The organism is Veillonella sp., from assembly GCF_018381775.1.
Taxonomy (GTDB): Bacteria; Bacillota; Negativicutes; order Veillonellales; family Veillonellaceae; genus Veillonella.
In genome coordinates this window covers 56,058-102,419 of record NZ_JAGZRH010000009.1, presented here as the reverse complement: position 1 = coordinate 102,419, position 46,362 = coordinate 56,058, and the positions used below count along the sequence as shown (strand labels likewise).

Sequence of the window (46,362 nt, the reverse complement as noted above, 5' to 3'; positions counted from 1 at the left end):
AGCAAGGTGATTTTTTTGTATAACTTTCGTTGCCGCACCCGCATAGCGGGTGGTTTAATGATTCGCGACTACGTCGCGAACCAGTCTAAAGACAATAATAAAAGAGGTACCCTCTAGGGTACCTCTTTTACGTATGAGACGACGTTATCATTTGATATTTTAGAATTATTATATGTGACATCATTTCACACTATCATCAACAATTCTTATAATCCTCCTAAAGAAATCATATCCACCATTTATATAATCGCCCATTCCTACTTCCCTATCTTGAAAATATGGTGAAATAGGAAGATAGCCCCACACAATACCTAATCCTCCACATAAATTGCGGCCACCATCTCCACCTTTATAGGAAAACACATCATTATCATATACAATTTCTCTACAATACGGATCGTCACCTATAACAAGGCCAAAAAAGTTTTCTTTTTCTAACGTATACTCTCCATCAGTATCCATCCATTCCATATGCTTTAAATTCATAGAGAAATCTATATTGTTTCCCCATGGAAAGATAGTTCTACACCCCTTGCCAGCTAAATACTCCCACTCTCTTTGTGTAGGCAAAGAATATCTATTATCTTTTATATCCTGTAAAAGTTTCTTAAATGTTGTTTCTTCATAAAGTTTGCCACACCAATTGCTATCGTCTGTTTTATATAAACAAACAGTATTGTGCACCATCACTTCAGAAACACCTTTTTCCTCGGCTTTTTTTATCATGTTTTGCCATTCTTTATTTTGTGTAAGCATATCAGCTGGAATAAGACTCCAGCAGGTCTCACTATACTCTTTTTGTACCAATAATGGATGGATTACAAACTCATCTTCTCGAGTAAAATTATGTTTAAAATACGTTTCTATGTTGGATAGTACCTCTTCATCTTCCAGTGTTTCGCGAATCTTAGTTTGAACATCGTCTTCACTAAAGATTTCCTCTTCATATCCCTCGACAAATGGATAGGCAAGGTCCGCTAAATTTTCATCATTAAAAATATCCTGAAATGGTTTATTTTTAAAATCAAACCCTAACGTAACAGTATCTCCAGGAACAAATACAAATTCTATACCATCATGTGAACGATATACCGACGTATATGTGGATTTTCCAAAGGCAGTAAATTCTTTAAAGCATATCAATTCTAAATTATATATTTTTCCAATCTTATTTAATAATTCCATTCTATCGCTAGTAGATAACAAATCATATTGGGGATTATACAATTTTTTGATGGGAATAGGATTCATTAATTGGATACTCCTTATTTTTATCTAGTACAAATATTCTTTACTATGCATTTACTCTATTTACTTAAGTATTGCCTTAGAGTTTGATTTTCTAATGGTCCTAATTGTAGCGCCTTCCTATTTATAATCGCATTAATAGCTAATGCTTCAAAGGTATCTTTATCAAAATCAGAAAAGTCATTAAAGGAATTAAACACTATAAATTGTTGATTCAATAAGTTAGGTAATACCTTTAAGTCTTTCGTTCTTACTGTATCTAGCTCATTTCGTGCATAAGATTCATATCTCTCATCACCTGAATTATTCTTGCTAAACCGCCCTATATCAAGATTATTAGAATAATAGCTATATATAGCTTTCTGAGAGAAATCAATTTTAGTCAATTTCCCAAATTCAAAATTATAATAAGCATTATTTCTTAAAATATGCTCACTCCCATACCTACCAATAATAGTCCCTGTAGAAAGATCAACTATATCATTATGCTTAACCATATCTTCCTTTCTATATGATACATAGAAAGGTAGCTTTATAGTATATCCAGCGTATGGACCTGTATATCGTTTCTCACTATCATAAAAGATCTCATGCCATATATCTCTATCACTTTCATCAAGACTAGAAATATTAGGATATAACTCATCAAGACTCATATTAAAGTCTGTTTTTTTAGCATCTATTCGAGGAATGAAAGTATTATATTTATTAAGATCTTTATTCCAAGCATCTAATAAACTTACATTTTCATCAAAAATACCAATACCGTCTAACGTTATGTAATAAAGTTTATTATCTACCTCATGAACAGCAACTACATTATCAGCAATCTTATGTTCTTCATCGTCATAAAATAATGCACTATTATAAAATTCAGTTAAATGAATGGAGCTATTTTTAAAATCACTACTACCAGCTAACAATAAAATTACTATTACCATTAAAGTAATATAAATTAATAATATGGCAGCAACAACACACCCAATCCATTTCAATACTCTCTTTGAATTCATAGGCACCCTCTCAAAACAATATCTATATTGATATTACCTAATAGTTTTCTATTTTTGATTTACTACTAAAAAAATACATCACGAAATGCATACATATATACAGCAATAAATATCAATATCGACAATATAGCAATAAGCCCCCGTTTAAAATATACACTATTTTTCTTTTGGAAAAATCCTGTACAGATTGTGAGAAGGCCCATAACAACCCATCCACCCCCATAAGTCATAATGAATTCATAATCTTTATAAATTATAAACCTAAGATCTATTAAAACTATACTTATAATACTGATTATAGTTAGATACTTTGTTAAGTTACCAAAAATTCTATGTTTTTTTATATATTCATAGTCTTCGTCAATGATATGCTTACTTATTTCAAGTTTATAAAGTATTACACCCAACACTATAGATACAATAATGAACTCTATACCTAATATATCTAATTTACGCATTGTCTCTCCAGTCTCTTTTACAATACACTCTTAGTTGGTCTTAATTATAGCATACAGTATACATCCATATTTAAGAAACTACCCTAAAATTAAACGTAAAAAAGGCACCTCTTACGAGGTGCCTCTTTGTTATAGTTTATAGGAGATTTATATTTTATTAATCTAAGTCGTAGAAACCAGATGGTTTATCGCTCAAGTTAATAATGATGTTTTTCATTTGAGTGTAGTGTTCAAGGATAACTTTGTGAGTTTCACGGCCGATACCAGATTGTTTGTAACCACCAAATGGTGCACCTGCTGGGATGGAGTTATATGTATTTACCCACATACGACCTGTTTCGATTGCACGAGCTACGCGGATAGCTCGGTTAAGGTTTTGAGTGAATACACCACCGCCAAGACCGTATAGGCTATCGTTGGCTTGTTCGATCACTTCTTCTTCGCTGTGGAACTTAATTACAACAGCTACAGGGCCGAAGATTTCTTCGCGAGCTACGCGCATATCGTTTGTAGCATCTACGATAAGTGTAGGTCTAATGAAGCAACCTTTACCAAGTTCGCCGTCAGTAACGCGTACACCACCAGCTGCAACGCGAGCACCTTCTTCTTTAGCAAGTTCTACATAGCTAAGTACTTTCTCAACTTGTGCTTCGTAAATCAAGGAGCCTAGTTGTGTAGATTCTTCCCAAGGCAAGCCAACTTTCACTTTATCAAATAAAGCGGAAAGTTCAGCTACGAATTTATCATAAATTGTATCTTGTACGAAGATACGGGAACCTGCGCAACATACTTGACCTTGGTTGAAGAGGATGCCGAGCATTGCCCCATCAAGAGCTTGTTTCCAGTTTGCATCTTCAAAGAAGATATTCGCAGATTTACCACCTAATTCCAATGTAGCAGGAATCAAGCGTTCAGATGCTGCTTTATATACATCAAGACCTACTTCTGTAGAGCCTGTGAAAGCAAGTTTGCTGAAGCCAGGATGATCAAGGATATATTGACCAGATTTAGAGCCTTTACCAGTTACGATATTTACAACGCCTGGAGGCAAGATTTCTTTCAAAATATCGCCTAATACTAAAAGGCTAAGGGATGTATGGCTAGAAGGTTTAATTACAACTGTACAACCTGCTGCAAGAGCTGGTGCCAATTTCCAAGCAGCCATTAGGAATGGGAAGTTCCAAGGCACAACTTGACCTACAACGCCAATCGGTTCACGAACGATGAGGCTCAATGTATTCTCATCAAATACTTGTGCGGAGCCTTCTTCGGAACGAAGCACGCCAGCGAAGTAACGGAAATGGTCAGCGCCAAGTGGAATATCTACATTCAAAGTTTCACGGATTGGTTTACCATTGTCATATGTTTCAACTTGTGCCAAATACTCTTTATGAGCATCGATAGCGTCAGCAATTTTTAACAAGTAATCAGCGCGATCTACTTGAGATACTGTTTTCCAAGTTTTAAAAGCTTCTGTTGCAGCGTCTACCGCTTTATCAACATCGTCTTTCGTAGCCTCTGCACAGATAGCAAGTTGTTCGCCATTAGCAGGGTTATATACATTAAATTCAGCGCCGTCAGATGCAGCTACCCATTCATTATTAATTAAAAGTCCATATCTTTCTTTAAGGTTCAAGCTCATAGCATTACCTCCTATGTAGGAATATAGATTGAGGAAGATTTCCTCTGTGATTTCATCATACTCCTTATATCTAAATATTTCAATCAGATATATCATTTTCGATATATCTGTTCTGCATTATTATACATAGTTTTAAGTTATATAGAAAAACCGCACCCTCTAACACCATAGAGGATGCGGTTTTCTATATGATGACTTTTAGTCAATAATAGTTTTTACTTACGATTGTCATTATTTCTATTATTATTTTGACGACCACCATTGTTACGATTATTATTACGGTTATTGTTACGATCGTTATTTCGACGTTGTCCGTTGTTATTTCTGTTTCGGTTATTATCGTCATTCTTTGGCTTTTCTGGTTGTAATGCTTTTACAGATAAACCGATACGATTACGTTTTACATCAACAGAAATAATTTGAGCTTCAATGATATCGCCTACAGCCAGCACATCAGATGGATGTTGACGGCTATTACATAATTCACTGCGATGCAATAGACCATTAGTTTTAAGACCAAAGTCTACGAATGCACCAAAATCAACTACGTTGTGAACTGTACCTTTTACCACAGTACCAACCTTGATATCTTCAAGGCTTACTACATGTTTTCTAGTAAGCGGTGCTGGCAAATCTTCACGAGGGTCACGACCTGGTTTTGCCAAAGCCCCTAAGATATCTCGTACAGTCGGTACACCTGCATCAAGTTTTGCGGCCATTTTCTCCGCATCAACGAGCGGTAATTTCACTTGTAACGCTTCTAGTTGCGCCTTATCTTGCAAATCTTTTAAGGTAAAACCTAATTCGCCAATAATGCGTTCTGCCAATTCATAGGACTCAGGATGGACAGATGTATTATCTAATGGATTTTTACCGTGTTGCAAGCGAAGGAAACCGGCACATTGCGTAAACGCCGCAGGACCTAAGCGAGGTACTTTCAACAATTCTTTACGGCTTTTAAATACACCATTCTCTTGACGGTATGCAACGATGTTCTTAGCCACCGTACTAGAAATACCTGCAATATGTTGCAAAATAGCTGGAGATGCCGTATTGAGCTCTACCCCAACGTGGTTTACTACAGTTTCAACCACTTGATCTAACGTATGGGTCAATTGTTTTTGATTTACATCATGTTGGTATTGACCTACACCGATAGATTTAGGATCAATCTTAACGGATTCAGCCAATGGATCTTGTACACGCCGTGCAATGGATACGGCACCGCGTATGGTTACGTCTAAATCTGGTAATTCGTCGATAGCCAATTTAGAAGCAGAATATACAGATGCACCAGCTTCATTGGTGATGATGTAGTGACAATCTAATTTCTCCTCTTCAATCATAGTAGATGCAAACTGCTCTGTTTCATAGGATGCAGTACCATTACCAATAGATAAGAGAGTAACCTTGAATTTACGAATTTTATCAGCCAATACCTTTTGCGCTTCTTTGCGAAGCTTTTCACTATTCGTTAAATAGTAGGCACCATAATCTAGCACATTACCTTGTTGATCGATAATAGCCATCTTACAACCTGTACGATACCCAGGGTCAAGACCCATAATAACGTGCCCTGCCAAAGGTGGCTGCAATAATAGGTTCTTAAGGTTTACACCGAATACCTTGATAGCTTGCTCGTCCGCATTTTCCGTCAACTCATTGCGTATATCACGCTCTAGAGCAGGGAAGATTAGACGTTTATACGCATCGGCTACTGCAGCCGCCTTATAGTCTGCGAAGATGGATTTTGGATTTTTCTCTAACTTTTGCACCATGTACGCAACATACGTATCACCTGGTACTGTAAGGGCTAATTTCAAAGCACCTAATTTTTCACTGCGATTAACCGCCAAGATACGGTGAGACGGCATTTGACGAACAGGCTCAGCATATTCTGCGTATTGCAAGAACTGTTGTTGTACCTCTTCATCACCAGTCAACTCAGCTTGAATAAAGCCTTCGTTCCACATCTTTTTACGCAAGTACGCACGGAAGTCTGCACTATCACTGACAATTTCCGCTACGATATCTGACGCACCTTGAATAGCGTCCTCTGGTGTTGGCACCTCTTCCGTTACAAATTCTTTAGCAATCTCAAGGGGATCACCAGAGGTAACTGTATCGTTAAGGATCATTTCCGCCAACGGTTCTAAGCCACGTTCACGGGCAATCATCGCACGGGTACGTTTCTTAGGACGGTACGGTAAATAGAGATCCTCTAACTCTTGAAGCTTTGTTGCGGCCTCTAAGGACTTCATCAACTCGTCGGTCATCTTTTCTTGCTCTGTAATAGATGTAATGATTTCTTGGCGACGTGTTTCCAAATTGCGCAGATATTTAATGCGTTCTTCAATGGTGCGCAATTGCTCATCTTGCAATTCGCCGGTTACTTCTTTACGATAACGCGCAATAAATGGCACCGTATTGCCTTCGTCCAATAATTCTACGGCAGCTTGCACCTGCTTTGGCTTAACATTTAATTCACTGCCAATAATGGCAAACATTCTTTCACTCATTTAGATGCCTTTCTGCGATAGGTTACAAAACGATAAGGATATTTGTTCTTTTCATCCACCACGCCGTCTACTACGGATTCAATGGTGAAAGCCTCTTCTGGAAACTCTGGGAAAAATGCATCCCCTTCAAATTCGTGGTCTACTTCTGTAATGTACATCGTATCCACGTAAGGCAAGAAAGCCTCGTATACTTGAGCACCACCGATAACATAGGCCGCATCAAGAACACGTGCAGCTTCTGCAGCCGCCTCAGGACTATGGAAAATCTTAACCCCTTCTGGCGCATCAAAGCCCTTATCACGAGTAATCACCCAGTGCTCACGATTTGGCAACAGGAACGGCAAACTTTCAAAGGTCTTACGGCCCATAATGATGACATGACCTGTAGTTTTTTCTTTAAAGAATTTCAAATCATTCGGCAAGTGCCAAATCAAGGTATTATCTTTACCGATTACACGATTATGTGCTACGGCTACGATTAATGCTAACATACCGGCCTCTTTCAGTTAATACTATATGGCAACAGTCATACATAGGATTTCATTCAGCTATGGACATGAACTCAGTTCTATACAGCAACAGTCATGGACAACTTACCTAGATGTTCATACCCGTCTAATGTAACGTCCTCTGGTGTGAAGTCATAGAAGTCTTTTACTTCAGGATTCACAATAATTTTTGGAGCTGGCAACGCTTGATCGCGACGCGCTAATTGCTCGCGCAATGCTTCTATATGGTTTTCATAGACATGAGCATTGTTGATAACATGAGTAAATTTGCCAGGTTTAAGACCTGTTACTTGGGCAATCATGCATTGTAATGCTGCATATTGAGCGGTATTAAATGGAACACCAAGGCCCATATCGCCACTGCGTTGGATGAGCATGCAGTTCAAGTAACCATCAGCTACATCCCATAATGTTTCATACGCACATGGTTGCAATGCCATATCATCTAAATCTTCAATATTCCATAAAGTGACAATCATACGACGGCTATCAGGATCTTCCTTGATAGTCTTGATGAGATTATCAAGTTGTTTGTACTTTGCAATTTGGTAACCATAGGCCTTACCAATGGTACCATCTTCACGCATCCACTCATCCCATACGCGCACGTTCATTTCTTGTAATTTGCGTACATCGTTAGATTGCATTTGCCAAATCCATAACAATTCTTTTACTGCCGTTTTGAAAGCTACAAATTTTGTAGTCAAAATTGGGAATTCCTTTTGCAAGTCAAATTGCATAATTTGATGTGGCAATTTATAAGTGGCAACACCGGTACGGTTTTGACCGTATGTGCCATGTTCTAAAATATTTTCAATAATACCGAGGTATTGTGTATCTGCTAGACTCATATGTCCCCCTAAATCTATGTATAATACGTCGAATAATACTAACCTATATCTTACAATATATAGTACTATCATACTAAAAATTACATAGTACTACCATATATACAGTAAAATTTATTATCCCTTATATTCTGCAATGGCCTGTAAAAAACTGAGGCCATATTTTTTCAATTTTGCTTCCCCTACACCCTTAACATTGCCAAACTCACCTAATGTAGTGGGTCGTAAATTGGCTAGGTCAATAAGTACTGTATCGGGAAAGATAAGATATGGTCGAAGCCCTGCCGCTTCGGCTAAGCGCTTACGATGTTGTCGTAAATGTTCAAATAAACCACCCGACCCAGAACTAGATTTTCCTCGTGCTATGGTAGACGTAGACCGACTAGTTCGAGATGGTACAGACACATGTTGTCTGATTTCCTCCACCTCTTTATGCCCAGCGAGGACCTCCTCAGCGCCTGCCGTCAAGGATAGCACAGGATACTTACCTGAAGAACTACGCAAATAACCAGAAGCTACAAATTGTTGGATGAGCCCTTTAATAGATTTCTCGTCTACATTACTTAGTAAACCAAATACAGGGAGTGAATCGTGGCCAGCTCGCATAATACGGTCAGTTCGCTCACCACGCACGATAGAGGTAATCATAGAGGCACCATAGCGCTCATCAGTGCCCATAATGGCACGGAAGATGGCCTTCGCCTCTTTCGTTACATTTACCTTATGGGCGGAACCTTTACAGGAGCTACAATTATCACATGTGGTCCAGACAGTGCTTTCACCAAAATAGTTAAGCATATATTTACGCAAACAATTACTACAGAAACAGTAATCAATCATAGACTGCAATTTACGGAGCTCCACCTCTTGTCGCTCAGGCGTCTCGATAGACTGTTCAATTAAATACTTGTGAACCTGTACATCCTGCCCGCTGTAGAGCAAAATACATTCTGCAGGTGCTCCATCACGCCCTGCACGGCCCGCCTCTTGATAATAGGACTCCATGTTGCGTGGCATTTGGTAATGCAACACATAGCGCACATTACTTTTATCAATGCCCATGCCAAAGGCATTGGTAGCCACCATAACCTGCAATTTATCGTCTGCATAAGCATTTTGCATCTCACGGCGTACTTCATCGCTGAGCCCCCCATGATAATGGCCCACCTTAATGCCTGCACGGGTTAGATTTTCATACACTCGATCTACATCCTTGCGCGTCGCACAATAGATAATACCATTTTCGTTATCATGTTGACGCACGTAATGGACTACATAATCCATGCGCTTTGGTGTACGGATGACAGAGAAGGATAAATTAGGCCGATCAAAGCCCGTTACATACACATTTGCCTTGTCTAATCCTAATAGTTTTTTAATATCATTTTCTACATATTTCGTAGCCGTCGCCGTGAAAGCCCCTACGATAGGACGCTTCGGTAGTGAGTTGAGCCACTCACCGATGAGACGATAGGACGGTCTAAAGTCATGACCCCACTCAGAGATACAATGGGCCTCATCCACAATGACTTGAGCTATAGGCAACGCTCGTAGCACATTACAGAAGAAATTAGAACCTAGTCGCTCCGGCGCAATATATAAGAGTTTAATCTTACCACTACGCACTTCGTACATCGTTTTATTAAACTCCGCTTGCGTAAGGGTACTATTGATGAGCGCCGCTGGTATATTCTGCACTAACAAGCCATCCACCTGATCTTTCATAAGAGAAATCAGTGGTGAAAATACGATAGTAAGCCCCGCCTTACAGAGCGCCGGAATTTGAAAGCAAATAGATTTCCCTGCCCCCGTCGGCATAATGCCAATTACATCTTCATTGCGTAATAAGGAGGCAATGGGAGCCTCTTGAGCCGGTCTAAAGGAGGTATACCCAAAGTAAGTTTCTAACATGCGTAGTGCTTGTTGTTTTGTCACAACTGGTTGTTTTAGATTTTCTTGTTTTCTTGTCCCCTGTTGATCCATGAGTACCTCCTTTCACGTGTCATTTTTCCATTCTATTATTTTATCATATTTCGAGTATTTTCGGTTTATTAGTATATACGATTTATAGGTTAACCGTCAAATACCCAAGATGAAAGTATATGCTTAAACTTCGTATAGAAATCAATAGAATCTCACAAAATTTTTACACTCTAAAGTGCTAATATATGATACAATAAGAATTATTTATAATACTATAGAATGAAAATTTAACCTAAAATTTAACCTAAGGAGGTCTTATATAGGCATGACACAAGACAACTTAATGATTATCATCGCCTTTGCCTTATACCTAGGACTCATGATGTATATCGGGGTCTACTATTACAGGAAATCTAACAGCATTGGTGATTACATTCTCGGTGGCCGACAACTAGGACCATGGATTACAGCACTTAGTGCAGAAGCATCAGATATGAGTGGTTGGATGCTCATGGGTGTGCCTGGCCTAGCGTATACTACGGGGATTTCTGGTGTATGGATTGCCGTAGGTCTCACATTAGGTACATGGGCAAACTGGAAGTTTGTTTCTAGACGCTTGCGTAACCATACTGAGGTTGCTAGTGACAGTTTAACTTTACCGGACTATTTGAAAAATCGTTTCCACGATCAATCTCATTCGGTAGCCGTTATCTCCGCCCTATTTATCTTGATTTTCTTCTTGATTTATACATCATCAGGATTCGTAGCAGGTGGCAAACTGTTCAACACCATCTTTGGTCTTGATTACACCGTATCTCTATTTATTACAGCGGGTATCGTCGTATTCTACACATTCCTCGGTGGCTTCCTCGCCGTATCTTGGACAGATTGTATTCAAGGGGCATTGATGTTCTTCGCTATCTTAGCGGTACCAATTACAGCTGCCATGTTTATGGGTGGTCCTATTGAAACATTCCAACTCATTCAACACGAGTTTCCTCAAGGACTTAGCCTATTCGGTGATCCATCTGATTGGTTCACTTGGATTATTGGCTTGATTTCTTCTCTTGGTTGGGGGCTTGGCTACTTCGGTCAACCTCATATCCTCGTAAGATTCATGGCTATCTCTGATGCTAAAGAGCTTAAGAAATCTACAAACATCGCCATGGTTTGGGTTATCTTATCCCTTATGGCAGCTATTGCAGTTGGCCTCATTGGTCACGTATATATGTTACCAGATAAATTGGTAGGCACTGATGCAGAAACTGTATTCCTTATCATGACAGAGCGTCTCTTTACACCATTTGTAGCAGGTCTCATCTGGTCTGCAGTACTCGCAGCTATCATGAGTACCGCATCTGCACAGTTATTAGTAACAGCCTCTGCCATTTCTAATGACTTCTATGCGAATATCATTCATCCTAAAGCAGGCGATAAGGAGCTTGTACTAGTAAGCCGTATCGTAGTACTTATCGTAGCATTGATTGCCATCTATATGGCAATGGATCCAGATAGCTACATCTTAACAATGGTTGCCTATGCATGGGCAGGCTTTGGTGCTGCCTTTGGTCCAGCTATCTTGTTCTCCTTGTTCTGGAAACGCATGACACGTCATGGCTGTATCGCTGGTATCGTAGTTGGTGGTTTGACAGTACTAATTTGGAAACAATTTGAATTCCTTGGTCTATACGAAATCGTACCAGGCTTCATCTTCTCTTCCATCGCTATCTATGTAGTGAGTATCATGGGTAAATTACCTCCTCGTCCAGTTCTTAAGGACTATCGCGAAGCAGAAAAAATGCATGTTCTATAAATCAGAAATCGGACGTTTAAAATAGCATACATAAAAATAGAGCTAGTTGATTCAACGATCAACTAGCTCTTTTATTATGAGTATTGTGCTAAGCCTTCCTTAATAGCTTCTTTCACTTCTGCTACCAAGGATGCTGGTGAAAGTACTTTCACACTTTGCATATATTGAAGTGCCCAATACTTAAAGGCATCATGATTTACACGTACACGGCATACAACATCATCAGATGTGACGTTGGTGAATTCCACATTGCCATCGAACCAATCTAAAATTTGGTTTACAATAGAACGCTTCGCCTTAAAACTTACGGTAACGGATTCACCACCGAACATGTAAATATGTTCTTTTACATATTGCGATACATTAAAGGTGCGTTGCTGGTTATAGCCCTTTATCTCCCGCAAAGGTTTTCTACGCTCGCTCAGCACCGTAATGTGTGCAATTCGATCGACACGCAATGTAGACATGTCATCATAGTTTTCGTGGTTTCCAACTAGATAATAGTGTCCTCGATTCATAACTAGTTGGAATGGATTGAATACATACTTTCGCTCCTTATTATCTGGACCGAGATTGATATGTAATCGTTTATCCACGTCAGGTTGGCAATAAGCCAAGGAAATTTTTTTCCCCTTTTGTATCGCTTCTTCTATGAGATCAATGTTAAGGAATAAGTCCTGACTTCTATGAAGGTAACCCGTAGCACTTTCAATATCAATACCATGGGGCTTGAAATGAGAGCTACCCAATTTAGCAACACGACTAATTAAATCCTTACGTTGAGATGCGGTAATATGACGAGACGCCAAAATACCGTCAATTAATAATCTCAATTCCGAATCTTCAAAGGTATGAATCATATAAAAATCAGTACGGCGAATAGTACCATCTGCTCCTACGGCAGACTCTTCACATTGAATACCAAAATCACCAGATTCATATAAATCATTTAAATGACGGCCTAAGGTCTTCCGATCGACGGATACCTCGTACCGCTCGGCTAATATACTGCGAATCTCCTCTTGAGATAAAGTATGATTAGCATCCGTTTCACTTTTCAGGATTTCTAGTATATATACTAGAACGGCCTTCTTAGATGCCATAAAAGACTCCTTTTACAAATAATACAATTAAAACAACATTGTAACTAATACAATTTATAATATCATCCACAACACATCGGATGATGTTCACTAAAATACCCATACATAGTATACCACACTTTTCATATATGGTTCATTTATTTCTCATTAATTTTATCGATTTACTATACTTTTTTGGCAATATTAAATAACTAAATGTAATAATTATTAAAAAAGATTAAATTAAATTATATAAAACAAAAACCCATTACTACTTAATACACATAAATGTTATAAGTGTAATGGGTTTTATGTTTATTCTGAAGATTATATGAATCACCAAAATATTATCTTAGAAATTTTAAAAGAATTACGAAAGACCATTGTTTTTCTTACTTCTAATAAAGCCTAATTGCTCCATACGCTTCGTCAATTCATTATAGAATGCTTCCGCCATGGCATTTTGGTGTTTACCAGTTTGGGCCTTATCAGCGCTAAAGAGAGAATCTTTAATCTTCTTAATCATCGTAGACTTGGCTTTAGGCTTATTCAATAATTCCATGAACAATAAATCTTCTTCAGAAATATCACCAATAGCGTCATTGAACATATTTGCACCATAAATATATTCACTACCACCATCAGCAATAGCTTTTACAAAGTTTGTAAAACGAGCTGGTACAAAGGATAAGCCCTCCATATATTCCTGTTTATCAGGGAATGTTTTATAGAATCGAATACCACCGCGTACCATATGTTCAACGATAGCTTTATATAAACTACATACAGCTGGTTCTAAGTCATCTTCAGATGCCTTAGCAGCATCGTGAGCAGCTTTTAAAATGGCAAGGGCTTCGATCATATTGAAAGTGCCACCATCTTTAATGAGCGCTTTGAATGTATCTCGTACAAGCTCATTTTCAAACATTTCTAATGCTTCTTCATCAAAGAGGATTTGGAATACAAAACTATTTACGATAGACCGTACAGGTACTGTATTCACCTTATCAGGATTAGCTACATCATAGCTAATATCCTTTGCAGCACTTTCTTTGCAAATAATAGACTTGCGGAATGTTGTATCAAGCATAAAGTCTAAATATTGTTCTTGATCCGCTTGGCTATTAGGAGCCAATTTTTCAAGTTTATCGGCGATGCTTTCATCATAGGTACGAACCATGGATAATGTTAAATCTGCATCACATACATAGCTAAGATTATGAGCTTTCAAATGATCATTGAATTGATAGAAGTAACATGGATCATTATGAGGTTCTAAATGGTCATGACCTACATAATAATCATCCTTTTGCATAACGGAACGCAAGGCACCTAAGAATTTACTATTACGCTCTTTAAGGTTATCATAATTAAGAATTTGAGCACCTACTAGACTACCTACAGTTTTACCGCGTAATACCTTTTCCTTATGAGTCAACTCATCATAACCACGATTAGCAAATAGCATAAGTTGACGAACTTCTTCCATCGTATGCCAACCTGGGTATGTATTATAGGATACATATGCAATGCCATTATCAGCCAAATGATGGGATATAATATCAAGTAACTTATCCTTCATTTCATCGCTAATCCAAGAGTAAAAACCATGGGCAATAATGTAATCAAAGTTTCCTAAGGATTCATCAAAGTTCAAAATATCCCCTTGCAATAGAGATACATTATCTAACTTGGCATCACTAATAATTTTGTTGCCCTTCTCTACTTGATCTTGGGAAAGCTCAATACCTACAAATGTTGCTTCTGGATTATGCATAGCTTGAGAAATAATATTTCCCCCATACGTAGCACCTAATTCAAGTACACGTGCTGTTTTAGCCGTTGGTGGCTTAAGACCTACAAGTGTACCATATGCTTCCAAATAAGCAGGCGTAGTAAAAGGAAATGGATAGGATTTATAGCCTAATTCTTTATATATTGTTTGTTGCATATCGTCTGTTGCGATCTGTTGATTATCCTTAGCCATAAGCACCTCTATATTTACTATTAAAGTTATCAAATCATATATCAGTACAATATACATAGTAGTATATGCACAACTATTTAATATTATACCAAATTCCTAGTATATTACCTATTGTGAAAGCATTGGTAATTCAGGAACTAGCTATTCAAGAAATGACTTCATTAGTTTAAGGTACAATAAAATAAATTCCACATATAGTTAACTACATTATATACAAAAGAGGCACCCTCGAAAGGGTGCCTCTTATTAGTTCTTAGTCGTTAAATAAGGAATTATTTTACGTCTTCGAAACCTTTTTGTAAGCGAACGTAGCTTAAGCGACGATCTTTAGCGTCTTGTTCAGTTTTAGCGAACAATTCTTCTGCAACGTCTGGAGCTGCTTTAGCCAAGGATGCGTAACGAACTTCACCTTTAAGGAAGTCTTGGAAGTTTTCAGTTGGTTCTTTGGAATCCAAGGAGAATGGATTTTTACCTTCTTCTTTAAGTTGAGGGTTGTATCTGTAAAGATCCCAGTAACCAGCTGCAACTGCTTTACGTTGTTCTTCTTGAGCTTTACCCATACCAGCTTTGATACCATGGTTGATACATGGGCTGTAAGCGATGATCAAGGAAGGACCTGGATATGCTTCAGCTTCTGCAACAGCTTTCATCAATTGGTTTTTATCTGCACCCATAGCTACTTGTGCTACGTATACATAACCATAAGACATAGCCATCATGCCAAGGTCTTTTTTCTTAGTACGTTTACCAGAAGCTGCAAATTGAGCAACTGCTGCGATATTAGTGGATTTGGAAGCTTGACCACCAGTGTTGGAGTATACTTCAGTATCGAATACGAAGATGTTGATGTCTTCGCCAGAAGCTAATACATGGTCAACACCGCCGAAGCCGATATCGTATGCCCAGCCGTCACCACCGAAGATCCAGTGGGAACGTTTGATCAAGAATTGTTTTTTCTCAAGAATTTCTTTCAATTCTGGAGTTGTAGCACCTTCAGCTTCGATAGCTGCTACTAAACGTTCGGAACGTTGACGAGTTGCTGCACCAAGGTTAGCGAATTCGATCCATTGTTCCAAAGCTTCTTTCAATTCGCCTGTAGCAGTTTCTACAGCTTTAGCAGCTAATTCTACTAATTGTTGACGAATTTTCTTAACGCCGATGTACATACCATAACCATACTCAGCATTGTCTTCGAACAAGGAGTTTGCCCAAGAAGGACCTTGACCTTGTTGGTTAGTTGTGTATGGAGATGCAGGCATGGAAGCACCCCAGATGGAGGAACAACCAGTTGCATTGGCAATCATCATGCGGTCGCCGAATAATTGAGTTAACAATTTAGCGTAAGGAGTTTCACCACAACCTGCGCAAGCACCGGAGAACTCGAACAATGGTTGTTCGAATTGGGAACCTTTAACAGTTTCCTTCTTCATAGGGTTTTCTTTTACAGGAAGGTTAACACCGTAGTTCCATGCTTCAGCTTGTTCGATTTCGGAATCGATGGAAGTCATTACGATAGCTTTGCCTTTAGGAGCTGGACAGATATCAACACAGTTACCGCAACCCAAGCAATCTAATGGGGATACTGCGATACGGAATTGAAGGTCTTTAGCGCCCAATGCAGGGATTGTATCGAAATGTTCTGGAGCTGCAGCCACTTCTGCTTCAGTTGCCAAGATTGGACGAATTGTAGCATGTGGACATACGAAGGAACATTGGTTACATTGGATACAGTTTTCTGGTAACCATTTTGGAACGAACAATGCAGGACCGCGTTTTTCGAATTTAGCAGTACCAGCAGGTAATGTACCATCTTCGTAACCAGCGAATGTGGATACAGGAAGATCATAACCAGCTTGTGCATTGATTGGTTGTGCAATGTTTTGAACGAAGGATGGGCAAGATTCGCAACCAGGTTTAACTGCGTGGCCGCCTTCATCAACAGCGTTTTTCCAGTCAGCAGGAACATCTACTTTTACCAAAGCGTTAACGCCTTGATCGATAGCAGCGTTGTTCATGTCAACGATATTTTGACCTTTTTTACCGTAAGAAGTTACTACGGATTCTTTAAGGTATTTAACAGCGTCATCTACAGGGATGATTTCAGTCAATTTGAAGAATGCAGCTTGAGTTACCATGTTGATACGGCCGCCCAAACCGATTTCGGAAGCGATTTTCGCAGCGTTGATGATGTAGAAGTTCAATTCTTTTTCTGCGATTTGACGACGTAATTTAGCAGGTAAATGTTCGTTCAATTCTTCAGGAGACCAAGTACAGTTCAACAAGAATGTACCGCCTTTTTTGATACCGCGGATCAAGTCGTATTCATGTACGTAAGATTGACGGTGACATGCTACGAATTGAGGTTCAGTTACCAAGTATGGCAAGTTGATTGGGTTTTTACCAAAACGAAGGTGAGACATTGTTACGCCACCAGATTTTTTGGAGTCGTAGTCGAAGTATGCTTGAGCATACATATCAGTGTGGTCACCGATGATTTTGATAGCGGATTTGTTCGCACCTACAGTACCGTCAGAACCGAAGCCCCAGAATTTACATTCAGTCAAACCAGGAGTTTCAACTTCTACGCCTTCAGCACGATCTAAGGACAAGAATGTAACATCATCATTGATACCCAATGTGAAGAATTTCTTGCCGTTTTCAGCAGCCAAGTTATCGAATACAGATACGATGTCTGCAGGGATAACGTCTTTGGAGCTCAAACCATAACGACCAGCGATAACTTTTACGTTACGGCCACCGTCGATTACAGCAGCTTGTACGTCCAAGAACAATGGTTCAGCCAAAGCGCCTGGTTCTTTAGTACGGTCAAGAACTGCAATGCGTTCTACTGTTTGAGGAAGAGCTTTCAACAAACGATCTGTTGCGAATGGACGGAACAAGTGAACGTTGATGAAACCAACTTTACGGCCCAATTTGTTTAAGTAGTCAACAGTGGATTGAACTACTTGAGCGGAGGAACCCATAGTTACGATTACGTCAGTTGCATCAGGAGCACCATGGTAGTTGAACAATTGGTAGTTAGTACCAGCCAATTTGTTAACTTCGTTCATGTAATGTTCTACAACGTCAGGAACGTTCAAGTAGAATTTGTTGGATGCTTCGCGATGTTGGAAGTAAACGTCAGGGTTTTCTGCAGTACCACGAGTTACAGGAGCATCTGGGTTCAAAGCATTTTTACGGAAAGCTTTAACAGCGTCCATATCTACTAATGGTTTCAAATCTTCATAGTCCCAGATTTCAATTTTTTGAATTTCATGGGATGTACGGAAACCGTCGAAGAAGTTGATGAATGGTACACGAGTTTTAATAGCTGTCAAGTGAGCTACAGCGGACAAGTCCATTACTTCTTGTACGGAGGATTCAGCAAGCATAGCGCAGCCAGCTGCACGAGCAGCCATTACGTCTTGATGGTCACCGAAGATAGCCAAAGCGTGTGCAGCCAATGCACGAGCAGCTACTTGGAATACACCTGGAAGTAATTCGCCTGCTACTTTGTATAAGTTAGGAAGCATCAATAACAAACCTTGGGAAGATGTGAAAGTTGTTGTTAATGCACCAGCTTGTAAAGAACCGTGAGTTGCGGCAGCAGCACCTGCTTCAGATTGCATTTCTACAACTTGAACAGTGTTGCCGAAGATGTTTTTACGACCAGACGCAGCCCATTCGTCAATGTGTTCTGGCATTGGGGAAGATGGAGTGATTGGGTAAATCGCAGCAACTTCTGTAAAACCATAAGAAACGTGAGCAGCCGCTTGGTTGCCGTCCATAGTTTTAAATTTACGACTCATGTGATTATTGCCTCCTTAAGCATTTAGCAAAAATAGAACACTTGCTTAATCTATCATTATGTTTAGGAATAACAACCATTACAAACTTGCGCACATGAAAAAATAATGCAATAATATATATGTTATATATAATATGGCATTATGTGTGAACATACTTTTGTATTGGGCACAACCATAATTCCTAATATCATAACTTGATATAGCCCTATATGCACATTATAACGTGCTGGGCCCTATCAACGCAACACATACAGTGACTGTCGCTTTGCCAATATTGCTATCCATGCTTTACATAAAGTAATAGCTAATTGCGTTATAGTAATAACTATTCTCATTTAGTATAGGTCACTTCCCATAACCAGATTTTATTTTTAGGGGGTTAATTATGGATTTTCATCATTTGAAATACTTCGTTGAAGTAGCTGATCAAAAAAGCTTTAGTAAAGCTGCGCGGAATTTGCACATCTCCCAATCCGCTATCAGCCGTACTATTAAAGCTTTAGAAGACGAACTTGGTGTTGTTCTCTTCATGCGTAATGCTAAATCTGTAGAACTTACTGATGGGGGTACCATCTTCTTAACCCACGCAAAACGCGTAGTATTCATGTTTGAACATCTAAAAACTGATTTTGAAAACGAGTTTCGTTTGGAGCAAGGTTCCATTAGAATTGGTATTCCACCAATTACCGATGCACCTATCTTCGCTCAGCTTTTAGGGGAGTTCAAAAAAGTATATCCACAAATTGAATTAGAACTTTATGAACAAGGTTCTAAAAAAGTTGAGATTAGTGTTCAAGAAGGCTTGATTGATATTGGTATCATTTGTACGAAACCAAATCCAAAAGAATTTGAGTCCTTCTACCTCACTAGTGATCCGCTTTCCGTTATCGTTCCAATATCTAGCCCTCTTGCGAAAGAAAAAGAGATTCGTTTAGAAATGTTAGCTGACGAGTCTTTCGTATTACACAAAGATGACTTTAATTTGCATGACGAAATCATCAAAGCTTGTAAACATACAGGTTTTCAACCTCATATCGTATTTGAAACAAGCCAACGTGATCTTATGTTGCAAACAGTTAGTGCAGACCTTGCCATCGCATTGTTACCATCTCGTCTCTGCCCTGAGGCAGGTGAAAATACAGAGGTTGGTTCCAAGGTCGTTGTACGTCCACTTGTACCAGAAATTATTCATACACTTTATGTTATTTGGAAAAAAGGTCATTACCTCTCCCACGCTTCTCGCTTGTGGTTAGACTTTGTAAATTCCAAATTACCATTACCTGGATTACAACTCGAGGATCGTCAATAATGAATAAACCATCTGGGCTCGCATCTAAATTGCGGGCCCTTTTGAAAGCTAAAGAAACACCCATGTGGGGCGTTATCATCGTGCTGGTCATTGTTATAATCTTCCAGCAAATACAAATTTCAGAACTACAATGGCGTGTCGATGAAGACCACGATGGTTCTTCCGTTGATAGTGTAGCTGGTCGCCTTTACATCCTAGAAGGGATGGCTAATAAACATAGCGACCAACTGGATGGTATCTTTAAAGACATTCGTCAATTACAAAACGACGGTGCCAAGTACGACTGGGAACTGAAACAACTACAATGGTTGCACCCAGAGCTTAAAGTACAACCGCCAGAAGCTAACCCTTCCCCATTCAAATCGACGGATTTAAACCTCGATATGAACCCTGGGAAAGTACCGGATGTAAAAAAATAAATAAAAGCCAGATACAATACATACTAAAAAGTATTTACATTGTATCTGGCTTTTTGTTATATCTGCCTTAATCCGTTTGAACCACAGTAATAGCTTTTATCTTTTTATCAAGGGGAATGCGCTTATATAAACTGAAATTCTTATTATAGGATTTTTCCCATTCACTCACAACAGAGTAGTGCCTATGATGGAAATTACCTTTATTATCTATATAAAGAAAGAGATCTTTTTGAGCCATAACACCAAAGCCCATCGCGTCCAAAGTGTACCCCTTATGAATACCATCATTTGTATTTAAATAATCTCGTAACTCTGCTTCACGAGATGTATCAACCCAGCCTAATTCCAATACTCTACTAACCAACGTATCTTCAGCAGCCTTATAAGCTTTATTTGCAGCTATAAGTCCCTTATCTGGAAAACCTTGAACATCCTCTTGATATTCAAAGGCTGTCACAACTATAAGTTTTCCCGTTCCATACTGATTCTCATAAGAAATAATCGGATCTGCTACTGTAATAATTTTCTCTACAAATGGATTCCATAAGACAGAATCAATATAATGCTCTTGTGTTTTATACTCTACAATATATTTACTTTCACCTACCGCATCAGTAGTCGATTTGATTTTAATGGTACCCTCGTCATGAGTAAGGATATTAGAATCTACGTAATATGCTGATACATAATAACCGCCTAATATAGGCTTCAATTGACTCTGCAACTTATCTATCGTCTTACGTTGTTCTATATCACTAATATATTTAGCGCGCCCTAAATTCTTAACAGCTGATTCCCATGAATCATAAGGACCTGAAACTTTAACAACGTCACGGTTGTATACTGCAATTTTCTCAAAGGCAGCTCTACCTTCACCAGTCGGATCATGTAATGATATGGCACTTACAGATACACCTATTGTGAAAGTTGTTAATACGGTTGCTAATAATAACGTTCTATACATAGTATCCTCTCTCTATTTACTGTAGATTACATTACTCTTATTATACATAAAACAATATATTTACTAAAAGAAAAAGAGCTATATATTTATTCAATATCCGTCATAGAAAAGAATAAAAAATATAGCTCTTTTAAATTTGTAATTTTAATATTTAACTTAGTCGTCTTTGTGTTCCATAGATTTTGGTAATGTCAAAATCAATAGAGCTGCAAGGAACATGCAGGCCCCCATTACATAGTAACCGTAAGTAAAGCTACCTGTATGACCATTGATGAAACCAAGCATGTAAGGACCTACCCAGCCCCCCATGTTACCAGAGGAGTTAATAAGGCCCATCGCCCCTGCCGCAGCAGCACCAGATAAGAAGGTTGTTGGCATTGTCCACCATACACCCATGCCACCGTAAACGCCTACAGCAGTTAAGCAGATAAAGAATAAACTAATTTCTGGGGATGGACTATGTGGTGTTGCTAAGAAACCAATAGTACCAATGAACAAGGTTGTAGCAACATGCCAACGTTTTTCATTGCGCTTTTCAGAGGAATAACCACAATATACTTGTACAAGTAATGCAGCAGACATGGGAATCGCAATAGACCATGCTACTACGCTAGGTGGCCAACCAGATAAGCTTTTAAGCACTTGAGGCATCCAGAAGCTAAAGCCCCAGAAACCAATAACCCATAAGAAGTAAATTAACGCTAAACGCAATACCTTTGGATCTTTTAAAGCTTGCCATGTCGTATATTTCTTTACAGCTTGCTTTTGTTGCTCTTCTTTTTCAAGTTCAGCCTTGATATACGCTTTTTCTGCATCAGTTACCCAAGATGCATGATCTGGACGTTCTTTCATCCAGAATGCGAAAATGAAAGCAAAGATAACGGCTGGAATGGCTTCAACAATAAAGAGTGTACGCCAACCATGTAAACCAAAGAAGGTTGTATCTAGCAAGATACCTGCCAATGGGCCACCGATGATGTTTGAGAACAATAAAGATGTTAACATCAAGGAGATTGCCTTTGCACGTTCCTTTGGCAAGAACCAATTTGGAATGAGTAACGAATAAATTACAGGATATAAAGAGGCTTCACATAGACCAAGAAGGAATCGATAAATATAAAACTCCAACTCTGTGGTCATCGTTGTCATAAGAATACATACTAGGCCCCAACTAAACATAATACGCGCTACCCAATGCATAGCATTACAGCGAGCAGCGATTAGGGATGCAGGGACTTCAAATAAAACATAGCCTATAAAGAAGATACCGGCGCCCATACCAAATACCTCTGGTGTCAACCATGGTAAATTCTCCTTCATGGTCAAGCCAGCATAGGCAATATTTACACGGTCCAAAAAGGCAATAATAGAAACAATAAATAATGGCAAGACTACGTGTAGCATACGACGCTTCGTAAAGTCTTTAAAATCAATAACCCCACTTTGAGGCTCTGGTGTAGATGAGCTCATATAATTCCTTTCTACTACTTAAGATATTACATACCCTATTATCTTAAGAAAACAAAAGTCCTCTGTCAATGGAATTATATAGAATATAGAGATGCTAAATAGGAATAGTGGAACCTAAATAATGGCATATTAAATAAAAAAAGATATATTCTCTAGGAATGACTATATAAAATAAAAAAGCACTTTATAGTATAAATATATCTCTATCATAAGATAGCAAAATACTATAAAGTGCTTTCATATTAATTTGTACTAACAGGATCATAATCAGCAGGCACAGGAGCAACGATACTCACAAATACAATATCTTCTGTCCCAGTATTTTTTGCACCATGACATTCACCCTTTTTAGATACTATAACTTGCCCCTTTGTAAAAGGCACCTCTGTATCAGGCGTTGGATAAAATACCCCCTTGCCTTGCAATATAACCCATATATCATCAGAGTGATGATGGTAGTGTTTCGGTAAGGTTTGACCAGGTTTAATAACCCATACTGAACCACCTGTGGAATCAGTTTCATAAAATGGTGTCCTAACAGCTTTCTCCAAGCTTTCAACTTTCACAAGTTCCATATCAAAAATACGTTGATCACTCATAATGCTCACACCTTTCATCGATTAACAACTAACGTGTTCCTGATGCATATTCACCCATATTAATATCTATAACAGTTCGAACCGGTTGAATTAAGGAGTCCTCATACTGAACCGCCCATTTGATATCTGGACTCAAATCTCCATTTGCTAACCCTGCAATCGTTTGCCCATCATCAATAGGATTATCGTGCTCAAAGATATAGTACAGTACACTATACGCATGATTTACGATCTCATCGGGGTTCATACCATGAAAATGGTACTGCAAATCAGGGTAGAATAAGGTACTCATACCTAACGTATCAACCATCATGTCATCTGTGCCTTGAATGCTAAAATATCGCACATTTACAGCATAATAAATAAAACGTGTTACCTCTTTATCTGGATGATTTTCAATGGTTTCACGACTTAATAACTTTCGAGCTGGCCCAAAGACAACAGCCTTGCAGGATGGATATAACTCTAATAGTGCATCTACATATTTCACGAGCATATCAGCTCGTTCTTTAGGCTCTAAACCAGACGCTAACATATCGGTAGCAAATACTCTATATTGGCACTCATCTAGCAACTCGTCTACATTTGGACAATCCCACACCTGGCTACGTTCAAAATCATCGAGTACAGGTTTATCGATTTTCTCACAATTCGTCACCATTAAAGTCGGTGGAACATCAGCATCATTATCCTCATAATGAACCTTATAATTCTGAGGCGCAAAACCAGCAGATTCAGTGCCATAACTAAAGCAATCAATAGTTCCTAAATGCTTTGTGAATACCTCTACCATTGTATCTCGATTAGGCATATCACACTGCTCCGGCATTAATAACTCAACGAAAAACAAACCGCCAGGACGAACTGAATTATCTGTTAAATCCTGTTTAAATACTTGGCTCATATGCTCTCTCCTATAGATAAAACGTAATATAAAACACCTCCTTTACCTTATAGTATATCGTATATTCATCTATACTACAATTACTCAAGCAACATTTTATATACATAAAAGACCCTCTCTATGAGTCCAAAGACTATAGAGAGGGTCTTTATATTATCTAATCAGCATGGGATATGAGACAGCAGCGAAACCGTTACGGTTTCTACCGGACTCTCATCACTACTCAATTATAGAGGTTTGCGAACCACGTCGATGATAGAGCCATCGCGGTATTCTACGATTGCGATGATGTCTTCGTCTTTGTCAGATACAGGGATATCTTGTGGTTTACCAACTAAGTCGAATGCTAATTGTTGTAATTCTTCAATTGTGTAGATAGGCAAGTTGCTATCTTTGAAGCGTTCAATCAAATCAGTACGAGCTGGGTTGATTGCGATACCGTATTCAGTAACGAGTACGTCAACGGAGGAGCCTGGTGTAATTACAGTTGCAACTTTGTCACGGATCATTGGCAAGCGGCCGCGGATCAATGGGCAAGTAATAACTGTGCATTTAGCACCTGCTGCTGTATCGGAGTGACCGCCAGAAGCGCCCATCAATACACCGTTGGAGTCAGTCATTACGTTTACGTTGAAATCAAGGTCGATTTCAGTAGCACCAAGGAATACTACGTCTAGGTAGTTTGTAGTGCAGTCAGTCCATGGGTTAGCGTACATGGAAGCGGACATTTCGATGTGTGCAGGGTTTTTATCCAAGGATGCAGCTGCAGTAGTATCGAATGTTTGAGTATCGTAAATAGCACGAATCAAGCCTTCTTCAAGCATACCAGTCAAGATACCAGTAGCACCGCCGATAGCGAAGCCACCTACTTCACCACGTTTGCGAAGTTTTTCAGCAATGAATTTCGCTACAGTCAATGGTGCACCACCAGCGCCCAATTGGAATACGAAACCATCTTTAATAATGCCAGCTTGATCAAGGAATTCACCAGCTAATTCAGCAATTTTGATTTGGATAGGGTTTTTAGTGAAACCTACCGCACCAGAAGCGATACCTTCTGGATCACCAATGCTTTCAACCTCAACAACATAATCTACATCAGTTTGAGGAATTGCATAGTTGTGTACATAGTCAACTAAGTTATCAGTGATGATAACAGTTGTGTCTGCATAGTGGGAATCAACTTTAGCATAGCCAAGAGCACCACATGCGGATTTACCCAAACGACCAGTAGCATTACCGCGAGGGTCAGCTGTAGGAGCGCCCATGAAAGCTACGTCAATATGAACTTCGCCAGATTCGATAGCACGAGCACGACCACCGTGGGAACGAATTACTACAGGGCGTTTTAATACGCCTGGGTTTTGAGTTAAGAATTTACCAAGACGATCGCGCAAGCCAGATGTTTCGATAGCTGTTACAGTACCATCTTGAATCATTTCTACCAAGAATTCATGGCATGGGGACAAGGAAGAAGACGCGATTGTAATGTCTTTAATGCCTTTTGCTTGAACGCGTTCCATAACCATTTTCATTACATAGTCGCCATTGCGCAAGTGATGATGGAAGGACAATGTCATGCCATCTTTTACGCCAGCTTTTTCGATTGCTTCATCGATAGAAGCAAGTACTTTATTTGTACCAACACGGCTCATGTGTACAGGTTTACCTGCGCGATGAGCTTTAGGTTCAATTGCGAATTCACCTTGATATACTTCGCGACCTTCTAGTGCTGGGATATTTGTTGGGATATCGCGACCTACTTTATTTAACATCGTATTCTGCTCCTTCCTCTAATTCAACTTTAATGCCTGCTGCACGTGCTTTATCAACTACGCGTTGTGCACGAACTACGATAGGACCATCGATCATTTTACCATCTACGGAGATTACGCCTTTATTATTGCGCAATGCATCTGCATAGCTGTTCAATACTTTAACAGAATGAGCGATTTCTTTTTCGTCAGGAGTGAATACTTCGTGGATAATTTTGATTTGGCTTGGGTGGATACAAGATTTGCCATCGTAGCCCAAAGCTTTAATGAATTCAACTTCTTCGCGGAAACCTTGAGGGTCTTTCACGTCGGAGAATACAGTATCGATTACGCGGATACCTGCTTCGCGTGCTGCATGAAGGATTGTTTGACGAGCGAACAACAATTCAACAGCTGGTTTATGTTTACCTGTACGAAGGTCAGCACGGTAGTCTTCAGCGCCAAGAGCGATAGCTACTACGCGAGGGCCGTGACAGATTTCACGAACATTGTACAAGCCACGAACGGATTCGATAGCTACGATAATGTTGATTGTACCTTCTGGCCAGCCGTTAGCTTTTTCTACTTCTTCAATTTTCTTCGCTACGATTTCAACTTCAGAAACATCTTCAGTTTTAGGTAAACGAATCATATCAGGTTTAGCTGGAACGATTACATCGAGATCGTCATAGCCATAAGGAGTTTGTGTAGGATGGTTGATACGAACAACTGTTTCTGCACGGAATTTACGGGATTTCAATGCTTCTGCAGTTAAAAGACGAGCTGTATCTTTTTCTGTAATAGGCACGGAATCTTCAATATCGATCATGATGGAGTCAGAGCCGTGAATGTCAGCACTGTTAATCATTTTAGGTGTATTACCTGGTACGAACATCATGGAACGAGACAAGCGTTTTTTAGCAGCCTCTGTTAATGGGTTTGTTTTAACTTCTGGGAATGTTTTATCGTTAGCCATTATGCTTTGCTCCCCCTTTCCAATGCGCCTAATACGCGAGCTTTAATTGTGTAATCCCAAGCATTTTTATCTTGTACGATTACTTTCACGCCATCAAAACCAGCTTCTTTCACTGTGTTCAAGATAACTGATTTAATTTGGTCGCCGTATTGACGGATAACTTTGGATGTTAATTCAATTTCGATACCGCTAGCAATCGGTTCAACCGTTACTAATGCATCATTTTTTTCGTCGAAGCCAGCTTGTGCAGCTTTTACTAATTGTGCCATGTTGCATCCTTTCACTAAAAATATATCAAATGGCAAAGACCAGACCGTCGCGAAGTCTGGCCTAAGCCGTAAAAACAATGATGATTATAAAATTATATGGTGATTAAATCATACCGATGAAAGTCCACCAAGGAATACCTACTACAAAGAGTAGAATCCAACTCAATACCGCTAAGATAGCACCAGCAGTCCACCAATCTTTCAAGTTGTTATAACCTGCAGAGTAGATGATTGGACCAGGGGATGCACCGTAGTGAGTTACGAGACCACCAAATGCATTTGTTGCAAGTAATACAAGACCAAACATAACTGGGTTAACACCGGCTGCCATACCTACCGTTAAGAATACTGGAAGCATAGACGCAATGTATGCAGTACTGGAAGCGAATAAGTAACGAATTACAACGCTAATAGCGGAAAGAATCAATACTACTACGAGTGGAGACACATCAAGTGCCAAGTTTGCTTGCATGTATGCTGCAAGCCAAGCAAAGAATTTAGCTTTTGTCAAAGCAGTGGATAAACCAAGGATAGCACCAAACCAGATGAATGTATTCCAAACAGCTTTAGTTTGAACCATATCATCCCAAGTAATGATACCAGCAAAGAATACAACAGTCATAGCTACTAAAGCTACTGCTGTTGGACTCAAGTCAAAACCGATGGAAGGTAATGCCCAACCGATAAGAGCAAGAATAAATACAACAGCCAAGATTTTTTCAGACATTTTCATAGGTCCTAATTTTGCAAGACCGTCAGCAGCTAATTTTTTATTATCAATTTTTACTGCTTCAGGACGGTCGATCCAGTAACCTACAAGTGGTACGAAAATCAACATTACAAGGCCAGGAAGAGCTAAAGCCAAAGCCCATTCAGCCCAAGTCATGTTTAGACCAGTGATTTTAGTAACAAAGTCCAAAGCCAACACATTAGGAGCCATAGCTGTTAAGAACATGAAGGACGTAATCTTTGTTACGAAGTAACCATTCATCAAGATGAAGGAACCGCCGCGTTTAGCAGTATCACCAGGATAAGAACCGATAGATTCTGCAATGGATAAGTTAATAGGATATACGATACCAGCTGCACGTGCTGTGTTAGAAGGTGTTGCTGGAGATAATACTAAATCAAGGAGTGCTGTTACATAACCAAGACGTAATACAGTAGAACCGAATGCATTAATCAAATGGTAAGCAACGCGATGACCAAGACCAGTTTTACCAAAGGCAACGCTCAAGGAGAAGGCTGCAATGATCATCCATAATGCAGTGGAGCCGTAACCTACCAAGATATCTTTTGCATTGTCTAAGAATAATGCAGAAGCAGATAATACAGCTAATAAAATAATTTGAATTGGGTATGGTTTTAAAATCAAACCTACGATACCTGCAATGTAGAAGCCTAAGAGGCGCCACGCTTCCGCAGAAAGTCCTGCTGGCGGAGTTGTAAACCAGAGGATAATTGGGATTAGCACAATAAGTGCTAGTTTTAAGAATTTTTCCATGTTTCTTCCTTTCTTAAAAACATAGGCATGTAATCATCCTAACACTACCCCAGAAATTCGTGATACGCGACTATCAGCTATTGAACTCTAGGAGTTTTTGTCTACACTCATTATATATGCTTAAAAGAATTATGAATAATAGATTACCTTTATAGGGGTTATAAAAACTTTTATATCTACTATTCATACTTTTTATGCATTTTGAGCATAGAATAGCAGCCCCAAATGAAAAAAATGCATGTATACGTCCCCAAAGGGGGTATACATGCACTTACATGGTCCTGCCTGGCTCTTTCGAGACACCTTTATTATGACTTATTATATCGAAAAAGTCTAATACTGAAATAGCATGAATAGGCAGTTTCAAATTTTTATATAGGTTCTATTTATAAATCTATGCTTTATATTCTCTAAAAATACTATTATCTACTACAGTATGTTTTTTATAGTAATCCCGAACATACTCGATAAAGGTCTTAACTACTACAAGATTTTCTGCATCCTTTGTGTACACCATGTTGGTATCACGGGTAATATACGTACCATCTTTACTACGCAATGGACTTACATAAATATCTCTATCCTTACAAGATCCAAGACCCATATAGGTCAAGATGGACCAGCCGAGCCCGGCGCGCACAAAGTGGCGGCACGTACTCATAGAATTTACATCCATGGCAACACTAGGTGGTTCTTCAAAATGTTCAGCACACCATGTTTCGATGATATTGGCTACGGATGCATCAGTCTGATACTTGATAAACGGTACCTTCTCAAGGGATTCAGGCGGTACTAATTCTTTATAAACCAAACAATACGGTTCCTCTAATAGTAGCTCAGACTTACCAGATACTGCATAACCGCCACGGGCGAATCCTACCATACAGTCCCCGGCATTGAACATCTTCACCACTTGATGACTGAAAGCCGTCTTTACTTGTATATGCACATCTGGATATTGCTCCCGGAAAGATCGTAACAAGGCGGGCAATTCATAGTCTGCAAAGTTGATGGATGACGCAATTTTTAAGGTCCCTTGAATCTTACCAGAAGCGGAGTTCATAGCATTTTCTAAGGCTTCATGATCTTGCATCATTCTTTTACAGTAATCATAGAAAATCTCGCCTTGCGCGGTAAGAGCAATCCCTTCAGCAGTTCGCAACAACAGAGAATGGCCCAAGGCTTTTTCCATATGGCGCAACCGATAGCTTAACGCCGGTTGCGATAAAAATAATTTTTCTGCAGCCCTTGTAATATTGCCTTCATCGACAACGGTTACAAAGGTTTGCCATTCTCTATTATCCATACAATCTCCTTTTATCGCTTATTACCAAAGATGCGCAATAAGGATAAGAATAAGTTAATGAAATCTAAGTATAGGCTCAAAGCACCTGTGATTTCAATGCGATCTAAAATGGTTTCATCCTCCAAGAGCGCTACTTGTGTCACATTGTTTTTAATGCGGTTCACATCGATAGCTGTAAAGATGGAGAATACTACAACCCCTACATAACCTAGAACTAAGCTAACAGTGTCACTAAAGCCACTGAGTACAGCCCAGTTAAAATAACGAGCCCCTATCATCACAAAAGATACGATGATCATACCAAGTAAGGCAGCCATTACATATGGTGTTAGGGATGACAAATTACGTTTCGTCGTAGCCCCTACGATAGCAAAACCAATGAAGAAGGCAAGCGTACCGATTAGCGCAGGAATAACTACTTCAAACACATTATATCGCAAGGATATAAGTGTCAACGTAAGACCATTCAATGCACTATAGAGGAAGAACATTCCTTTCAAGGTCATAACATTAGCCGCATACGCACGCGCACTGAATAGGAATACTACGCCAAGCTCAACTAATAGGATAATATTAAAGTTTTGGTACGCAAAGCGTAGCCAATCAGGATTTGCCAATGCCGCTATACCAACGCCGATAGTCGTAAGTAAGCCTACAACCATCCACAAGAAAGAGCCTTTTAATCGTTGGGATACGATACTTTCAACCTGTGCAACCTCAGCTGCAGTAGGTCCTGTTACATTATATGGATTCATACTATCCCTCCTTATTTAATTATGACTTATAGAGATTATCGAGCATTTGCAATGCCTGCAAATACCTTGCCACGTTCACCGTCGATTGTTACTTCTTGACCTTCTAAAAGTACTTCATGAGCATTTTTAGCGCCTAAGATAACGGGGATACCATAGGTAATGCCCGCAATAGCACTATCAGAGGTATAACCATCTTCAACAGCGATAATGCCACCTGCACGTTTTGCAACAGCCATCAATTCAGGTTCCATAGTACCTACAACGAGGATGTCGCCGTCTTTGAAGCTTTCATAATTACCTTTATGATTAGCCGCAACGAATACATTACCTGTTACGGATTTACGTAAAATACCATTACCAGACAAGAGCACTTGGCCCGCGATGTGAACGCGAATCATGTTTGTAGTACCAGTTGCACCGGATGGCACACCAGCGGTAACAACTACAAGATCACCAGACTCGATAGCACCAGTGCCAAGAGCACCTGTAATAGCTTGTTTTACCATTTCATCAGAGTTGATGATTTCATGGCCTTTGATAGCCTCTACGCCCCAGCACAATTGCATACGACGAATTGTTTCTTCATGAGGTGTAACAGCAATAATTTTACAATCTGGACGATGACGTGCCACACTAAGTGCAGTATGACCAGATTCAGTACATGTCAAAATTGCAGCAGCCCCAAGGTTTTGAGCGATGCGCACACTCGCTAAACATACGGCACTTGTAGTAGTCATGTCATCATCTTGGCGAGCACGGCTCTTGCTGTCGTAAATAGACGCTTTTTCTGTTACCTCTGCAATACGTGTCATAGTCGTAACTGCTTCTACAGGGTAAGCGCCATTTGCCGTTTCACCAGATAACATGATGGCATCTGTGCCGTCCAAAATAGCATTAGCTACGTCACTTGCTTCCGCACGTGTAGGACGTGGATTTTGAATCATAGATTCAAGCATTTGTGTAGCCGTAATAACTGGTTTACCCAAGTTGTTACATTTTTCGATCATCATCTTTTGAAGTACTGGCACCTCTTCTGCAGGAATTTCTACACCGAGGTCACCACGAGCCACCATGAGACCATCTGCTACTTCTAAGATTTCATCGATGTTTTTAACGCCTTCTGCATTTTCAATTTTCGCAATAATCTTGATGTCCTTTTGTTCAGATTCAAGAATACGACGGATGGCTACGATATCTTTACCGCGTTGCATGAAGGATGCTGCTACAAAGTCTACACCTTGTTGACAGCCAAAGCGCAAATCCGCTTCGTCTTGTTCAGATACAGGTGGCAAGCTAAGTGCTACGCCTGGCACTGCTACGCGTTTACGGTTGCCGATTTCACCGCTATTTTGAACTGTGGTAATGATATTATTACCTTCGATGGAATCGATAGTAAGGGTTACAAGGCCATCGGCCAATAAAATTTTATCCCCTACAGATACATCGCCTACAAGACCTTTGTGGTTAACAGAGCTAATCTCTTTTGTGCCTTCCACATCATCTGTAGTCAACGTGAATTGTTGACCTGCTTCGAGGAATACTTTGCCCTCTTTGAATAGACCAAGGCGCACCTCTGGGCCTTTTGTATCGAGCAATAAAGCGATTGGTTTATTTACAATCATCGCCGCATCACGCACCATTTGCATGCGCTCTGCTTGCTCTTCATGAGATCCGTGGGAGAAGTTGAAACGAGCTACATTCATGCCAGCTCGCATCATATCTTCTAAGATACCAAATTTATCCGTTCCCGGACCTACAGTACATACGATTTTTGTTCGTTTCATCTTTCCTCCTATGAAAACCATCCCATTTGGATGTTCATGTATTATATCAATGTTTGTGAAAGCCGTCTGTGCTTCACGCAACATGAGTGATTAAGTAGTGAATATATTTATTATTACCTTAACCCCTATTGCGGTTCTTATGCATATATTATTGCACCTCTACAGAGCCATCCCCTAAGATAGCTTCAATAGCCTTGATGGATTCATCACTAGGATTAAAGCACATGTTCGGTGGCAAGTTAATGCGCTTCCGTTGACGGTGCAAATATAGCGATGTTGGCACAGAGCCTGCGGTGTTCGTTAACAGCCGTTTTAAGGCTTCACTATTTTCTGGCGTGTCATATTGACTATAAATGTGGATGGCCACATGTTTTGCCTGACTATAGTTTACCTTTAACGGCATAATGCGGTCTGCAATAATTTGCACACCCTTTTCATCCGCATCAACGCGGCCTTTTACCTTAACGATCATATCGACCGCAAGGAATTGTTGACTTTGACTAAAGACCTTAGGGAATGCTACGACATTAGCCGCACCAGAATAATCTTCGATACGAAGAATGGACATAACCTCATTCCGTCTCGTCATGCGGTCCGTCTTATTTTCAATCAAACCGCCAAAGGTAATGGTTTGACCGTCATATTGCTCTGGATTTTCTACGAGAGCGCCCAGTTCAAATAGGCCCTCTAGCTCCTTCGCATAGCCTTGCAATGGATGGCCTGTAATGTAAAAGCCTGTATATTCCTTTTCATCCTTTAGTTTATCGTCTTCCGATAAATCCTCCACATTCGGTACAGGAATGAAATCTACGGATTTTTCTATATCTCCAAAGAGACTCATGGTGCCCATAGCGGCATCCTTTTGCTCTTTAGCACCAACGGCTTGAGCACTTTCATACATGTGCAATAATTGATTACGGTTTTCCTTGAAACCATCCATGGCACCGCATCGAATGAGACTTTCAAGAAGTCGTTTATTAACAACCTTGTTGTCCACTCGTTTACAGAAATCTACGATATCTGTATAAAGGCCGTGCTCATTGCGCTCACGAATCAAGCGATCAATGGCATTATCCCCTACGTTCTTGATACCGCCAAGGCCGAAGCGAATAGCATCACCTTGTACGGCAAAGCTACGTTCAGAATAGTTAATATCTGGCCCCAATACCTTAACATTATGCTTCTTGCAGGCATTGATATAGTACGTCAATTTTTGCATATTCTGCATGAAACTAGTCATGGTAGCCGCCATGAATTCAGGGAAATAGTGGGCTTTCAAGTATGCTGTTTGGTACGCGATATACGCATAGGCCGCACTATGTGATTTATTAAAGCCATAGCCAGCAAAGTATACGAGCAAGTCGAATACTTCGTTTGCAATGGACTCTTCTATACCATTATTTATGGAACCTTGAATAAAGGACTCGCGCTGCGCTTTTAGAACAGATTCCTTTTTCTTACCCATGGCGCGGCGCATCAAGTCCGCTTGACCAAGGGAGAACCCGCCCATAGCAGATGCAATCTGCATAACCTGCTCTTGATACAAGATTACACCAAAGGTATCTTTCAAAATCGGCTCCAAAATAGGATGTAAATAGGTAACCTCTTTTTTCCCATGACGGCGGTCGATAAAGTCCGCTACCATGCCAGAGCCCAATGGGCCTGGACGGTACAAGGCTACCAATGGAATTAAGTCTTCAAAATGTTCAGGCTTAAGGTCCATAACAAGCTTGGTGATACCTTCTGATTCGAGCTGGAATACACCAGACGTATCACCTTTTGTGAGGATATCACAAGCCGCTTTATCATCGAGCGGTATTGCATCTAAATCGAGATCAATACCACGGTTCGCCTTGATGAGCTTTAAAGCATCCCCCATAACCGTCAAAGTACGGAGACCCAAGAAGTCCATCTTTAAAAGACCTAATTCCTCGATATTATCCTTGTCGTACTGCGTTACAAAGCCTTCATCATTGGCATTTTGTACTGGTACGTGATCATCGAGAGGGTCCGCAGAAATTACGACGCCCGCTGCATGAGTGGACGAATTTCGCGCTATGCCTTCTAGCTTTTTACCAAAATCAAATAACTCTTTAACATTTGGATCGGCTTCGTATAAAGCCTTTAACTCTTTACCTTGTAGAGCCTTATCTAAGGTAATCCCTAGTTCGTTGGGAATCATCTTAGCAATGCGGTTTACTTCCGCCAGTGGTAAGTCCAGCACACGACCTACGTCACGAATTACCGCACGAGCCGCCTCAGTACCAAAGGTAATAATCTGAGATACTCGCTCCTGTCCGTATTTTCGCGTTACATATTCGATAGCTTGACCACGCTTTTCATAGCAGAAGTCAATATCGATATCGGGCATGCTTACCCGCTCTGGATTTAAGAACCGTTCAAAGAGCAAATCGTATTTTAATGGATCAAGGCCTGTAATACCAAGTAGATAGGCAACTACAGAACCGGCCGCCGAACCACGACCAGGACCTACTAAAATGTCATGCTCACGGGCATAGCGTACATAGTCCCATACGATGAGGAAGTAATCCTCAAAACCCATGGTACCAATTACATCTAACTCGTAGTCTAAACGTTTTTGTAACTCTTCAGAGGTTTCACCATAAAGACGCGGAATTTCTCGCTCACAAACCTTACGTAAATAGGTCTTAGACGTTTCCCCTTCTGGTACATCAAAGTGTGGCAAGTGATGTTCGTCAAAATTGAATTCTACGTTACAGCGGTCTGCAATTTTTAATGTATTTTCCATGGCCCCTGGAATATGTCCAAATAGCTCCGCCATCTCATCCCCAGATTTTAGATAAAACTCATCATTCGGGAATTTTAAGCGGTCTACCTCAGCACGGCGACGGCCTGTAGAAATACATACCTTTATATCTTGTGCGTCTGCATCCTCCTTTAAAACATAGTGAAAGTCATTAGACGCTACGATGCCAAGACCGTATTCCTTACTGAGCTTAATGAGCTCCTCTTGAGCCTTTGCCTCCTCTGGTAGTCCATGATTTTGGATTTCTAAGAAGAAATTATCTTTCCCGTAGGTCTCAATATACCATTCGATGGAACGCTTCGCGGCGTCCATATTATCTTGCAAGATATACTGTGGAATTTCCCCTTGAATACACGCACTGAGGGCAATAATCCCCTTGCTGTATTGGCGCAATAAATCGCGGTCTGCACGAGGACGATATAACATGCCTTCCGTAGACGCTTTAGACACGATTTTTACAAGGTTACGATACCCTTCCATGGTCTCCGCCAACAAGATAAGGTGTTTTAGTCTTTCACGGCTACGACCTTCCGGTTTATCAAGGCGACTATGTTCCGTTACATATACTTCACACCCAATAATCGGTTTAATACCTTGTGCTACACATTCCTTATAAAAATAAATGGCTGCGTACATATTGCCATGATCCGTAATGGCAAGGGCTGGCTGATTTAACTCCTTCGCACGACGTACCATGTCAGGCAAGCGACTGATGCCGTCAAGCAAACTAAACTCTGTATGACTATGTAAATGCACAAATGGCTGCATGGTACACCTCCTTTAAGTGCGATGAGCAAAATACACGTTCAATGACTTCTTACGAGCCTTCCAATCTGGCAAAAACTGTGCCACTAGATTGTGAAAGTTCTTGGAATGGTCTAAATATTTAAAATGAGCAAACTCATGGACCATAACGTACTCAATATACGCCTGTGGCCCCTCTAATAAACGGGTGTTCATCTTGATGAGCTGCTTGGCTGGCGTACAAGAACCCCAACGACTCTTCATACGCTGCTGTTTTATGGTTGGCATAGGCACATCAATACCTTGCTTGTGGTAGCGTTGATACACGACCTTTGCCCAATGAACAAAGACCTTCTCCCCTAAATTACGCCAATAGCTTTGCATTAATTTATGCTTAGCATCAAAGGTCGTACCACGAGGCACTACCATAGTAAGGATTGCTTTTCCGTCAAAGCCAATGTGAGGCTTGCCATCCTGCTCAACTAGGCGCAATGTAACGGGAATGCCGAGAATTGATAAGCTTTCACCATTCACATACTGCAACGCATCGACGCGCTTGGCATTCAATGCATCAATCTTGTAACGAGCCCGCTCAATGAAGGGCATATTCTCGATAACAAACTTGTCCACCCTATAATCCGGCACATAGGCATTCGCCGACACATGGATCACACCATCCTTTGTAATGCGCATGTTCATGTTTTTCACACGCTTGATGGTTAACTCATATTCAATTCTGTCGCCATTATAGGTAATAGACCTAGTTGTTGAAGTATTCATACCTTTTATTTTATCATAAAACACTCATAAAATCGTAAAATTCTAGTAATTTTAATAGAACTACTTAGATTTTAAGCAACACTAATTTTTAGTATTATATAATAAAAAATTCTAGCACTTCATACCTTTAAATATGCGTTTGCACAATATAGTAGTTTTATTTTTATATTATAGCTTCTCTAAAATAAGCTCTACATAAAATAAGCCATATTATGTAATAAAATACATAATATAGCTTATTAGGATACTTGGATTTAATTTAGTTAATTTACTAATTTAAATAAAGATATTTTATTTTGCTTCTACATAATATAGTAAACCATCTGATTTATAGAAATCGATACCAGCCTCAATCTTCTCCTTAGTAGCAGAGACAAAATACACTCTTAGTTTAATACTAATTTTCTTCAAAAGTAACTGTTGACGTTTAGGATTAAATCTATTCTCATGGAAATCAATTAAATCAAAAAGTTCAATAGCATCTTTAAATGACTCAGAATATTTATAGCCTAGATTTTTAATTTTACTTAAAACATTATCCTTAAAAGATAATAGTACCTGAATAAGCTCATCATCAATTTCTCTTAGTAATAATGTAAATCCTAACAGAAATATCATCATATTAAACTCAAAGTTTACTAATGAAACATAATCAATTTCTAAATTCAAGTCAGCATCAGCTATAGATTCAAACAATTTAAAATCAGTAAAACAAGAATAATATTTAGGATCCATCAACAAAGTCTTACAGTCTATATCAATGGTATCTATCGTATCAACTAACACCATACTTGGAAAAACACCTTTAACCCATGCTTCAACATCTTCTAGTCCCATACCACGTAAAACAATTTCTTCTAATTCCGAAGATAAATTATTCTTATCAATAATACTCAACATCTTCATTCGATAGATTAATGATTCTAATGTATCTAAATCAATACAATTATATCTATAAGCCTCTAATGTACCTAGGGCAATTAATAAAAAATAAAACTCAATATTTCGTCTTTCACTAATAGTTATATTCATAATTTCTACCTTTATCGTAATGGAATGTCTAAATTCTTAAGCCCATCAATTTAAGGCTTGCGTCAATTCCATTCTAGACTGCTCAACAGCATCATTAAATAAAAACTTATAGCTTAGTCCACAAATTAGCCATACGCTAAAACAGCCTATAAATATATACCAACCAACAGAATAAATTGTTTTAACTTTCATCCCTCAAAGTCCTTTATACAGCCTATATACTAGTTCTATTGAGTAGAGCAGCTAAAGAATTAAAGATATTCCCAGTTGTCACTTTCAATTAAACGCCGATATCTTATAGGTACATTCTCATAACCATCTATTACCTTTATTCTTCCAATAAAATCATCATATTGTTTTTCATCTATATTAAATTTAAGATTTACAAATATATAGTGATCTAAATATCCATCATAAATAATATATTTTTGTTGAACAGGGTCTACTTGACCAATAAAAATTTGATGATTATTAATTGATTTGTATATATGATAATTATCTGATTCTAAGGAGTTTATCAGTTTATATGACTTTATACCAGATGCTATTCTAATCATTTGTCTATAATCATACAAAACACCTTCATTATTTAACTGAACTAAATAATCAGGCTTTATACCGACCACACTACCTAATTCAGCATGAAAAAACCAGGAATTCACTAGAAAATAGATTCCAATTAAAAACAGAGAAAAAATATTTCCTAATAGGCTAATTATTAGTAATCGTTTTTTCCACATCTGCTAATCAACCTCTACTTTCATTCATTCCAAATAGTTTTCTAACCCCATTTTATGTTCTGGCTTTAAACTCATACTCTTTCGTGCAGTAACTAACTTAATAAACAATTCTTCTATAACGTTCTTATCATCCTGACTAAATTGACTATAATGATCTATAATTATAATTTTATCTTTTAATTGTTTATCATGATTTCGTTCTTTGATTAATTCATTAATACTAAACTCTTTTGATTTACTAAAAACCGTTTCATTAATAAAATTATAATCTAATAAGTTATTAGAATAGTACTTCCATACTATACCAGTTTCTAAATCTATCTTAGTAATGCTTCCAAAATCAACATTATAGAATATATTATTAGAAATTTTATACGTATCAATTTTCGATAATTTAGAACCTGTAGCTAAATTATAAATCCCACGGGTTTCGTAAGAGAAAAAGAATGGAAATCTAATTATATTGCCTTCCTCTATAGGAATTCTTTCCCTAAAGTCAGCATAAAATTTACTTTTCCAAACCTCCTGTTCCGCATCAGAGAAACGACTAAATTCCGGATATACATTAGTAATGTCATCTATTCTGATTTCATTAGGTGGCTCTTTATGTAATATAAATACATGATCGTTGTTTAATTCATTATATACACCAATACCATTTGTAGTTATATAATATATTTTCCCTCGTACTTCATCAAAACCAAGAACATTAGAAGCAATTATATTAGTTGGCTCTTTGTAATATATTATACTTCCCCTTAGATCCAAATAGTGGATAAATGGGTGTATAAAATTTGTAGCAAAGAAAAGCCAAACACCCAAAATAATACTTACTACTATTAAACAAGAAAGACCTATTCTCTCAAGCCATTTTTTTGAATTTTTCCCTATCTGCATGAAAGCTCATCCAATCAATTTCATCAACGAACTTAAAATCATTTATCTACATAAGTTAGCTCCAAAGATACCTCACCACTAGAAGTTAATGTATATAATAAAGGTAAAAACCACGTGAGTCACAACTACATTGATAGACTTAATTAATTTCATCCACTAAATACAATAGTCTCGCCCTATATTAAATTTAATTTGACTCATTAAATTCAGACTATAATAGTCCATTATCCATCAGCAATCCCAACAAAGTAAATATTTCGAAAAATAATAAGATACACAAAATAATCCTTACTACACGTCTCACTATAGGCTTAGCAGGAGCAAAAGATTCTATGCTATCATGATTCCCAATCAACTCAGGAATACAAATAAACGCAATAGTAAGACCTATAGCTTGAATTGCACCGCTAACCTCATAATTTGTATTATATAAATTTAGTAAAGAATCAATGAACTCCATTTATATACTGAATCTCCTTATAGTTTAGATAATACATAATAAATACAAGCTTTAATTATCGGTCTTTTTCTAATTTAACGATGATAGCCTTTGTGTTTATATCATGAGTAATATCAACCCAAATATTATCATCTAAATCATATCCTATAATGTGACTCTTATTTACTTCACGCCAGTTTATCTTTTCTTCTGAAAGTATATTCTTTACCGATTCCAAAGTAACACGTTTATATGTATTTTTAAAAACATAAATTTGCCCGTTTCTACCTGTAGCAAAATGCTCTTCACTTACTTTATACGTCGATATAGCTGCTAACTTTTGCTCATATACTGTTAGTTTTTGTATTTGTCCCGGTCTATTAATATACGCAAGTAAAGTAACAAGTCCCATTATGAAGAATGCCATCAAGATAAAACCAATATAAAATTTAACCCTAAAAGGTGTTCGATCTAATATAGATTTTACACCGCTCCATACTTTCATAATGTCTCCTATAAGACCACTAAATATTCAATTTACTTCTATATTTTAATTATATATTAAACCAACTTATATCACCAACTGATATTTTAATATTGTTATCTTTTATTTATTTTTTGAGAATAAAACGACTTAGTCTATAACTTAAGTATTTAAATGAATATAATAAAAAGCACCATCTACCTGGATCCAACGTATGTATCGTTTCCCCTAAGATAGATGGTGCTTTTGTTTTAAATTGTGTGAGTTAAGGAAAGCCCTCAATATACAAAGTAATATATTAAACTACTTTATATTCCGTCGTGCCGCTAAACTACCAGCACTGCTCGCTAGGCCAGCCCGATTGATATGTGGGTTTCCATGTTTGTACGTTTTTGGCTTACTACTTTTATCTTCTACCTTTGATTTCTCAAATTTAGTAAATAAATTATCTAGCTCGCGCAAGAGCGCACGTTTTTGTGAGTCTTTCAACTCAAATACTTCACCTTTATAGGCGATGTATTTATTTTTGAGTACAGGACTGAGATCATAGATGGGCTCATGTTGTTCTCCATTTACATCTAGCAGCTCATCCAAGGTCAATCCATAATAGCGAGACAGGGCACAGAGTGTATCTAAATCTGGTTCGCGATACCCTGTTTCGTAATTTGAAAGCGCCGCATTACTGATACCTACGGCCTTTGCTACTTCGATTTGGCTTTTGCCCATGCGCACGCGAGCACGCTTTAAGTTCTTATAAAACTGCATGTTCATCACCTACATCGATACATAAACAACTACAAACTATATATTTTATAATAATGTATCACTGATTTTTATAGTAGAGTATCACTCATTTTTATAGTAGTGTATCACTGATTTTTTTGAAAGCTTCATCAGCTACGGCTAATGTGCGTTCGATTTCACTGCTCTTATGACAGATAGATACAAAGTTACTTTCATAAGGGCTTGGCGCATAGTAAATACCATGGCTCAAGTTATGATGGAAGAACATTTTGAATTGTTCTTCGTTGCACGCTGCTGCATCATCAAAGTTCTTAACTGGTTTATCAGTGAAGAAGATTGTGAACATGGAGCCTACCCGTTGTACTACAACAGGCACATTGTATTGAGCTGCCAAGCGTTCAAATCCTTCACAAAGGGCAATAGTTGCATCTTCTACTTGTTTGAAAATAGTTGGATCCCGTTGCAAAATAGAAAGAGTTGCAAGACCAGAGGTAACGGCAATCGGGTTACCGCTTAATGTACCGGCTTGGTAAATAGGACCAGCTGGCGCAATTTGGTTCATAATCTCACGAGAGCCACCAAATACAGCAAGTGGCATGCCACCGCCAACGATTTTACCTAAACATGTAAGGTCAGGTTTGATGTTATAACGTTTTTGTGCACCGCCACTGCTAGCGCGGAAACCACACATAACTTCGTCAAAGATCAACACTGCGCCATGAGCCTTAGTCACTTCGCGCAAGGTTTCAAGGAAGCCTGGTTCTGGAGGCACACAGCCCATATTACCTGCTACAGGTTCTACGATGATAGCCGCAATAGTATCGCCGATCTCGTCGAATAGCTTGCGAACCGCATCAGAGTCATTGTACGGCAAAGTAATTGTATTTTCTGCTACACCTTGTGGAACGCCAGGGCTATCTGGTACACCGAAGGTAGCAAGGCCAGAGCCAGCTTTTACCAAAAGTGCATCGCTATGACCATGGTAACAGCCAACGAATTTCACGATACGATCGCGACCAGTATAGCCACGAGCCACGCGCAAAGCACTCATAGTCGCCTCTGTACCAGAGTTAACGAGGCGGATAACCTCCATAGATGGCATGAAGGCTTGTACCTTTTTAGCCAATTCTGTTTCTAGTAGTGTAGGCGCACCATAACTAGTGCCGCGAGGAATCGCCTCTTGCAAGCTAGCAATAACTTCAGGGTTCGCATGGCCCAAAATCATAGGGCCCCAGCTCAACACATAGTCAATGTATTCGTTGTTGTCGATATCATAAATACGGCTACCGCTAGCGCTGCTAATAAACGGAGGGTTAGAACCTACACTGCGGTAGGAACGAACTGGACTGTTTACGCCGCCTGGCATATAACGTTTAGCCTCTTCAAAGGCCTTTTCAGATTTACCGAGTTGGAACATGGTTTCTCCTTACTTTTGTAACCATTTAGCAATATCTATAGCATGGTACGTAATGATAATTTTAGCACCGGCGCGCTTCATAGAAAGCATTGTTTCCATAACGAGGCGTTCTTCGTCGATAAGACCAGCTGCAGCAGCGGATTTAACCATCGCATATTCGCCAGATACATTGTATACAGCTACAGGTAATTCATAGCGGTCACGTGTTTCACGAACGATATCCAAATAGGACAAGGCTGGTTTAATCATGATAATATCTGCACCTTCAGCGATATCGAGTTCGATTTCTCTGAAAGCTTCCAATCGATTAGCTGGGTCCATTTGATAGGATTTGCGGTCCCCAAATTTAGGTGCAGAGTTAACGGCACCACGGAACGGACCATAGTATGCAGATGCGTATTTTGCAGCATAGCTCATAATAGATACATTAGTATAGCCTGCCGCATCAAGGGCTTCACGGATAGCACCTACACGGCCATCCATCATATCGGATGGAGCCACCATATGAGCACCTGCTTCTGCTTGGCTTACCGCTACTTTACAAAGCAATGGCAATGTTTCATCATTTAAGATTTCATGATCATCAATCATGCCACAATGGCCTGTTGTTGTGTATTGGCACAAGCACACATCAGCTACCACCAATAGGTTTGGCACAGCTGCACGGATGGCTTTGATAGCTTGTTGTACAGGTTGGGACATATCCCATGCAGAGGAACCTTGTTCGTCCTTATATGTAGGAATACCGAAGATTTCTACGCCAAGAATACCAAGATCATATACCTGTTGAGCCATTTTTACAGCTTCATCAACGGATAAGTGGTATTGGCCTGGCAACGTATCGATTTCCTTTTTGATACCTTCACCAGGAACGATAAATAATGGATAAATTAAATCAGTTACGTCGAGTGTCGTTTCCCGTACCAAATCACGCATTTCTGGATTGATACGCAAGCGGCGAGGACGGTATGTTAAATCGTACATGTAATCCTCCTAAATGTCCTTTACAATAGCATTTACCAAGCCATCAGTTGTATATACATCGCTGATAACAGCTGGTTTAAGACCTGCACTCATAGCTGTAGCAGCTGTGATAGGTCCGATGCAAGCAATCTTAGTATTGCCTAATAGTTTCAATGCATCATCGCCCAATAATTGGATTGTATTAGTTACTGTAGAGGAACTTGTAAACGTAATGTAGTCTACAGTACCTGCAGTTAATGCATTGATTAATGCTTCTTGTTGAGATGTATCTTGTGTCGTTTCATATAAACGCAAAATATCTACATCTATATCGTGATGACGCAAAGAGCGCGGAATTACATCTCGAGCTACTTTTGGTTGGATGAGCAATACGGAATCGCCTGCTTTGAGTTCTTCTTCAAGAGCCTCTACAGCAGATTCAGCTTTGTAATCTGTAGGAATAATATCTGGAACGATACCATATTTTTGAAGCTCACGAGCCGTAGCACAGCCGATAGCTGCCACTTTAGAGTTACCTAAAGCACGTGTATCCTTGCCCTCTTTATAAAGAGCATCGAAGAAGTAACGAACCCCTTCACCAGATGTGAATACGATGCATTGGTATTGTTTTGTATTATTGATGATGCGACGATCTTCATCAAACAACTCTAATGGAGATGTCTTAATTGCTGCCGCTTCTACTACATTAGCACCTTGAGCTGCTAATTTTTCGCGGAATGCACTAGCTTGGGAGCGAGCGCGTGTCACAACAACAGTTTTACCAAATAGCGGTTTGTTATCGAACCATTGTAATTTTTCACGAAGGTTAACTACATCGCCTACTACGATAATAGCTGGCGCTTTTAGTTGTGCCTTTTCTACGTCTTCTACTACATGTTCAAGAGTAGATACGAGAACCTCCTGAACTGTTTTTGTACCCCAACGAACAAGCGCTACCGGTGTATTAGCTGGGCGACCGTGAGCCATCAATTTTTCTGCAATGGTAGGCAAATTGCCAACACCCATAACAAAGCAAAGTGTATCAACTGCTGTGGCAAGGCCTTCCCAATGAATGCCAGATACGGCTTTAGTTGGATCTTCATGGCCTGTTACAACCGCAAAGGATGTAGCCATAGCACGTTGTGTTACAGGAATACCAGCATAAGCAGGTGCTGCAATTGGAGAGGTTACACCAGGTACAAATTCAAATGGTACACCAGCTTCACCAAGGGCCATAGCCTCTTCACCACCACGGCCAAATACGAGTGGATCTCCGCCTTTTAAGCGAGCCACGATTTTGCCTTCTTTACCTTTTTGAACTAATAACTCGTTGATTTCCCATTGGTGCATTGTGTGATCTTTACATTGTTTACCAGCGTAGATCAACTCTGCATCTGGGCGAGCCCATTCTAACAAATGAGCATCTGCTAAATAGTCATATACAATTACATCTGCTTTTTCAATGCATTCGCGACCTTTTACAGTGATGAGCTTAACATCGCCAGGGCCTGCACCAATTAGATATACCATACCTGTCATTTTATGATTCCTTCCTCTATGAGAGCATCCACAATATGTTTGCCACCTTCTTCATATAAGGCTTTTGCAAGGTTTTTACCAAGAATTTCAGCTTTTTTCGCTGGGCCAGAAATTTCTCCTTCGTATACCGTTTTACCGTCGAGGGACGCAATCATGGCCTTTAAGGTCAATTGACCTTTATTGATAGTACCATGTACCCCCATCGGCACTTGGCAACCACCATTTAGCTGACGCAAGAAGCTGCGCTCCCCTTCAACGGCATAGCGAGTATCTACGTCGTTAATAGGAGCTAGCATTTCAAGCATTTCCGTATCGTTAGCGCGGCACTCGATAGCGAGAGCGCCTTGACCAACGGCAGGAATCATTTCATCAGCTTTAAACACTTGTGTAATTTGGTCATCTAAGCCCAATCGTTTAAGACCAGCTTGCGCCAAGATAACGCCATCTAGTTTTTCTGTTTCAATCTTGCTTAAACGAGTTTGTACATTACCGCGAATCACCTCGACCTGAAGATCTGGTCTCACATGCAATAATTGCGCTTGACGACGCAAGCTACTTGTACCGACGCGAGCCCCTTCAGGCAATTTATCTAATGTTTTATACACAGGGCTTACAAGTGCATCGTAAGGCACTTCACGGGCTGAAATAGCGCCTAAAGTAAGACCTTCTGGCAACTCTGTAGGCATATCTTTCAAGCTATGTACAGCGATATCGATATCGCCTTTATGCATTGCCTCTTCTAGCTCAGCAGTAAATAAACCTTTACCACCAACTTGAGCTAGTGGTTTTTCTAAGATGCGGTCACCCTTTGTATTAAAGTGAACAAGCTCTACTGTAATGTTTGGGTACAGACGTTGTAACTCTGCACTAATATGTTCAGCCTGCCATAGGGCAAGGGCACTTTTTCGCGTGCCGATTCGAATATGGTCTC

General features: G+C 39.3%; 37 protein-coding genes (1 of these 37 cut by a window edge). 3 read left to right on the top strand and 34 right to left on the bottom strand.

Going from position 1 to position 46,362, the window contains the following annotated elements; translation table 11 throughout:
• Nucleotides 1-180 precede the first annotated feature (180 nt).
• From KH109_RS07065 to recQ, 8 genes are all read right to left on the bottom strand, one after another.
• A complete protein-coding gene (locus KH109_RS07065; protein WP_295217156.1) occupies nucleotides 181-1,251 on the bottom strand; it encodes a hypothetical protein in 1,071 nt (356 codons plus the stop codon).
• A 56-nt stretch (nucleotides 1,252-1,307) separates the two neighbouring features.
• Nucleotides 1,308-2,261: a hypothetical protein gene (locus KH109_RS07060; protein WP_295217153.1), complete on the bottom strand. Its 954-nt coding sequence runs from the start codon at nucleotides 2,259-2,261 to the stop codon at nucleotides 1,308-1,310.
• 65 nt (nucleotides 2,262-2,326) lie between these two features.
• On the bottom strand, nucleotides 2,327-2,719 hold the full coding sequence (locus tag KH109_RS07055) for a hypothetical protein (RefSeq protein ID WP_213467160.1): 393 nt from the start codon (nucleotides 2,717-2,719) through the stop codon (nucleotides 2,327-2,329).
• A gap of 157 nt (nucleotides 2,720-2,876) precedes the next feature.
• Nucleotides 2,877-4,361 carry an aldehyde dehydrogenase family protein gene (locus KH109_RS07050; protein ID WP_195186650.1) on the bottom strand — a complete coding sequence of 495 codons (1,485 nt, stop codon included), beginning with the start codon at nucleotides 4,359-4,361 and terminating at the stop codon, nucleotides 2,877-2,879.
• A 215-nt stretch (nucleotides 4,362-4,576) separates the two neighbouring features.
• On the bottom strand, nucleotides 4,577-6,880 hold the full coding sequence (locus KH109_RS07045) for a Tex family protein (RefSeq protein WP_295217149.1): 2,304 nt from the start codon (nucleotides 6,878-6,880) through the stop codon (nucleotides 4,577-4,579).
• On the bottom strand, nucleotides 6,877-7,371 hold the full coding sequence (locus KH109_RS07040) for a dihydrofolate reductase (RefSeq protein ID WP_295217148.1): 495 nt from the start codon (nucleotides 7,369-7,371) through the stop codon (nucleotides 6,877-6,879). The genes KH109_RS07045 and KH109_RS07040 overlap by 4 nt, the downstream gene beginning before the upstream one ends.
• A gap of 77 nt (nucleotides 7,372-7,448) precedes the next feature.
• The gene (locus KH109_RS07035) at nucleotides 7,449-8,240 is read right to left on the bottom strand and encodes a thymidylate synthase (RefSeq protein WP_295217145.1); all 792 of its coding nucleotides are present in this window, start codon (nucleotides 8,238-8,240) and stop codon (nucleotides 7,449-7,451) included.
• Nucleotides 8,241-8,354: 114 nt separating this feature from the next.
• Nucleotides 8,355-10,220 carry a DNA helicase RecQ gene (gene recQ / locus KH109_RS07030; protein ID WP_295217142.1) on the bottom strand — a complete coding sequence of 622 codons (1,866 nt, stop codon included), beginning with the start codon at nucleotides 10,218-10,220 and terminating at the stop codon, nucleotides 8,355-8,357.
• A 265-nt stretch (nucleotides 10,221-10,485) separates the two neighbouring features.
• Between recQ and putP the strand changes: the two genes are divergently transcribed.
• A complete protein-coding gene (putP, locus tag KH109_RS07025; RefSeq protein WP_295217139.1) occupies nucleotides 10,486-11,973 on the top strand; it encodes a sodium/proline symporter PutP in 1,488 nt (495 codons plus the stop codon).
• Nucleotides 11,974-12,047: 74 nt separating this feature from the next.
• On the opposite strand, the gene KH109_RS07020 is transcribed toward putP, so the two are convergent.
• The 3 genes from KH109_RS07020 to nifJ all read right to left on the bottom strand — a co-directional run bounded on the left by KH109_RS07020 (nucleotide 12,048) and on the right by nifJ (nucleotide 18,851).
• The gene (locus KH109_RS07020; protein ID WP_295217137.1) at nucleotides 12,048-13,076 is read right to left on the bottom strand and encodes a WYL domain-containing protein; all 1,029 of its coding nucleotides are present in this window, start codon (nucleotides 13,074-13,076) and stop codon (nucleotides 12,048-12,050) included.
• A 349-nt stretch (nucleotides 13,077-13,425) separates the two neighbouring features.
• On the bottom strand, nucleotides 13,426-15,042 hold the full coding sequence (locus KH109_RS07015; RefSeq protein ID WP_295217135.1) for a class I SAM-dependent methyltransferase: 1,617 nt from the start codon (nucleotides 15,040-15,042) through the stop codon (nucleotides 13,426-13,428).
• Nucleotides 15,043-15,314: 272 nt separating this feature from the next.
• Complete coding sequence (gene nifJ, locus KH109_RS07010) at nucleotides 15,315-18,851, bottom strand: pyruvate:ferredoxin (flavodoxin) oxidoreductase (protein ID WP_156718891.1); 3,537 nt, start codon at nucleotides 18,849-18,851, stop codon at nucleotides 15,315-15,317.
• 385 nt (nucleotides 18,852-19,236) lie between these two features.
• On the opposite strand from nifJ, the gene KH109_RS07005 reads away from it, so the two are divergent.
• Together KH109_RS07005 and KH109_RS07000 are read left to right on the top strand one after the other, a co-directional pair.
• Entirely contained in the window at nucleotides 19,237-20,160 is a 924-nt protein-coding gene (locus tag KH109_RS07005; protein ID WP_024065776.1) for a LysR family transcriptional regulator, read from the top strand.
• Nucleotides 20,160-20,579 (top strand): hypothetical protein, encoded by a 420-nt coding sequence (locus KH109_RS07000; RefSeq protein ID WP_060924520.1) that lies wholly within the window; start codon nucleotides 20,160-20,162, stop codon nucleotides 20,577-20,579. Before KH109_RS07005 ends, KH109_RS07000 begins: the two co-directional genes overlap by 1 nt.
• A 67-nt stretch (nucleotides 20,580-20,646) precedes the next feature.
• On the opposite strand, the gene KH109_RS06995 is transcribed toward KH109_RS07000, so the two are convergent.
• From KH109_RS06995 to hemC, 23 genes are all read right to left on the bottom strand, one after another.
• Nucleotides 20,647-21,543 (bottom strand): hypothetical protein, encoded by an 897-nt coding sequence (locus KH109_RS06995; protein WP_295217128.1) that lies wholly within the window; start codon nucleotides 21,541-21,543, stop codon nucleotides 20,647-20,649.
• A gap of 156 nt (nucleotides 21,544-21,699) precedes the next feature.
• Entirely contained in the window at nucleotides 21,700-23,013 is a 1,314-nt protein-coding gene (locus KH109_RS06990) for an MFS transporter (RefSeq protein WP_295217126.1), read from the bottom strand.
• Nucleotides 23,014-23,255: 242 nt separating this feature from the next.
• The gene (locus KH109_RS06985; RefSeq protein WP_295217123.1) at nucleotides 23,256-23,612 is read right to left on the bottom strand and encodes a cupin domain-containing protein; all 357 of its coding nucleotides are present in this window, start codon (nucleotides 23,610-23,612) and stop codon (nucleotides 23,256-23,258) included.
• A 28-nt stretch (nucleotides 23,613-23,640) separates the two neighbouring features.
• Nucleotides 23,641-24,516, bottom strand: a complete 876-nt coding sequence (locus KH109_RS06980) for a DUF4261 domain-containing protein (RefSeq protein ID WP_295217119.1) — start codon at nucleotides 24,514-24,516, stop codon at nucleotides 23,641-23,643.
• Nucleotides 24,517-24,743: 227 nt separating this feature from the next.
• Nucleotides 24,744-26,291 (bottom strand): citrate lyase subunit alpha, encoded by a 1,548-nt coding sequence (gene citF / locus KH109_RS06975; protein ID WP_105094136.1) that lies wholly within the window; start codon nucleotides 26,289-26,291, stop codon nucleotides 24,744-24,746.
• The gene (locus KH109_RS06970) at nucleotides 26,281-27,246 is read right to left on the bottom strand and encodes an aldolase/citrate lyase family protein (RefSeq protein ID WP_005382238.1); all 966 of its coding nucleotides are present in this window, start codon (nucleotides 27,244-27,246) and stop codon (nucleotides 26,281-26,283) included. The genes citF and KH109_RS06970 overlap by 11 nt, the downstream gene beginning before the upstream one ends.
• On the bottom strand, nucleotides 27,246-27,515 hold the full coding sequence (gene citD / locus KH109_RS06965) for a citrate lyase acyl carrier protein (protein WP_005385629.1): 270 nt from the start codon (nucleotides 27,513-27,515) through the stop codon (nucleotides 27,246-27,248). The genes KH109_RS06970 and citD overlap by 1 nt, the downstream gene beginning before the upstream one ends.
• Before the next feature lie 103 nt (nucleotides 27,516-27,618).
• Nucleotides 27,619-29,019: a DASS family sodium-coupled anion symporter gene (locus tag KH109_RS06960; protein WP_295217111.1), complete on the bottom strand. Its 1,401-nt coding sequence runs from the start codon at nucleotides 29,017-29,019 to the stop codon at nucleotides 27,619-27,621.
• Between the two features lie 394 nt (nucleotides 29,020-29,413).
• Complete coding sequence (locus KH109_RS06955) at nucleotides 29,414-30,325, bottom strand: LysR family transcriptional regulator (protein WP_295217108.1); 912 nt, start codon at nucleotides 30,323-30,325, stop codon at nucleotides 29,414-29,416.
• 11 nt (nucleotides 30,326-30,336) lie between these two features.
• A complete protein-coding gene (locus tag KH109_RS06950) occupies nucleotides 30,337-31,080 on the bottom strand; it encodes a Bax inhibitor-1/YccA family protein (RefSeq protein ID WP_295217104.1) in 744 nt (247 codons plus the stop codon).
• 35 nt (nucleotides 31,081-31,115) lie between these two features.
• Nucleotides 31,116-32,864: a pyruvate kinase gene (gene pyk / locus KH109_RS06945; RefSeq protein ID WP_295217102.1), complete on the bottom strand. Its 1,749-nt coding sequence runs from the start codon at nucleotides 32,862-32,864 to the stop codon at nucleotides 31,116-31,118.
• A 148-nt stretch (nucleotides 32,865-33,012) separates the two neighbouring features.
• Nucleotides 33,013-36,420 carry a DNA polymerase III subunit alpha gene (locus KH109_RS06940; protein ID WP_295217099.1) on the bottom strand — a complete coding sequence of 1,136 codons (3,408 nt, stop codon included), beginning with the start codon at nucleotides 36,418-36,420 and terminating at the stop codon, nucleotides 33,013-33,015.
• Nucleotides 36,421-36,432: 12 nt separating this feature from the next.
• The gene (locus KH109_RS06935; protein ID WP_363158737.1) at nucleotides 36,433-37,200 is read right to left on the bottom strand and encodes a SprT family zinc-dependent metalloprotease; all 768 of its coding nucleotides are present in this window, start codon (nucleotides 37,198-37,200) and stop codon (nucleotides 36,433-36,435) included.
• Between the two features lie 267 nt (nucleotides 37,201-37,467).
• A complete protein-coding gene (locus tag KH109_RS06930; RefSeq protein WP_295217094.1) occupies nucleotides 37,468-38,208 on the bottom strand; it encodes a DUF3969 family protein in 741 nt (246 codons plus the stop codon).
• 251 nt (nucleotides 38,209-38,459) lie between these two features.
• Nucleotides 38,460-38,948: a hypothetical protein gene (locus tag KH109_RS06925; protein ID WP_295217090.1), complete on the bottom strand. Its 489-nt coding sequence runs from the start codon at nucleotides 38,946-38,948 to the stop codon at nucleotides 38,460-38,462.
• Between the two features lie 24 nt (nucleotides 38,949-38,972).
• On the bottom strand, nucleotides 38,973-39,845 hold the full coding sequence (locus KH109_RS06920) for a hypothetical protein (RefSeq protein WP_295217087.1): 873 nt from the start codon (nucleotides 39,843-39,845) through the stop codon (nucleotides 38,973-38,975).
• A 211-nt stretch (nucleotides 39,846-40,056) separates the two neighbouring features.
• A complete protein-coding gene (locus KH109_RS06915) occupies nucleotides 40,057-40,305 on the bottom strand; it encodes a hypothetical protein (protein WP_227283227.1) in 249 nt (82 codons plus the stop codon).
• Between the two features lie 55 nt (nucleotides 40,306-40,360).
• Nucleotides 40,361-40,789: a hypothetical protein gene (locus tag KH109_RS06910; protein WP_295217083.1), complete on the bottom strand. Its 429-nt coding sequence runs from the start codon at nucleotides 40,787-40,789 to the stop codon at nucleotides 40,361-40,363.
• A 282-nt stretch (nucleotides 40,790-41,071) separates the two neighbouring features.
• Nucleotides 41,072-41,533, bottom strand: coding sequence for a helix-turn-helix domain-containing protein (locus KH109_RS06905; RefSeq protein ID WP_005385599.1), 462 nt, complete (start codon nucleotides 41,531-41,533; stop codon nucleotides 41,072-41,074).
• Nucleotides 41,534-41,624: 91 nt separating this feature from the next.
• Nucleotides 41,625-42,929, bottom strand: a complete 1,305-nt coding sequence (gene hemL, locus KH109_RS06900) for a glutamate-1-semialdehyde 2,1-aminomutase (protein WP_105084889.1) — start codon at nucleotides 42,927-42,929, stop codon at nucleotides 41,625-41,627.
• Nucleotides 42,930-42,938: 9 nt separating this feature from the next.
• Nucleotides 42,939-43,913, bottom strand: coding sequence for a porphobilinogen synthase (hemB, locus tag KH109_RS06895; protein ID WP_287292800.1), 975 nt, complete (start codon nucleotides 43,911-43,913; stop codon nucleotides 42,939-42,941).
• Nucleotides 43,914-43,922: 9 nt separating this feature from the next.
• The gene (gene cobA, locus KH109_RS06890; protein WP_295217076.1) at nucleotides 43,923-45,431 is read right to left on the bottom strand and encodes a uroporphyrinogen-III C-methyltransferase; all 1,509 of its coding nucleotides are present in this window, start codon (nucleotides 45,429-45,431) and stop codon (nucleotides 43,923-43,925) included.
• Nucleotides 45,428-46,362, bottom strand: partial view of a hydroxymethylbilane synthase gene (hemC, locus tag KH109_RS06885; RefSeq protein WP_295217073.1) — the 3' portion only. It continues 4 nt past the right edge of the window; 935 of the gene's 939 nt are visible here — the last part of the coding sequence; its start codon lies beyond the right edge, outside the window; the stop codon is at nucleotides 45,428-45,430. The genes cobA and hemC overlap by 4 nt, the downstream gene beginning before the upstream one ends.

Coding starts and splice junctions, on each gene's coding strand:
- KH109_RS07065 (WP_295217156.1), bottom strand. CDS start 1,251: ATGAATCCTATTCCCATCAAAAAATTGTATAATCCCCAATATGATTTG.
- KH109_RS07060 (WP_295217153.1), bottom strand. CDS start 2,261: ATGAATTCAAAGAGAGTATTGAAATGGATTGGGTGTGTTGTTGCTGCC.
- KH109_RS07055 (WP_213467160.1), bottom strand. CDS start 2,719: ATGCGTAAATTAGATATATTAGGTATAGAGTTCATTATTGTATCTATA.
- KH109_RS07050 (WP_195186650.1), bottom strand. CDS start 4,361: ATGAGCTTGAACCTTAAAGAAAGATATGGACTTTTAATTAATAATGAA.
- KH109_RS07045 (WP_295217149.1), bottom strand. CDS start 6,880: ATGAGTGAAAGAATGTTTGCCATTATTGGCAGTGAATTAAATGTTAAG.
- KH109_RS07040 (WP_295217148.1), bottom strand. CDS start 7,371: ATGTTAGCATTAATCGTAGCCGTAGCACATAATCGTGTAATCGGTAAA.
- KH109_RS07035 (WP_295217145.1), bottom strand. CDS start 8,240: ATGAGTCTAGCAGATACACAATACCTCGGTATTATTGAAAATATTTTA.
- recQ (WP_295217142.1), bottom strand. CDS start 10,220: ATGGATCAACAGGGGACAAGAAAACAAGAAAATCTAAAACAACCAGTT.
- putP (WP_295217139.1), top strand. CDS start 10,486: ATGACACAAGACAACTTAATGATTATCATCGCCTTTGCCTTATACCTA.
- KH109_RS07020 (WP_295217137.1), bottom strand. CDS start 13,076: ATGGCATCTAAGAAGGCCGTTCTAGTATATATACTAGAAATCCTGAAA.
- KH109_RS07015 (WP_295217135.1), bottom strand. CDS start 15,042: ATGGCTAAGGATAATCAACAGATCGCAACAGACGATATGCAACAAACA.
- nifJ (WP_156718891.1), bottom strand. CDS start 18,851: ATGAGTCGTAAATTTAAAACTATGGACGGCAACCAAGCGGCTGCTCAC.
- KH109_RS07005 (WP_024065776.1), top strand. CDS start 19,237: ATGGATTTTCATCATTTGAAATACTTCGTTGAAGTAGCTGATCAAAAA.
- KH109_RS07000 (WP_060924520.1), top strand. CDS start 20,160: ATGAATAAACCATCTGGGCTCGCATCTAAATTGCGGGCCCTTTTGAAA.
- KH109_RS06995 (WP_295217128.1), bottom strand. CDS start 21,543: ATGTATAGAACGTTATTATTAGCAACCGTATTAACAACTTTCACAATA.
- KH109_RS06990 (WP_295217126.1), bottom strand. CDS start 23,013: ATGAGCTCATCTACACCAGAGCCTCAAAGTGGGGTTATTGATTTTAAA.
- KH109_RS06985 (WP_295217123.1), bottom strand. CDS start 23,612: ATGAGTGATCAACGTATTTTTGATATGGAACTTGTGAAAGTTGAAAGC.
- KH109_RS06980 (WP_295217119.1), bottom strand. CDS start 24,516: ATGAGCCAAGTATTTAAACAGGATTTAACAGATAATTCAGTTCGTCCT.
- citF (WP_105094136.1), bottom strand. CDS start 26,291: ATGTTAAATAAAGTAGGTCGCGATATCCCAACAAATATCCCAGCACTA.
- KH109_RS06970 (WP_005382238.1), bottom strand. CDS start 27,246: ATGGCTAACGATAAAACATTCCCAGAAGTTAAAACAAACCCATTAACA.
- citD (WP_005385629.1), bottom strand. CDS start 27,515: ATGGCACAATTAGTAAAAGCTGCACAAGCTGGCTTCGACGAAAAAAAT.
- KH109_RS06960 (WP_295217111.1), bottom strand. CDS start 29,019: ATGGAAAAATTCTTAAAACTAGCACTTATTGTGCTAATCCCAATTATC.
- KH109_RS06955 (WP_295217108.1), bottom strand. CDS start 30,325: ATGGATAATAGAGAATGGCAAACCTTTGTAACCGTTGTCGATGAAGGC.
- KH109_RS06950 (WP_295217104.1), bottom strand. CDS start 31,080: ATGAATCCATATAATGTAACAGGACCTACTGCAGCTGAGGTTGCACAG.
- pyk (WP_295217102.1), bottom strand. CDS start 32,864: ATGAAACGAACAAAAATCGTATGTACTGTAGGTCCGGGAACGGATAAA.
- KH109_RS06940 (WP_295217099.1), bottom strand. CDS start 36,420: ATGCAGCCATTTGTGCATTTACATAGTCATACAGAGTTTAGTTTGCTT.
- KH109_RS06930 (WP_295217094.1), bottom strand. CDS start 38,208: ATGAATATAACTATTAGTGAAAGACGAAATATTGAGTTTTATTTTTTA.
- KH109_RS06925 (WP_295217090.1), bottom strand. CDS start 38,948: ATGTGGAAAAAACGATTACTAATAATTAGCCTATTAGGAAATATTTTT.
- KH109_RS06920 (WP_295217087.1), bottom strand. CDS start 39,845: ATGCAGATAGGGAAAAATTCAAAAAAATGGCTTGAGAGAATAGGTCTT.
- KH109_RS06915 (WP_227283227.1), bottom strand. CDS start 40,305: ATGGAGTTCATTGATTCTTTACTAAATTTATATAATACAAATTATGAG.
- KH109_RS06910 (WP_295217083.1), bottom strand. CDS start 40,789: ATGAAAGTATGGAGCGGTGTAAAATCTATATTAGATCGAACACCTTTT.
- KH109_RS06905 (WP_005385599.1), bottom strand. CDS start 41,533: ATGCAGTTTTATAAGAACTTAAAGCGTGCTCGCGTGCGCATGGGCAAA.
- hemL (WP_105084889.1), bottom strand. CDS start 42,929: ATGTTCCAACTCGGTAAATCTGAAAAGGCCTTTGAAGAGGCTAAACGT.
- hemB (WP_287292800.1), bottom strand. CDS start 43,913: ATGTACGATTTAACATACCGTCCTCGCCGCTTGCGTATCAATCCAGAA.
- cobA (WP_295217076.1), bottom strand. CDS start 45,431: ATGACAGGTATGGTATATCTAATTGGTGCAGGCCCTGGCGATGTTAAG.